This is a genomic window from Curtobacterium sp. PsM8, assembly GCF_030433875.1.
In the GTDB taxonomy this organism is placed as follows: domain Bacteria; phylum Actinomycetota; class Actinomycetes; order Actinomycetales; family Microbacteriaceae; genus Curtobacterium.
In genome coordinates, this window is the sequence record NZ_JARUXD010000023.1 from 1 (window position 1) to 47,607 (window position 47,607).

The 47,607-nt window shown below is 70.5% G+C and carries 42 protein-coding genes and 2 tRNA genes; 31 read left to right on the forward strand and 13 right to left on the reverse strand.

The window, feature by feature from the left end; translation table 11 throughout:
- Positions 1 to 87: 87 nt before the first annotated feature.
- Together QCD68_RS07385 and valS are read right to left on the reverse strand one after the other, a co-directional pair.
- On the reverse strand, positions 88 to 339 hold the full coding sequence (locus QCD68_RS07385) for a hypothetical protein (RefSeq protein WP_290158165.1): 252 nt from the start codon (positions 337 to 339) through the stop codon (positions 88 to 90).
- Positions 340 to 454: 115 nt separating this feature from the next.
- Entirely contained in the window at positions 455 to 3,052 is a 2,598-nt protein-coding gene (valS, locus tag QCD68_RS07390; RefSeq protein WP_301222557.1) for a valine--tRNA ligase, read from the reverse strand.
- Positions 3,053 to 3,292: 240 nt separating this feature from the next.
- Here valS and proP point away from each other — a divergent pair, with 240 nt between their 5' ends.
- Positions 3,293 to 4,879 carry a glycine betaine/L-proline transporter ProP gene (proP, locus tag QCD68_RS07395; protein WP_253462154.1) on the forward strand — a complete coding sequence of 529 codons (1,587 nt, stop codon included), beginning with the start codon at positions 3,293 to 3,295 and terminating at the stop codon, positions 4,877 to 4,879.
- Between the two features lie 88 nt (positions 4,880 to 4,967).
- Here proP and QCD68_RS07400 read toward each other — a convergent pair whose 3' ends face one another.
- The 4 genes from QCD68_RS07400 to QCD68_RS07415 form a co-directional block, all read right to left on the reverse strand.
- Positions 4,968 to 6,590: an ATP-binding cassette domain-containing protein gene (locus QCD68_RS07400; protein WP_301222558.1), complete on the reverse strand. Its 1,623-nt coding sequence runs from the start codon at positions 6,588 to 6,590 to the stop codon at positions 4,968 to 4,970.
- Complete coding sequence (locus QCD68_RS07405; protein WP_301222559.1) at positions 6,587 to 7,510, reverse strand: ABC transporter permease; 924 nt, start codon at positions 7,508 to 7,510, stop codon at positions 6,587 to 6,589. Before QCD68_RS07405 ends, QCD68_RS07400 begins: the two co-directional genes overlap by 4 nt.
- Positions 7,507 to 8,514, reverse strand: coding sequence for an ABC transporter permease (locus QCD68_RS07410; RefSeq protein ID WP_301222560.1), 1,008 nt, complete (start codon positions 8,512 to 8,514; stop codon positions 7,507 to 7,509). The genes QCD68_RS07405 and QCD68_RS07410 overlap by 4 nt, the downstream gene beginning before the upstream one ends.
- Before the next feature lie 91 nt (positions 8,515 to 8,605).
- Positions 8,606 to 10,255 carry an ABC transporter substrate-binding protein gene (locus tag QCD68_RS07415; protein ID WP_301222561.1) on the reverse strand — a complete coding sequence of 550 codons (1,650 nt, stop codon included), beginning with the start codon at positions 10,253 to 10,255 and terminating at the stop codon, positions 8,606 to 8,608.
- A gap of 32 nt (positions 10,256 to 10,287) precedes the next feature.
- Here QCD68_RS07415 and QCD68_RS07420 point away from each other — a divergent pair, with 32 nt between their 5' ends.
- Together QCD68_RS07420 and QCD68_RS07425 are read left to right on the forward strand one after the other, a co-directional pair.
- Positions 10,288 to 10,887 (forward strand): TetR/AcrR family transcriptional regulator, encoded by a 600-nt coding sequence (locus QCD68_RS07420; RefSeq protein ID WP_181439361.1) that lies wholly within the window; start codon positions 10,288 to 10,290, stop codon positions 10,885 to 10,887.
- Between the two features lie 72 nt (positions 10,888 to 10,959).
- A complete protein-coding gene (locus tag QCD68_RS07425) occupies positions 10,960 to 11,850 on the forward strand; it encodes a hypothetical protein (protein WP_301222562.1) in 891 nt (296 codons plus the stop codon).
- A gap of 18 nt (positions 11,851 to 11,868) precedes the next feature.
- Here QCD68_RS07425 and QCD68_RS07430 read toward each other — a convergent pair whose 3' ends face one another.
- Complete coding sequence (locus QCD68_RS07430) at positions 11,869 to 12,942, reverse strand: cation diffusion facilitator family transporter (protein WP_301222563.1); 1,074 nt, start codon at positions 12,940 to 12,942, stop codon at positions 11,869 to 11,871.
- Between the two features lie 254 nt (positions 12,943 to 13,196).
- Here QCD68_RS07430 and ileS point away from each other — a divergent pair, with 254 nt between their 5' ends.
- From ileS to ndk, 4 genes are read left to right on the forward strand one after another with little or no spacing between them, the layout of a single operon-like run.
- On the forward strand, positions 13,197 to 16,478 hold the full coding sequence (ileS, locus tag QCD68_RS07435) for an isoleucine--tRNA ligase (RefSeq protein ID WP_301222564.1): 3,282 nt from the start codon (positions 13,197 to 13,199) through the stop codon (positions 16,476 to 16,478).
- The gene (locus QCD68_RS07440) at positions 16,475 to 17,962 is read left to right on the forward strand and encodes a bifunctional folylpolyglutamate synthase/dihydrofolate synthase (RefSeq protein ID WP_301222565.1); all 1,488 of its coding nucleotides are present in this window, start codon (positions 16,475 to 16,477) and stop codon (positions 17,960 to 17,962) included. The genes ileS and QCD68_RS07440 overlap by 4 nt, the downstream gene beginning before the upstream one ends.
- The gene (locus QCD68_RS07445) at positions 17,959 to 18,375 is read left to right on the forward strand and encodes a DUF4233 domain-containing protein (RefSeq protein ID WP_146248243.1); all 417 of its coding nucleotides are present in this window, start codon (positions 17,959 to 17,961) and stop codon (positions 18,373 to 18,375) included. The genes QCD68_RS07440 and QCD68_RS07445 overlap by 4 nt, the downstream gene beginning before the upstream one ends.
- A 35-nt stretch (positions 18,376 to 18,410) precedes the next feature.
- The gene (gene ndk / locus QCD68_RS07450) at positions 18,411 to 18,830 is read left to right on the forward strand and encodes a nucleoside-diphosphate kinase (protein ID WP_111076204.1); all 420 of its coding nucleotides are present in this window, start codon (positions 18,411 to 18,413) and stop codon (positions 18,828 to 18,830) included.
- 107 nt (positions 18,831 to 18,937) lie between these two features.
- On the opposite strand, the gene QCD68_RS07455 is transcribed toward ndk, so the two are convergent.
- Positions 18,938 to 19,798, reverse strand: coding sequence for a DsbA family protein (locus tag QCD68_RS07455; protein ID WP_301222566.1), 861 nt, complete (start codon positions 19,796 to 19,798; stop codon positions 18,938 to 18,940).
- Positions 19,799 to 19,912: 114 nt separating this feature from the next.
- Positions 19,913 to 20,518 (reverse strand): vitamin K epoxide reductase family protein, encoded by a 606-nt coding sequence (locus tag QCD68_RS07460; RefSeq protein ID WP_290157179.1) that lies wholly within the window; start codon positions 20,516 to 20,518, stop codon positions 19,913 to 19,915.
- Between the two features lie 327 nt (positions 20,519 to 20,845).
- On the opposite strand from QCD68_RS07460, the gene QCD68_RS07465 reads away from it, so the two are divergent.
- Both QCD68_RS07465 and QCD68_RS07470 read left to right on the forward strand, forming a co-directional pair.
- Positions 20,846 to 24,007 (forward strand): Rne/Rng family ribonuclease, encoded by a 3,162-nt coding sequence (locus QCD68_RS07465; protein ID WP_301222567.1) that lies wholly within the window; start codon positions 20,846 to 20,848, stop codon positions 24,005 to 24,007.
- 130 nt (positions 24,008 to 24,137) lie between these two features.
- Positions 24,138 to 24,638 (forward strand): hypothetical protein, encoded by a 501-nt coding sequence (locus QCD68_RS07470; RefSeq protein WP_301222568.1) that lies wholly within the window; start codon positions 24,138 to 24,140, stop codon positions 24,636 to 24,638.
- A gap of 102 nt (positions 24,639 to 24,740) precedes the next feature.
- Here the strand turns inward: QCD68_RS07470 and QCD68_RS07475 are convergent, their stop codons facing one another.
- Positions 24,741 to 25,028, reverse strand: a complete 288-nt coding sequence (locus QCD68_RS07475; RefSeq protein ID WP_111076209.1) for a DUF4031 domain-containing protein — start codon at positions 25,026 to 25,028, stop codon at positions 24,741 to 24,743.
- A gap of 176 nt (positions 25,029 to 25,204) precedes the next feature.
- Between QCD68_RS07475 and rplU the strand changes: the two genes are divergently transcribed.
- The 18 genes from rplU to QCD68_RS07565 all read left to right on the forward strand — a co-directional run bounded on the left by rplU (position 25,205) and on the right by QCD68_RS07565 (position 41,446).
- The gene (gene rplU / locus QCD68_RS07480; RefSeq protein WP_111052511.1) at positions 25,205 to 25,513 is read left to right on the forward strand and encodes a 50S ribosomal protein L21; all 309 of its coding nucleotides are present in this window, start codon (positions 25,205 to 25,207) and stop codon (positions 25,511 to 25,513) included.
- Positions 25,514 to 25,526: 13 nt separating this feature from the next.
- On the forward strand, positions 25,527 to 25,778 hold the full coding sequence (rpmA, locus tag QCD68_RS07485) for a 50S ribosomal protein L27 (protein WP_110903977.1): 252 nt from the start codon (positions 25,527 to 25,529) through the stop codon (positions 25,776 to 25,778).
- A gap of 86 nt (positions 25,779 to 25,864) precedes the next feature.
- Entirely contained in the window at positions 25,865 to 27,409 is a 1,545-nt protein-coding gene (obgE, locus tag QCD68_RS07490) for a GTPase ObgE (RefSeq protein ID WP_221850536.1), read from the forward strand.
- A gap of 40 nt (positions 27,410 to 27,449) precedes the next feature.
- Positions 27,450 to 28,250 (forward strand): glutamate 5-kinase, encoded by an 801-nt coding sequence (proB, locus tag QCD68_RS07495; protein WP_301222584.1) that lies wholly within the window; start codon positions 27,450 to 27,452, stop codon positions 28,248 to 28,250.
- A gap of 76 nt (positions 28,251 to 28,326) precedes the next feature.
- A complete protein-coding gene (locus tag QCD68_RS07500; RefSeq protein WP_301222569.1) occupies positions 28,327 to 29,607 on the forward strand; it encodes a glutamate-5-semialdehyde dehydrogenase in 1,281 nt (426 codons plus the stop codon).
- A gap of 41 nt (positions 29,608 to 29,648) precedes the next feature.
- On the forward strand, positions 29,649 to 29,849 hold the full coding sequence (locus QCD68_RS07505; protein WP_110903974.1) for a hypothetical protein: 201 nt from the start codon (positions 29,649 to 29,651) through the stop codon (positions 29,847 to 29,849).
- An 11-nt stretch (positions 29,850 to 29,860) separates the two neighbouring features.
- Positions 29,861 to 30,460 (forward strand): nicotinate-nucleotide adenylyltransferase, encoded by a 600-nt coding sequence (nadD, locus tag QCD68_RS07510; RefSeq protein ID WP_111076213.1) that lies wholly within the window; start codon positions 29,861 to 29,863, stop codon positions 30,458 to 30,460.
- Positions 30,457 to 32,127: a hypothetical protein gene (locus tag QCD68_RS07515; protein ID WP_301222570.1), complete on the forward strand. Its 1,671-nt coding sequence runs from the start codon at positions 30,457 to 30,459 to the stop codon at positions 32,125 to 32,127. The genes nadD and QCD68_RS07515 overlap by 4 nt, the downstream gene beginning before the upstream one ends.
- A 127-nt stretch (positions 32,128 to 32,254) precedes the next feature.
- The gene (gene rsfS, locus QCD68_RS07520) at positions 32,255 to 32,647 is read left to right on the forward strand and encodes a ribosome silencing factor (protein ID WP_301222571.1); all 393 of its coding nucleotides are present in this window, start codon (positions 32,255 to 32,257) and stop codon (positions 32,645 to 32,647) included.
- A 130-nt stretch (positions 32,648 to 32,777) separates the two neighbouring features.
- Positions 32,778 to 32,853 (forward strand) — tRNA-Ala (locus QCD68_RS07525).
- A gap of 205 nt (positions 32,854 to 33,058) precedes the next feature.
- The gene (locus QCD68_RS07530; RefSeq protein ID WP_301222572.1) at positions 33,059 to 33,247 is read left to right on the forward strand and encodes a hypothetical protein; all 189 of its coding nucleotides are present in this window, start codon (positions 33,059 to 33,061) and stop codon (positions 33,245 to 33,247) included.
- A gap of 89 nt (positions 33,248 to 33,336) precedes the next feature.
- Positions 33,337 to 33,966, forward strand: coding sequence for a hypothetical protein (locus QCD68_RS07535; RefSeq protein WP_301222573.1), 630 nt, complete (start codon positions 33,337 to 33,339; stop codon positions 33,964 to 33,966).
- Between the two features lie 398 nt (positions 33,967 to 34,364).
- Positions 34,365 to 35,057: an HNH endonuclease family protein gene (locus tag QCD68_RS07540; protein WP_301222574.1), complete on the forward strand. Its 693-nt coding sequence runs from the start codon at positions 34,365 to 34,367 to the stop codon at positions 35,055 to 35,057.
- A gap of 962 nt (positions 35,058 to 36,019) precedes the next feature.
- Positions 36,020 to 36,409, forward strand: a complete 390-nt coding sequence (locus QCD68_RS07545; RefSeq protein ID WP_301222575.1) for a hypothetical protein — start codon at positions 36,020 to 36,022, stop codon at positions 36,407 to 36,409.
- Positions 36,409 to 36,885, forward strand: a complete 477-nt coding sequence (locus tag QCD68_RS07550; RefSeq protein ID WP_301222576.1) for a DUF4031 domain-containing protein — start codon at positions 36,409 to 36,411, stop codon at positions 36,883 to 36,885. Before QCD68_RS07545 ends, QCD68_RS07550 begins: the two co-directional genes overlap by 1 nt.
- Positions 36,886 to 37,238: 353 nt before the next feature.
- Positions 37,239 to 40,532, forward strand: a complete 3,294-nt coding sequence (locus QCD68_RS07555) for an RHS repeat-associated core domain-containing protein (protein ID WP_301222577.1) — start codon at positions 37,239 to 37,241, stop codon at positions 40,530 to 40,532.
- Between the two features lie 213 nt (positions 40,533 to 40,745).
- Positions 40,746 to 40,937, forward strand: a complete 192-nt coding sequence (locus tag QCD68_RS07560) for a hypothetical protein (protein ID WP_301222578.1) — start codon at positions 40,746 to 40,748, stop codon at positions 40,935 to 40,937.
- Between the two features lie 74 nt (positions 40,938 to 41,011).
- Positions 41,012 to 41,446, forward strand: a complete 435-nt coding sequence (locus QCD68_RS07565) for a DUF932 domain-containing protein (protein WP_301222585.1) — start codon at positions 41,012 to 41,014, stop codon at positions 41,444 to 41,446.
- Positions 41,447 to 41,666: 220 nt separating this feature from the next.
- Here QCD68_RS07565 and QCD68_RS07570 read toward each other — a convergent pair whose 3' ends face one another.
- Genes QCD68_RS07570 through QCD68_RS07580 form a run of 3 tightly spaced genes read right to left on the reverse strand, consistent with a single transcriptional unit; the run spans position 41,667 to position 43,286 of the window.
- Positions 41,667 to 42,419, reverse strand: a complete 753-nt coding sequence (locus QCD68_RS07570) for a CPBP family intramembrane glutamic endopeptidase (protein ID WP_301222586.1) — start codon at positions 42,417 to 42,419, stop codon at positions 41,667 to 41,669.
- A 2-nt stretch (positions 42,420 to 42,421) separates the two neighbouring features.
- Positions 42,422 to 42,841 carry a hypothetical protein gene (locus tag QCD68_RS07575; protein WP_301222579.1) on the reverse strand — a complete coding sequence of 140 codons (420 nt, stop codon included), beginning with the start codon at positions 42,839 to 42,841 and terminating at the stop codon, positions 42,422 to 42,424.
- A 1-nt stretch (position 42,842) separates the two neighbouring features.
- Positions 42,843 to 43,286: a hypothetical protein gene (locus QCD68_RS07580; protein WP_301222580.1), complete on the reverse strand. Its 444-nt coding sequence runs from the start codon at positions 43,284 to 43,286 to the stop codon at positions 42,843 to 42,845.
- A gap of 499 nt (positions 43,287 to 43,785) precedes the next feature.
- On the opposite strand from QCD68_RS07580, the gene QCD68_RS07585 reads away from it, so the two are divergent.
- The 4 genes from QCD68_RS07585 (at position 43,786) to QCD68_RS07600 (ending at position 47,448) form a co-directional block, all read left to right on the forward strand.
- Positions 43,786 to 43,857, forward strand: a tRNA-Ala gene (locus QCD68_RS07585).
- Positions 43,858 to 43,962: 105 nt separating this feature from the next.
- Positions 43,963 to 44,901, forward strand: a complete 939-nt coding sequence (locus QCD68_RS07590; RefSeq protein WP_301222581.1) for an aldose 1-epimerase family protein — start codon at positions 43,963 to 43,965, stop codon at positions 44,899 to 44,901.
- Positions 44,880 to 46,499, forward strand: a complete 1,620-nt coding sequence (locus tag QCD68_RS07595) for an anthranilate synthase component I family protein (RefSeq protein WP_301222582.1) — start codon at positions 44,880 to 44,882, stop codon at positions 46,497 to 46,499. The genes QCD68_RS07590 and QCD68_RS07595 overlap by 22 nt, the downstream gene beginning before the upstream one ends.
- Before the next feature lie 79 nt (positions 46,500 to 46,578).
- The gene (locus QCD68_RS07600) at positions 46,579 to 47,448 is read left to right on the forward strand and encodes a hypothetical protein (protein WP_301222583.1); all 870 of its coding nucleotides are present in this window, start codon (positions 46,579 to 46,581) and stop codon (positions 47,446 to 47,448) included.
- Positions 47,449 to 47,607 lie beyond the last annotated feature (159 nt).

The following is a 47,607-nucleotide window of genomic DNA, read 5'->3' on the forward strand; positions in this document are numbered from 1 at the left end:
CCGGGGGGCCCGGCCGGGCGGCGCCCGCCGGGGGGGGTGACCCCCCCCCCCCCCCGGCCCCGGCCGGCGTCTGCGGGGTCCGACGACTCAGTCCTCGGACCCCGCGTCGTCCGGGTCGGTCACCTGCGCGTGCCCGAGCGGGTCCAGGTGGATCGACGTCCCGTCGTCCAGCTCGACCATCGGCTTGCCCTCCAGGAACGTCAGCGTCCACCGCCAGGCCGATGCGTCGACGGACTGCGCCGCCAGGTCGTCCTCGACACCGCGCACGGCGACGACCATCGTCTCGGGCAGTCGCGCGGGCGGTTCCGCGCCCACGTTCCATCGCGTTCCCAACTGCATCCGTGCCTCCAGTCCGTGTCGGCGGAGCCGTGTCGACGGCGGAGTCCGCCGCGACGACGGACGCCCCGCCCGTGTCTCCACGGTAACGGGGCGTCCGGTGTCCGGTCCGTCAGGATCAGGCCGGGGGCTGCTCCGCCAGCTCGATCTCGACGACGGCGAACTCGTCACCGTCGACGAACGCCAGGTCCTGGATCCGGCCGACGGCCGCCAGGTCCACGGCCGCGCGCTCGACCAGCTCGCGGACGGCGGCGGGTGCCTGCACGACGGCCCGCGTCACCGGCGTCTTCTGGGACGCCTTGGCCGCGGTCTTCGCGCCGCGGATGCCGATCAGCGCCTGGCCGACGGCGGCGAGCAGCCCGGTCTCGGCCTGGTCGACCGGCAGGTCGGCACGGACCGGCCAGGAGGCCCGGTGCACGCTGGTGTCGTGGGTCCAGGCCCACACTTCCTCCGTCGCGTACGGGAGGAACGGTGCCAGCAGGCGGAGCAGGACGTCGATCGCACCGCGGAGCGCGAGGACCGCACTCGCCTGCGTCTCGTGGCCGGCGTCCGGGGCGGTGCCGTACGCACGCTCCTTCACGAGCTCGAGGTAGTCATCGCAGAAGGTCCAGAAGAACCGTTCGGTGATCTCGAGCGCCCGGGCGTGGTCGTACGCGTCGAACGCGGCGGTGGCCTGGTCGACGACGGTGCCGAGCGCGGCGAGCATGTCGATGTCGAGCGCCTCGGTCACCTGGTGGGCGCCGGTGGGCAGCTCGAAGCCGTAGACGAACTTCGCCGCGTTGAGGACCTTGATCGCCAGACGGCGGCCGACCTTGATCTGCTTCGGGTTCTGCGGGTCGAAGGCCGCGTCGGTACCGAGCTTCGACGAGGCCGCCCAGTAGCGGACGGCGTCGGCGCCGTGTGCCTCGAGCACGGACAGCGGCGTGACGACGTTGCCCTTCGACTTCGACATCTTCTTGCGGTCGGGGTCGACGATGAAGCCGGAGATCGAGGCGTTCTTCCAGGGCACCACGTCGGCCTCGAGCTGGCTGCGGAGGACTGTCGTGAACAGCCAGGTCCGGATGATGTCCTGCGCCTGCGGGCGGACGTCGTACGGGTACACCAGGTCGTAGAGGGCCGGGTCGGTCTCCCACTTGCCGGCGAGCTGCGGGGTGAGGGACGAGGTCGCCCAGGTGTCCATCACGTCGAGTTCGCCCTGGAACCCACCGGCGACACCACGCTGCGACTCGTCGAACCCGGGGGCAGGGTCGGACGACGGGTCGACGGGCAGCTGCGCCTCGGTCGGGACGATCGGCTGGTCGAACACCGGGTTGCCGTCCGCGTCGAGGGGGTACCAGACCGGGATCGGCACACCGAAGAAGCGCTGGCGCGAGATCAGCCAGTCGCCGGACAGGCCACCGACCCAGTTCTCGTAGCGGACCTTCATGAAGTCGGGGTGGAAGGCGATCTGGTCGCCGCGCTCGAGCAGCGTCTGCTTGAGCTGCTCGTCACGGGCGCCGTTGACGATGTACCACTGGCGGGTGGAGACGATCTCGAGGGGCTTGTCGCCCTTCTCGAAGAACTTCACCGGGTGGTTGATGGTCTTCACGTCGCCGACCAGTTCGCCGGACTCGGTCAGGGCGTCCACGACGACCTTCTTGGCGGAGAACACGGTCTTGCCGGCCATCTCGGCGTAGAGCGCACGGCCCTCGGCGGACTCGATCCACGCCGGCTCGTCGGACCGGATGCGGCCGTCGAAGCCGATCACCGAGCGGTTCGGCAGCTGCAGCTCGCGCCACCAGACGACGTCGGTGGTGTCACCGAACGTGCAGATCATCGCGATGCCGGCGCCCTTGTCCTTCTGCGCCAGGTGGTGGGCGAGCACCGGGACCTCGACGTCGAACAGCGGCGAGCGCACGGTCGTGCCGAAGAGGTCCTGGAAGCGCTCGTCGTCGGGGTGCGCGACGAGGGCGACACAGGCCGGCAGGAGTTCCGGGCGGGTGGTCTGGATGACGACGTCGCCGCTGCCGTCGCTCTTGTGGAAGGCGAGCCCGTGGTACGCGCCGGGCATCTCCTTGTCCTCGAGCTCGGCCTGCGCGACCGCGGTGCGGAAGGTCACGTCCCAGAGTGTCGGGGCGTCGGCCTGGTAGGCCTCGCCACGCTCGAGGTTGCGGAGGAAGGCGCGCTGGGCGCTGGCGCGGGAGGTCGCGTCGATCGTGCGGTACGACTGGGTCCAGTCGACGGACAGGCCGAGCGTGCGGAAGAGCTCCTCGAACTGCTGCTCGTCCTGCACGGTCAGTTCGTCGCACAGCTCGATGAAGTTGCGGCGCGAGATCGGCAGCTGGTCGGCTGCCTTGCTCGACTTGCCGTCACCGCCGGCGAACGGCGGGGTGAAGTCGGGGTCGTAGGGGAGCGACGGGTCGCAGCGGACGCCGTAGTAGTTCTGCACGCGACGCTCGGTGGGGAGACCGTTGTCGTCCCAGCCCATCGGGTAGAAGACGTGCTTGCCACGCATCCGCTCGAACCGGGCCTTGAGGTCGGTGTGCGTGTACGAGAACACGTGCCCGATGTGCAGCGAGCCGGAGGCGGTCGGCGGCGGGGTGTCGATCGAGTACACGGCGGACCGGTCGCCGGCGGCGTCACGGTCGAAGCGGTAGGTGCCGTCCTGCTCCCACTGCGGCCCCCAGACCTGCTCGAGTCCGTCCACCGATGGCTTGTCGGGCATGGGCTTGGTCATGGCTGCGCCTTCCGTTCACATGTGCGGCACCGAGTCCGTGATGAGGTGCCTGAGTGTCCCCGCGTGGTGCGGGTGCGATCCTCAGCGTACCGGTGGGCCGGGGCGCTACAGCCCACCTGGTAGGCTTCCGGGGTTTGTCCGGCGAGCGCGGTTCGTAGGACGCCAGTGTCGCTGTCTCGCCGGATGCCCGGCCGACCCGCCGGGAGCCCGAAGGACGCCACAGCACACCGGAGGAACACCTTGCCAGCCAACGACACACCCCAGCAGCAGCACGGCGATCGCCCGCTGCGGACGAAGGGCGCCGTGAAGCGTGCTCGACGGAAGCTGACCGAGGACGACGTCACCGTCGTCGAGGAGTCGATGCTCAAGCGTGCCGTCGCAGCAGCGGCCCTCGGCAACGCGATGGAGTGGTTCGACTTCGGCATCTTCGCCTACCTGACGGTGACCATCTCGCAGGTGTTCCTGCCGCAGGGCGACCCGGCGTCGAACATCGTCGCGACCTTCGGGTTCTTCGCCGCCGCGTTCATCGTCCGCCCGATCGGTGGTGCGGTCTTCGGCCCGATCGGCGACAAGATCGGCCGCCAGAAGGTCCTCGCGCTGACGATGATCCTGATGGCCGCCGGCACGCTGATGATCGGCCTGATCCCGTCGTACGACACGATCGGCGTCTGGGCACCGATCCTGCTGCTCGTCGCCCGCTTCGTGCAGGGCTTCTCGACCGGTGGTGAGTACGGCGGCGCCGCGACCTTCATCGCCGAGTACTCGCCGGACAAGCGTCGCGGGTTCATGGGTTCGTGGCTCGAGTTCGGCACGCTCGCCGGGTACGTGCTCGGCGCCTCGATCGTCACCGGCCTGCAGTTCGGCCTGTCCGAGGACGCCCTGCTCAGCTGGGGCTGGCGCATCCCGTTCATCATCGCCGGCCCGCTCGGCCTGATCGGGCTCTACCTGCGGCTGAAGCTCGAGGAGACCCCGGCGTTCCAGAAGCAGCAGGAGCAGGCCGCCGAGCGCGAGTCGCAGAAGACGCCGTTCCTCAAGCTCTTCGCCGAGAACTGGCGCTCGCTGGTCATCTGCATCGGGCTGGTCCTGGTCTTCAACGTGACCGACTACATGCTGCTGTCGTACATGCCGACCTACCTGGAGCAGAACCTCGGCCAGAACGCCACGTTCGGGCTCATCCTGATCGTCGTCGTGATGCTGCTGATGATGGTCGTCATCACCTTCGGTGGTCGGCTGTCCGACCGCTTCGGTCGTCGTCCGGTGCTCGCCGCGGGCTGCATCGGCTTCATCGTGCTGTCCTGGCCGGCGCTCAAGCTCGTCCAGTCCGGCACCGGGGTCGGGGTGTTCTCCGGCCTGCTGATCCTCGGCGTGGTCCTGGTGACCTTCACGTCGACGATGCCGTCCACGCTGCCGGCGCTGTTCCCGACGATCATCCGCTACGGCGCCCTGGCCATCGCGTTCAACGTGTCGGTGTCGCTGTTCGGCGGGACCACCCCGCTCGCCACCGCCGGGCTCATCAAGTGGGCGCAGGACGCCGGTTACGGCTGGGCCGAGGACATCCCGGCGTTCTACCTGATGCTGGCGGCCGTGATCGGGCTCGTCGCGGTGTACTTCACGAAGGAGACCGCCGCGTCGCCGCTGATGGGCTCCGGGCCGACGGTCGGGTCCGAGGACGAGGTCGCCGGGGTCATCGACGACTACAACGACCCGACGTCGGAGCTGGCGCAGTCCGACTGGGCGAAGGAGTTCTCGACCAGCCAGATCCCGATCGTGACCGCCGACGGTCCGGTCGGCGACGGCGCCCAGGACGAGGCACCCGCCGGTTCCTGACCCGCACCACACGCCCTGGAGGCCCGACCCGCGTCACGCGGGTCGGGCCTCCGTCGTGTGGGTGGCCGGACGGCGCGGACGGCGGCCGTCAGGCCGACGGGCCGGCGGCCAGCCGCTCGGCCGCCTGCACGAGGCGCTGCGTCACCGGGTGCTCGGGGTGGCCGAAGACGGCCTCCGCCGTGCCGTGCTCGACCACGGAGCCCTCGTGGACGACGAGGACCTCGTCCGCCAGGCGCCGGACGGCCCGCAGGTCGTGCGACACGAAGACCATCGCCACACCGGTGTCGTCGCGCAGCCGTTCGAGCAGGCCGAGCACCGCGTCCTGCACGGTCGCGTCGAGGGCGGTGACCGGCTCGTCGAGGACCAGGACCTCCGGCTCGGTGGCCAGCGCCCGGGCGATCGCGAGCCGCTGCCGCTGCCCGCCGGACAGGGTGCGCGGTGACCGGGTCCGGAGGCCCGGGTCCAGGTCGACCTGTCGCAGGGCGGCGTCGACCCGGTCACCCAGCGCACCGGTCGCCCGCCGTGCGCGCCCGCCGCTCAGGGCGTCGGCGAGGACCCGGTCGACGTCCCACCGTTCGTCGAACGTCGCGCCGGGGTCCTGGACGACCGCGGCCATCCGGTGTCGACGTGCACGACGGTCGTGCTCGGGGAGCGGTGCCCACGCCTCGCCGTCGAGCGTGACCGTGCCGGCGTCGGGCGTCTCGAGCCCGAGGAGCATCCGCGCCACCGTCGTCTTGCCGGAGCCCGAGGCCCCGACCACGCCGAGGACCCGGCCGGGGGCGACCCGGAGCGAGACGTCGGCGACGGCTGCGACGCCCGGGTAGGACCGCTGGAGTCCCGTGGCGGCGAGCACCGGCAGTGCCGAGCGACCGGCCGCCGACGACGCGCCCGCAGCACCGGCGGCATGGGCCGCCGGCGTCGACCGGGCCACCGTTGTCGACCGGGCCGCGCGCACCAGGGCCTGCGTGGCGGGGTGGACCGGGGCCTCCAGGACGGACGCCGTGGGACCGACTTCGACGATCCGGCCGGCGTCCATCACGGCGACCCGGTCCGCCCACCCCGCGACGAGCCCGAGGTCGTGCGTGACGACGAGCAACCCGGTACCGCGCTGTTGCGCCGCCCGTAGCTGCTCCATCACGCGGAGGGCGATGCCGGCGTCGAGGGCCGTGGTCGGTTCGTCCGCCACGAGCAGCCCGGGGCTGCCGATCGTCGCGGCGGCGATGAGGGCACGCTGTCGCATCCCGCCGGACAGGGTGCCCGCGGTACGGCCGTCGGCGGCGAGTGCGGGGTCGAGTCCGACGGCCTCCAGTTCGGCACGCACCGCCTCGACGCGCTCACGTGCCGACAGGTCGGTGTGCAGGCGGAGGGCGTCGGCGACCTCGCGCCCGACCGGACGCAGCGGGTCCAGGGCGCCCAGGGCCTCCTGTCCGACGTAGCCGACGTGTCGTCCGCGGACCGCGCGCCACCGGCGTTCCGACAGGCCGCGGACGTCCTGGTCGGCGACGGCGAGCCGCTCGGCGGTGACGACAGCCCCGCTGGCGGACAGACCGAGCGCGGCCCGGACCGTGACGGACTTGCCGGAGCCGGAGGCGCCGACGAGCGCGACGCACTCGCCCGGCGCGACCCGGAGGGTGACGTCGGTGACGACGGGGACGCCGTCGATCGTGACCGAGAGCCCGGCGACCTCGAGGGCGTTGCCGTGGCCGCTCACCGCGCGGCTCCGGCACGGCGGAGGGCCCGGCCGAGCACCGTGACGGCGGTCGCCAGGACCACGATCGCCAGGCCCGGGAACGTGCTCATCCACGGCGCGGTCGCCAGGTAGGTGCGGCCGTCGGCGAGCATCGCGCCCCACTCCGGTGCCGGCGGCGGTGTCCCGACGCCGAGGTAGCTGAGCGCCGACGCCCACACCACGGCCTGACCGATGCCGAGCGTGCCGACCGCGACGACCGGCCAGAGCGCCGCCGGCAGCACGTGCCGGACCACGACGGTGGCGGGGGAGCGGCCGAGCAGGACCGCGGTCTCGACGACCTGCGACGAACGGGCGGTCCGGACCAGTCCGCGGACGATCCGGGCGTACCCGGGGGCCGTGGCGAACCCGACCGCGAGCATCGCCGGCACCGGTCCGGGCCCGGTGACCGCGATGACGACGAGTGCGACCAGGAGCAGCGGGAGGGCGAAGGCGACCTCGGTCACACGCCCCACGACGGCGTCGACGACCCGGCCGCCGAGTCCGGCGAGGACCCCGAGGACCACCCCGGTCCCACCGCCGACCAGGGTCGCGACGACGCCGACCAGCAGCGACGCCCGCGTCCCCGCGACCACCCGTGCCAGGACGTCACGTCCGGACTCGTCGGTGCCGAAGAGGTGGCCGGCGCCGGGCGGCAGGAGCGCCTGGGACGGGTGCACCGCGAGCGGGTCGGCGCCGCCCAGCAGCGCCGGCCACAGCGCCGCCACGACGGCGACGGCCACCACCACCGCGGCGACGGTCCCTGCCGGGCCGAGCGTCCCCCCACGGAATCGCTCGGACCGGCGTCCGGCGCGGACGCCGGGCTCTGGGGACGGCGTGCTGCCGGGCACGCCGGCGGTGCTGCTGCGTCCGGCCGGGAGGCCCGGGTCGACGATCCCGCTCACCGCGCCACCGCCTCGTCGGACGTCGCGCCACCGCGGTCCGGGCCGGTACCGCGGGCCTGGCTGGCACCGCGGGCCGGGTCGCCGCGGCGGGTGCCCCGGTCGGTGCCGCGCGGGTCGACCGCCCGCTCGACGAGGTCCGCCACCGCGAGCACCACCACGTACGCCGCCGCCGACACCAGGGCGATCCCGGCGACGAGGGGCATGTCCCGCTGCGTCACCGCGGTGACCAGGGCACGCCCGATGCCGGGCAGCGCGAACACCGACTCGACGACCACGGCCCCGGACACCAGCGACCCGAAGGCCCAGGCGGACAGGGCGATGCCGGGCAGCGCCGCGTGCCGGAGCAGGTGGCGGCCGAACAGCCCCGCGCGGGACTCGCCCCGACCCCGGGCCGCGAGTGCGAACGCCGAGCGCTGTGCGTCCACGACGCCGTCGCGGATCGTCTCGGCCAGGTACCCGGCGACCGGCACCGCGACGACGAGCACCGGCAGCACCCAGCCGCGGACCGTCCCGTCGCTGACCGCGGGCACCCAGCCCAGGCTGCTGGCGAAGACGACGATGAGCACGCTGCCGAGCCAGAAGTGCGGCATCACGCTGGCGGTCACCGACAGCCCGGTGGTCAGCAGCGCCGCGACCCGACCGCGCTGCGTCGACCACCACGCGGCGACGACCGCGAGCAGCCAGGCGACGACGAGCCCCGCGACCGCCAGGGTCAGCGTCACCGGCAGCTCCTGCGCCAACAGCGTCGACACCGGCGTCCGGAACGCGTACGAGTCGCCGAGCTGCCAAGTCGCCAGACGTCCGAGGAACACCGCGTACTGCACCAGCACCGGTCGGTCCAGGCCGTACTCGTGGCGGACCTGCGCCACCGCCTCGGCCGAGGCCTGCGACCCCGGACCGCCGAGGATCGCGAGTGCCGGGTCACCGGGGATCAGGCGGATGGCGACGAACACGATCGTCGCCACCGCCCAGAGGACCCCGACGCCGCCGAGGAGCCGGCGCACCGCCCAACGCGCCCACCCGGCGGCGGGGGAGCTGCGGGGCGGGCGGGCACCGGGCCTCCCGGCCGTCACCGGACTGTGCACCACCGGAGGGTCAGCGGGCGAGCCAGGCGGTCCCGAACCACGGCGTCGAGACCGACGTGGTCGAGATGCCGTGCACGGCCGAGCGGTACAGGAAGTGGTTCTGCTGGTCGTAGAGCGGCAGGACGGTCCGGCTCTCGAGGATCGTCTGCTGCGCCTGCTCGACCAGGTCGGCGCGCTCGGCGGAGTCCGCGGTCTGCGCGGCTCGCTCGAGCAGCCGGTCGAGTGCCGGGTCGTCGAGCTGAGCGAGGTTCGCGAAGTAGCCCGACGGTGCCGGCGTGATCGACGCGGAGTCGTAGAGGATGCGGAGGACGTCCGGGCCGACCTTCGTGTACGGCGCACTCACGACGTCGTACTGGTTCTTCGCCAGCGCGGCGTACCAGCTGGACAGGTCGAGTTCCTCGAGCTTGACCGAGATGCCGACCTTCGCCTCGGAGGCCTGGATCTGCTGGAACAGGCTGCGCTCGGCCGGTACCGACTGGTTCGTCGAGACCGGGAACGTGACGGTGAGGGGCTTGCCGTCCTTCTCGCGGACGCCGTCGCCGTTCTCCTTCCACCCGGCGGCGTCGAGCAGGCGCTCGGCTTCCGACGGGTCGTACCCGAAGAGCGCCTTGTCCGAGTACGAGGTCGGTTCGACGCTCGACAGCACGGAGTACGAGCGCTTCGCGGTGCCGAGGAACAGCGACTTGAGGCCCGGGTCGATCTCGGCCGCCGCGATGAAGGCCTTGCGGACGGACTCGTCCTGGAACACCCCGTGACCGGAGTTCAGCTCGAGCCGGTTCGAGGCACCGGGTCGGGGCGCGTCGAGGTCACGGATCGCGGTCTTCGACGACGCCGCCGTGAGCTGGTCGGGCTGCGCGTTGTCGATGACGTCGACCTGCCCGGACTGCAGCGCCGCGTAGCGGGAGGTCGAGTCCGGCAGGAAGCGCCAGGTCAGCCCGTCGAGGCGGGGCTTCGTGGTCGAGCCGCCGAGCGGCGTGTAGTCGGCGTTCTTCGTCAGGGTGACGCGGTCGCCGTGCTTCCAGTCGGTGACCCGGAACGGGCCGGTGCCGACGGGGGACTCGCAGTTCGTGGCCTGCTTGCGCTGCAGCGCCTTCGGTGACTCCATGCCGACCCAGGGCTGCGAGAACGACTCGAGCAGTGCGGCGTCGGGGCGGCTCAGCGACAGGGTGACCGTCCGGTCGTCGGTGGCGGTGGCCTTCGCGATCGACTGCAGGGCGAGGTAGCCGGTGCTGGACGCGGTCGCCGGGTCCTGCACGTGCTCGATGTTCGCCACGACCGCAGCGGCGTCGAACGGGGTGCCGTCGGTGAAGGTCACGTCGTCGCGCAACGTGAATGTGAGGGTCTTGCCGTCGTCGCTCGTGGACCACTTCGTGGCGAGTTCCGGCGTCGGCTTGCCGTCGTCGAGCCCGACCAGTTCCTCGATGTACTGGGTCGCGAGCAGCGCCTGCGGGTAGTTGCCGCCGACGTGCGGGTCGAGGCAGGTCGGCTCGGCGTCGCCGGACGCGTAGGTCAGGGTGCCGCCACGCACCGGGGTGCTGCTGTCGCCGGGGGCGCCACCGCCCGAGCACGCCGCGACGGCCAGGAGGATCGTGGCCGCGCTGGCGACGCCGGTCACGATGCGCCGCAGCGCCGGGCTTTTCTGTACTGGGTCCAAGATCATGGCTCAGCGAGTCTAGCGCTTTACTGGAGGGCATGGACGAACCCACCCGCCGAGGCGGTCGACCGCGCCGATCGAGTGCCGAGGTGCTTGCCGACGCCGCCGCCGAGCTCTTCCTCGAGCAGGGTTACACCAAGACGACGGTGGACCACATCGCCGCTCGGGCCGGGGTCAGCCGCGCCACCTTCTTCAACTACTTCGCCGCGAAGTCCGACGTGATGTGGCTCGATCTCGACGCCGCGGTGGCCGACCTGCCGCAGCACCTGGCGACCTCTGCCGAGTCGAGTGTCGTCCGCGCGGTCGAGGACGCCCTGCTCGCCGCGGCCCGCGCCCACGACCCGGACCGGGTGCCGTGGGCGATCGCGCAGGCCGAGGTGATGGACGTCGGCGCCGAACTCGTCGCGAGCGTCGCCACCCGGGTCACCGCGCAGCACCAGGCGGTCGCGTCCTTCGTGGCGGGGCGGACCGGGGAGCACCCGGGGTCGCTCTGGCCGCAGACCGTGGCCGGCGCGATGCTCGGGGCGGCGGCCGCGGCGTTCGGGGTCTGGGTGACGGACGGCGTCGGTCGGCGTCCACTCGTCGAGTACGTCGGTGCCGCGTTGACGCCCGTCGTGGCGGGGCTCGACGCGCGCTGACCCGCTGCCGGTCCGCTGGTAGGTTCTGGGTGCGCCGCCCGAGGGGGACGGCCACCGACTCCAGGGGGAACCGTGCCCGACACACCCGATCAGCAGCAGCCGTCGTCGTCCGGAGCGGGTGGTCCGGATCCGGAGCGCCGCGAGGGTGATGCCGCCCAGGCGCCGGAGTACCCGGCCCAGGCGCCGCAGGACGCCGCCGCGCAGGCCCCGGAGTACCCGGCGCAGCCGCCCCAGGACGCCGCTGCGCCGGCACCGGAGTACCCGTCGCAGCAGCCGCAGTACCCGGCCGGCCAGGCACCGCAGTTCCCGGGGCAGCCCGGCGGCCAGCAGGCGCCGCAGGACAGCGGCCAGCCGCCGCAGTTCGGTGGCCAGCAGCCCCAGTTCGGTGGCCAGCCGCCCCAGTACGGCGGCCAGCCGCCCCAGTACGGTGGTCAGCCCCCGCAGTACCCCGCCGGCGCGGCCGGCCCCCAGGGCCAGCAGCCCTGGCAGGGCGGCGGTGCACCGATGATGCAGCCGGGCGGTGCCGCCGCGTACGGTGGTCGCCCGCAGCAGCCCCGCGGCCGTCGGGTCCTGGTGGCCGTCGTCGGCATCGTGGCGTTCCTCGTCGCCGGTGCCCTGGTGCGGTGGGGCCTGTCCTCGTTCGGCGGTCCGTCGAAGCAGGAGCTCGTCGACGAGGGCGTCAAGAAGATCACCGAGCAGACGACCTTCCCGAAGCAGGTCGACGCGATCACGACCTGGACCGGGGTCAACGCCGAGGACGACGCGATCCACTACCGCTACAGCGTCGCCGCCGACCCGACCGCGATCTCGGAACGGGCGATCCGCAGCTCGGTGCTGTCGAACCTCTGCTCGACGACGGCGACGCGGGACATCCTCGAGGAGGACATCGCGATGCGGTACTCCTACGTCTTCCCGGGCTCCGACAAGACGGTCGACCTCGAGTTCACCGAAGCCGACTGCTGATCGACCCCCGCGGCCCGGTCAGGCGCGGAGGGTCCCCGCGCCGCCGGCCGCGACGTCCTCGACGGTCCCGTCCTTGACGACCTCGGGGATCTCGTCCCCGGTCGGCACGAGGGCAGCCGCACCCGGCACGGACAACGTGAGCACGGCCTCCTCGACGTACTGGCTGTCCTCGAGTGACTGCTCGATCTTCCGGAGCCGGCCGGCGACGTGCTCCTCGGTGTCGTTGCCGACCAGGTCGACCGCGGCGACCATGTAGACACGCGACGGGCCGACGAACTCCAGGTGCAGGTAGCTGACGCTCTCGACCTGGTCGCGGGCGAGCAGCTCGACGAGCACGGCGTCCTCAAGTTCGGGCGACGTGCTCTCACCGAGCAGGAACCGGCGGTTGCGGTCGATGAGGACGATCGCGACGACGCCGAGCAGCAGGCCGACGGCGATCGACCCGATGGCGTCGAACACGGCGAGGCCCGTGACCTGGTGCAGGAAGACACCGAGGAACGCGATCACCAGGCCGACGAGCGCGGCGGCGTCCTCGGCGAACACCGCTCGGAGCGTCGGGTTCGACGACTGCAGCACGTGGCGGAGGACCGGCACCCGGCGCTTCGTCGCGGCACCGTGCGCCTGCCGGAAGGCCTGCAGGAAACTCGTGCCCTCGAGCAGGAACGACACCCCCAGCACGATGTAGTTGAGCATGACGTCCTCGGCCGGTCCGGTGTCCCCGAGCTCGGTGATGCCGTGGTAGATCGACACGATCGCACCCGCGGTGAAGAGGCCGAACGCGGCGAACATCGACCAGATGTAGGTCTCCCGGCCGTAGCCGAGCGGGTGCCGGGCGTCCCGCTTCCGGGCGCCCCGGCGTTCGGCGATGAGCAGGAACACCTCGTTGCCGGTGTCCGCCCACGAGTGCGCGGCCTCGGCCACCATCGAGGCGGACCCGGTGAGCATCGCGGCGACGGACTTCGCGATCGCGACGAGCAGGTTCGCGCCGAACGCGATGAGGACGGTGAGCAGGGACTCCGGCTTCTGTTCCGAGCTGGAGGACGAGGCGTCCGGAGTGGTCTCCGGAGCCTCGGATGACGTCGACGAGGGCATCGCTCCAGCATGCTCTCGTCCGGTAGAGTCGGGTGCACAGGCATCGATCCGGCCATCACCGGGGAGTCATCCGGAAGAACGCGGCACCCGACGGGGGCCGTCAGTAGAACCGGACGGGTTCGGGACCGTCATCATCCCCGACGCAGAGTGGTCACGAACAGGCGGTCGCGCCGGTCCGAGGCAAGCGAGGTGGTACCGCGGAGCGCAGGCTCCGTCCTCGTGGTCCAGTTCCACCGACCTCCAGGAGCCATCCGGTGCGTTACCCCCTGAACCGCGATCCCGCGAACGAGCCGTCGAACGGTGCGGACGGTGTCTCCCCGTCCCCGTCCTTCCCCGCGGTCGAGGACGGCATCCTCGCCTTCTGGAAGGGCGACGACACGTTCCGCGCCTCCATCGCGCAGCGCGAGGGTTCGGACGAGTGGACCTTCTACGACGGCCCCCCGTTCGCCAACGGCCTGCCGCACTACGGGCACCTGCTGACCGGCTACGCCAAGGACGTCTTCCCGCGCTACCAGACCATGCGCGGCAAGCAGGTGCACCGCCGCTTCGGGTGGGACACGCACGGCCTGCCCGCTGAACTCGAGGCGATGCGGCAGCTCGGCATCACCGAGAAGCACGAGATCGACGCCATGGGCATCGACGTGTTCAACGCCGCCGCCAAGAAGTCGGTCCTGCAGTACACCGACGACTGGCAGCGGTACGTCACCCGTCAGGCGCGCTGGGTCGACTTCGAGGACGACTACAAGACCCTCGACGTCACCTTCATGGAGAGCGTCCTCTGGGCGTGGAAGACCCTCTGGGACAAGGGCCTGGCGTACGAGGGCTTCCGGGTCCTGCCGTACTGCTGGAACGACCAGACGCCGCTGTCGAACCACGAACTGCGGATGGACGACGACGTCTACAAGACGCGTCAGGACCAGTCCGTCACCGTCGCGTTCCCACTGACGGGCGCCCGGGCGGACGAGCTCGGCCTGACCGGCGTGCGCGCCCTCGCCTGGACGACGACGCCGTGGACGCTGCCGACGAACGCGGCGCTTGCGGTCGGTCCGGAGATCGCCTACGCGGTCGTGCCGGCCGGGCCGGGAGGCGCGGCGGACGGTGGCAGCGCCGGTTCGGCCCAGTACCTGCTCGCGTCCGACACCGTGGCCGCGCACGCGAAGGACCTCGGGTACGCGTCGGCCGAGGAGGCCGTCGAGGCCGTCACCCGCACGGTCGCGGGCCGGGAGCTCGACGGCGTCACCTACGAGCGCCTGTTCGACTTCTTGGCGGAGACCGAGGGCATGGAGAACGGCTGGAAGATCCTGGTCGCCGAGTACGTCGAGACCGGCGAGGGCACCGGCATCGTGCACCAGGCCCCGGCCTACGGTGCCGACGACCAAGAGGTCTGTGCGGCCGCGGGCATCCCCGTGGTGCTCTCGCTCGACGACGGCGGTGTCTTCACGTCCCAGTTCGGCGAGGTCGCCGGCATGCTCTGGTCGGACGCGAACAAGCCGCTGACGAAGGCCGTGCGCGACGCCGGACGTCTGCTCCGCCAGGCGTCCTACGAGCACAGCTACCCGCACTGCTGGCGCTGCCGCAAGCCCCTCATCTACAAGGCCGTCTCGTCGTGGTTCGTCCGCGTGACCGAGCTGCGCGACCGCATGGGCGAGCTCAACCAGGACGTCAACTGGGTGCCGGACAACGTCAAGGACGGCCAGTTCGGCAAGTGGGTCGGCAACGCCATCGACTGGTCGGTGTCCCGCAACCGCTACTTCGGTACGCCGATCCCGGTCTGGGTGTCGGACGACCCGGAGCACCCCCGTACCGACGTCTACGGCTCACTCGCGGAGATCGAGCGTGACTTCGGGCGCCTGCCGCTGAACGCCGAGGGGCAGGTCGACCTGCACCGCCCGTTCATCGACGACCTGACCCGCCCGAACCCGGACGACCCCACCGGGCAGTCCACGATGCGCCGGATCACCGACGTGTTCGACGTGTGGTTCGACTCCGGGTCGATGCCGTACGCCCAGGTGCACTACCCGTTCGAGAACGCCGAGTGGTTCGACGCCCACAGCCCGGCTGACTTCATCGTCGAGTACATCGGGCAGACGCGCGGGTGGTTCTACGTCATGCACGTGCTCTCCACCGCGCTGTTCGACCGGCCGGCGTTCACGAACGTCATCAGCCACGGCATCGTGCTCGGCTCCGACGGTCAGAAGATGTCGAAGAGCCTGCGGAACTACCCGGACGTGTCCGAGGTCTTCGACCGCGACGGCGCCGACGCCATGCGCTGGTTCCTGATGTCGTCGTCGGTGATCCGTGGCGGCAACCTCGTCGTCACGGAAGAGGGCATCCGCCAGGGCGTCCGCGAGTTCCTGCTGCCGCTGTGGTCGACGTACTACTTCTTCACCCTCTACGCGAACGCCTCGGGCGCCGAGGGGTACCAGGCGAGCCGCAGCACGGCGAGCACCGACGTGCTCGACCGGTACCTGCTCGCGAAGACCCGGGTGCTCGTCGCGGACGTCACGACGCACCTCGACGCGCTCGACACCCCGCTGGCCGCCCAGGCGATCCGCGACTTCGCCGACGTGCTCACGAACTGGTACGTCCGCCGGTCGCGCGACAAGTTCTGGGCGGGCGCCGAGTCGTCCGCAGAGGCGACGGCCGCGTTCGACACGCTGTTCACGGTCCTCGAGACACTCGCCCGGGTGTCGGCGCCGCTGGCCCCGCTGGTCACGGAGGAGGTCTGGAAGGGCCTGACCGGCGACCGCAGCGTGCACCTGACCGACTGGCCGTCGGCGGACGAGTTCCCCGCCGACGACGCTCTGGTCGCGGCGATGGACCGCGTGCGCGACGTCGCCTCGAAGGGACTCGCACTCCGCAAGTCGACCGGCAAGCGGGTCCGCCTGCCGCTGGCGACCCTGACGCTCGTCGTGCCGGACCCCGCCGCGGTCGAGCCGTTCGCGGACATCCTCCGCGACGAGCTCAACGTGAAGCAGGTCGTCCTCGAGGAGCAGGCCGAGGAGTCGCTGGCGCAGTACGGCATCGAGCGGAAGCTCACCGTCAACGCCCGTGCCGCCGGCCCCCGCATCGGCAAGGCCGTGCAGCAGGTGATCCCGGCCGCCAAGAAGGGCGACTGGGTGGCGACCGAGACCGGCGTCACCGTCGGTGGCATCGACCTGGTCGAGGGCGAGTACACCCTCGACCTCACCGTCGCGGACGCGGCGACGGCCGTGGCGTTCCTGGACGGCGGCGGCTTCGTCGTCCTCGACACCGTCACGACGCCCGAGCTCGAGGCCGAGGGCCTGGCCCGCGACGTCGTCCGCGCCGTGCAGCAGGCCCGCCGTGACGCCGGACTCGACGTCGGCGACCGCATCGCCCTGACGCTCCGGGTCTCGACCGCCGCCGCCGACGCGGTGCGCGAGCACGACCAGCTGATCGCCGGGGAGACCCTGGCGACGACGATCGACGTCGTCGCGACCGACTTCGGGGCGGACGACACCGCGACCGAGGTCGGCGACGACGCGAAGGTGTCCGTGGAGGTGGCACGCGCATGAGCGACAGCAACGAGTACGACGCGCACGACGACGACATGGCACCCGACGACACGGACGACCTCGCCCCCGACGGGGTCGAGATCCCCGTCGGCCCGGCCGGCGACACCGCCCCGGACGACGCCCTGCCCTACGGCGGTGACGACGCCGAGGTCAAGCGCGTCGAGGCCGCCCTCTACGCCCGGATCGGCGAGCAGTCGCCCGAGCACCGCCTGACCGCGACCCGCCGTGCCGTCGAGCTGCTCGGCGACCCGCACCTGGCGTACCCGGTCATCCACATCACCGGCACGAACGGCAAGACCTCGACGGCCCGGATGACCGAGAGCATCGTCCGCGCCCACGGCCTGCGCACCGGCCTGATGACCAGCCCGCACCTGGTGTCGATCCGGGAGCGCATCGTCATCGACGGTGAGCCCATCGAGTCGAGCCGCTTCGTCGAGAACTGGGACGACATCACCCCGATCCTCGAGATGACCGACGCCGAGCTCACCGCGAAGGGCGAGCTGCCGCTGACGTTCTTCGAAGCGCTGACCGTCCTGGCGCTCGCGTGCTTCGCCGAGGCGCCCGTCGACGTCGCCGTGATCGAGGTCGGCATGGGCGGCGAGTGGGACTCCACCAACGTCGTGCAGAGCCAGGTGCAGGTCTTCACCCCGATCGCGATCGACCACGCGAAGCAGCTCGGCAACACCGTCGCCGAGATCGCCCGGACGAAGTCGGGCATCGTGAAGCCGTCCTCGTCCGTGGTGTCGAGCGCGCAGACGCCCGAGGCCCTCGCCGAACTCGAGCGGGCCGCCGAACTCACCGAGTCGACCCTCGCGGTCGAGGGAACAGCCTTCCGGGTCACCAGCGACACCCCGGCCGTCGGCGGACAGCTCGTCAGCGTGCAGGGCATCGCCGGCACCTACGACGACCTGTTCGTGCCGCTGTTCGGCGCACACCAGGCCCACAACGCGGCCGTCGCCATCGCCGCCGTCGAGTCGTTCCTCGGCCGCGGCAGCCAGGCCCTCGACGAGGACGTCCTCAGCGAGGGGCTCGCGAACGCCACGAGCCCGGGTCGGCTGCAGCCGATCGCGACCGGGCCGACCGTCGTGGTCGACGCGGCGCACAACCCGCACGGCGCGAAGGCCCTCGCCGACGCGCTGCCGGTGGCGTTCCCGTCCGACCACGTCGTGGGCGTCGTCGGGATCCTCCGCGACAAGGACGCCCGCGGGTTCGTCCGCGCCCTGAAGGACACCGTCGCCACGTTCGTCGTGACGCAGCCGCCGGGGGAGCGGGCGCTCGACGCCGACGAGTTCGCCCGGGTCGTCGTGGACGAGGTCGGCAACGACCGGGTCGTCGTCGAGCCGTCGCTCGCCGGTGCCCTCCAAGAGGCACGTGACCTGGCCGACGACGCCGACGCCGAGGACGCGATGGTCCTGGTCGCCGGCTCGATCGTCATGGTCGGCGCCGTGATGGAACTCGTGCACCGGGAAGGCGGGGCGAAGTGACGGACGCAGGACGGGCCTCCCGGCCGCCGCGGGCACCCCGGATGCGACGTCCGCGTCGTGACCGTGGGGCGCGCGAGAGCCTGCTGTCGATCACCCTCGTGCTCGAGGCGATCATGTTCTTCTTCCCGATGCTCGTCGTCTTCGGCAAGCACACCCTGCCGGCCGGGCTGGCCTTCGGCGGCGGGATCGCGGCGATCGTGATCCTGGCCCTCGCGTCCCGTCTGACCGGTTCCCGGGCCGGTGTATGGTTCGGGTGGCTGCTGCAGGCGGCCATCCTCGCCACCGGGTTCATCGAGCCCTTCATGGTCGCGGTGGGCGTGGTGTTCCTGGCGCTGTGGGTGTTCTGCTTCGTCAAGGGCGGTCAGCTCGACCGCCAGAACGCCGCCCGCCGAGCCGCACTCGGCGAGGACTGACCCACCACCACCCCCGAACCGCAGGGAGTCCCGCTGTGTCCGAACTCGAAGAGACCCTCGTCCTCGTCAAGCCCGACGGCGTCGCCCGCCAGCTCACCGGTGAGATCCTCCGCCGGATCGAGGCCAAGGGCTACGAGATCGTCGACCTGAAGATGCTGACCGCGCCGCGCGACCTGCTCGACAGCCACTACGAAGAGCACCAGGGCAAGCCGTTCTTCGAGCCGCTCGTCGAGTTCATGCAGTCCGGTCCGGTCGTCGCCGTCCGCGTCGCGGGCAACGGCGTCATCGCCGGGTTCCGTTCGCTCGCCGGCACCACCGACCCGACCTCGGCCGCGCCGGGCACCATCCGTGGTGACCTGGGCCGCGACTGGGGCCTCAAGGTCCAGCAGAACCTGGTGCACGGCTCCGACTCGACCGAGTCCGCCGCGCGCGAGCTCGGCCTCTGGTTCGCCTGAGCTGAGGCCAGCCGATCTGGCTGAGCCGAGCTGCTCTGGCTGAGCCGAGCCGCAACGAGGAAGGCCCCCGCACTCGAGAGTGCGGGGGCCTTCCTCGTGTCCGGTGGCTACTTGCCGCCGTTCTGCTCCACGAAGGAGGCGAACGACTGCGCGTCGGACCAGGCGTTGGTGCCGGTGCCGTTGTACTGCTTGCCGTTGACGATGACGGTCGGCGTACCGGTCAGCTTCGGCAGGTCGGAGTTGGCGAGCGGCTCGGTCAGGACGCGGTTCGTGGCGTCACCGACCCAGGCGGCGAACTTCTGGTCGGTGATGCAGGACTGCACCTTCGCGTTCGTCGCGCCGGCCTTCTTCGCGATCTTGGCCAGCTCGTCGTTCGTCAGACCGCGGGTGTTCTCCGACGGCTGGTTCGCGTAGAAGGCGCTGTTGACGTCGAGGAAGGCCTCGGGGTCGTAGTTCGCGACGCAGGCGGCCGCGGCGGCGGAGCGGGTCGAGTACTTCGAGCCGAGCGAGGAGCGGTCGAGCAGGTTGAACGGGTGCACCTCGAGGGTGGCGGTGCCGTCCTTGACCCACTGCTTGATCTGGGTCATGTTGCCCGTCTCGAACTGGTTGCAGATCGGGCACATGTAGTCCTCGTACACGGTGATGTTCGCGACCGAGTCGTCCTGCTTCGTCGCCGTCGGCTTGCCGCCCTCGGGGATCGCCTTCGTCTCGACGGGGACGATCTTGCCGCTCTTGCCGGTGAGCAGGATGCCGTCGCTCGCCATGTTCTTCGGTCCGGGCCCGACGGGCTGGATCGAGTTCGCGACCACGAGCACGACGATCGCGACGACCGCCAGGGCGCCGACGATGATGCCGCTGATCAGGAACGTCTTGTTCCGTCGGCGGCGGGCCTGCTCCTTCTGGCGGGCCTCGCGGGCACGCTCGCGCGCGGCGTTGCGGCGCGCCTTCTTGCTCTCGTTGTCGCTCATCGGGAACGAGCGTAACGGCTCCGACCGTCGGGACCGGGTCCCTGCGCTGGGAAGACCCCAGGAATCAGGTGACACGTCACCGCAGCGTGGACATGCCGCGGTGCCGAGGAGGAGCTAGAGCGTGGTGAGGACGTGCGGGAACTCCACCAGGATCACCACGGCGATGAAGAGGTAGTTCGCGAGCGGGAAGGCCCAACAGAACGGCAGGAGCGCGCGCCCGACCCGACGGCCGCCGCTACCGAAGGGCAGGTTGCCCTTCGCCAGGTTCCAGATCGTGAACAGCCAGAAGAGCGGGATGGTCATCGCCCAGACGAGCATGCACCACGGGCAGAGGTACCCGATGAACCAGACGGTCTGCGTGAAGAGCCAGGTGACGAACACCCAGGCCAGGAAGAGACCGGAGTTGAACAGCGTCCAGAACCACTTCGTGCCGCGGAAGCCAGCGAGCAACACGACCCCGACGGCGATCGGCGCGACGAACCCCATGAGCCCGAGCAGCGGGTTGGGGAAGCCGAACAGGTGTCCCTGCGCACTGGCCATCACGTTCGAGCAGTTGACGAACGGACTGACGTCGCACGTCAGCACAGCCTTCGGGTTCTCGTACTTCTCGAACTCGTCCAGCACCAGTCGGAAGGCGGCGTAGAGCCCGACGGCACCCGTCACGATCAGCAGGATCGCGACGGCGACGGGACGGCGGGGAGCAACAGACGTCGAACTCACGGCGTCATCTTCGCACGGGCCTCCCGGCGTTCTCCCTGACCGCGTGCGATGATGGGGGAGTCACCCGGCCGATCCGGGTGACGACGAGAACTTGCCGGGCCACCGCCCGGACGTGATGGTGCTGTGACAGAGCACCGTGACCGGACGACGCGTCACCTCCGACGCCGAGCCGCCGTGAGCCGGGTGCCCACGACGACCGGGCGCGGACGAGACGCCGATCGGTCACTGACAGCAGCGAGCGCGGGGGCGGAGTCGCCGCCCGCACCGATACGAGAGAGTTCCCGCCACCCTCGCGGGTGAGTGCGGGGTCGAGGAGTGCACCAGTCCATGGTGGAGCAGAACGAGAACCAGAACCAGAACACCGACGACGCGCCGAAGCGCCGGACCCGCCTCTTCGGCGGCCGTCGCGCCCGGTCCGGCGGCCTGGAGGCCCGTGACCCGTCCGACACGTCGACCGACGCCGTCGAGACGGTCGCCTCGGACGAGGTCGACGAGGCGCCCGCAGCGGCACCCGCGGTCGACGTCGCCGAGGCGCTCGACGCCTCCGACGGGGCCGACGTGACGGACACCGCGGACGTCACCGACACGGCCGAGGCCGACGTCGAGGCGGCTCCGGTCGAGGCGGCCCCGGCCGTCGAGGTCGTCGTCGACACGACCTCGGGTGCGAGCACCGCGCCGGAGGACGTCAGCACGCTGACGGGCGACATCCCCGTCGTCAGCGACGGCGCCGAGCAGGACGCCCAGTCGGCTGAGGCGGCACCGACCGACGCCGCCGAGGGCACCGACGCGGCCACGACGACGGACGGAACCGACGTGCCGGACGCGGAACGGGCCTCCCGTCCCGACGACACGACCGCACCGGCACCTGCCGAGCCGTTCGTCCCGAAGGCGACGAGCACGCTCAGCCTGATCTTCCACGCCCCGGTGCTGCCGGAGCTGCCGGCCCGTTCCGAGCGCGACCACGACCGTGACCGTGACCGGTACGACCGTTCCGACCGCCCCGAGCGTTCCGGACGCGGCTCCCGCTCCGGCCGGAACGACCGGTACGACCGTTCGGACCGGTACGAGCGCGACGAGCGTGACGACCGCGACGACCGAGACGACCGACCGGCGCGCGACGACCGCACCGACCGGGTCGAGCGTTCCGACCGTTCCGACCGCTGGGACGACGAGGACCGCGAGGAGCAGGGTGGCAGCCGTCGCCGGACCCGCCGCCGGGGGAGCAGCAGCGACCGCGAGCAGGCCGAACCGCGCCGCCGCGAGCCCGAGCTGATCACCGAGCCGCAGCGCATCAAGGGCTCCACGCGCCTCGAGGCGAAGAAGCAGCGCCGCCGTGACGGCCGTGACGCCGGACGCCGTCGCCAGGTCGTGACCGAGGACGAGTTCCTCGCACGCCGCGAGAGCGTCGACCGCCAGATGATCGTCCGGTCGAGCTCCTCGACCATCGAGATCGGCGTGCTCGAGGACAACGTCCTCGCGGAGCACTACGTCACCAAGTCGCAGAACGTGTCGCTGATCGGCAACGTCTACCTCGGCAAGGTGCAGAACGTCCTGCCGTCGATGGAGGCCGCCTTCGTCGACATCGGCCGCGGTCGCAACGCCGTCCTCTACGCCGGCGAGGTCGACTGGAACTCCGTCGACACCAGCCACGGCCGTCGCATCGAAGCCGCGCTCAAGCCGGGCGACAAGGTCCTCGTGCAGGTCACGAAGGACCCGGTCGGCCACAAGGGTGCGCGCCTGACCAGCCAGGTGTCCCTGCCGGGCCGTTACCTGGTCTACGTGCCGAACGGCTCGATGAACGGGATCTCCCGCAAGCTGCCGGACACCGAGCGTGCCCGTCTCAAGAAGATCCTCAAGGAGGTCCTCCCCGAGCACGCCGGCGTCATCGTGCGCACCGCGGCCGAGGGGGCCACCGAGGACCAGCTGACGCGCGACGTCCAGCGCCTCACCAGCCAGTGGGAGGCCATCGAGAAGAAGGTCCAGAGCGGCCAGGCGCCGGTCATGCTGCACTCGGAGCCCGACCTGCTCGTGAAGATCGTCCGTGACGTCTTCAACGAGGACTTCACCAAGCTCATCATCGACGGCGAGTCCGCCCGCGAGACGATCGACGAGTACCTGTCGGCCGTCGCGCCGGACCTCAAGGACCGGGTCGAGCTGTACCAGGGCCCGGACTCGTTCGAGGAGCACCGGATCAACGAGCAGATCGAGAAGGCGCTCGACCGCAAGGTCTGGCTGCCCTCCGGTGGGTCGCTCGTGATCGACCGCACCGAGGCCATGACGGTCGTCGACGTGAACACCGGCAAGTTCGTCGGCTCCGGGGGCAACCTCGAGGAGACGGTCACGAAGAACAACCTCGAGGCCGCCGAGGAGCTCGTCCGTCAGCTGCGTCTGCGTGACATCGGCGGCATCATCGTCGTCGACTTCATCGACATGGTGCTCGAGGAGAACCGGGACCTCGTGCTCCGTCGTCTCATGGAGTGCCTGAGCCGTGACCGGACCAAGCACCAGGTGGCCGAGGTCACCTCGCTCGGCCTCGTGCAGATGACCCGCAAGAAGATCGGTGTCGGCCTGCGCGAGTCGCTCGACGAGGTCAACGCCAAGGTCAACGACAACAACGCCGACCCGGGTCCGACCAAGGGCCGTCGCAAGCCCCGTGGCGGGAACGGCAACGGCAACGGGAACGGCACTGCCCCCGCGGCCGAGCCGAAGGCGTCGCAGGCGCACCAGATCACGGACGACGTGAAGCACGCGCTGTCCCGGATCGCCGCGTCGACGATCCCGCACGAGGAGTCCGACGTGCCGGTCACCGGCATCGCCGGTGCCGCGTCGGCGGTGTCGCCGGTCACGCCCACGTCGCCGGTCGCCCCCGCGGCCGAGGCGCCGAGCGAGTCGACCGGCGGCTCGAAGCGTCGACGTCGTCGTGGCAGCCGTGCCGGTGACGCACCGCAGGCGAGCACCGGTGCGCAGCAGGCGAGCACGGATGCGCAGCAGGCCTCGGGCGAGAGCCAGCAGGCGCAGCAGGCCCCGGATGCCCCGGAGGCGCAGCACGCGCCGCTCGAGACGCCCGCTCCGGAGGTCGTGCTCCCCGCGACGACGACGGGTGTCCACACGCGGTCCACGCGATCCGAGTCCGCACCGGCGGAGTCCTCGTCGGCGCAGCGGTCCGCTGCCGCCGCCGAGCAGCCGGCTGCCGCGCCCAAGGAGCGCCCCGCCGGTCGCCGTCGGGTCAGCTCGTCGGCCCCGGTCACGCCGGCCGACACGACGGTCGCCATCCTCGACATCCCGGTGGGGGTCGCCAAGCGCGAACCGCGTCGGGTGAGCGAGGAGGCTGCGGAGTCGCTCCTGGACTCGGTGCTGCAGGCACTGCCGGAGCCGAAGCAGCCGGGTCAGGGTCGTGCGCGGTCGCGTCGCGTCTCGTCGGGCAGCATCAGCGCCCCGGCGAACCCGACGGACACCGAGGGCGACGGCACCGTCATCCTCGGGCAGTGATGTGACGGACGAGCAGCGTCCGACCGGTCGTGGCCCGGCTGCGGGTCACGACCGGTCCGGATCCGGCTGGGGTGCCGTGCCGCCGCGCGCGGTGCCCCCGCCGGGGCCGTCCGGGTCCCGCTCGGTCCGTGTGCCCGTCGTGGTGCCCGGGGTCTCCACGCTGGCGACGACGGGTGCCGCCCTCGCGGTGGTCAGCGTCGTCCTGGTCGAGTTCCTGGCGGGACTGATCGGCCTGGTCGGCACGAGCACGATCGTCGGGCCGTTCCGGAGCCACGGCGGGACGAGCCTGGTCGAGGCGTTCGTGCAGAACGTCTTCGTCGCCCGGTTCCCGTTCTGGCTGGCGGCCTTCCTGGTGCTGGTGTTCCTGGTGCCGGTGGTGCCCCGTGCGCCGCTGCCCGTCGTGCTCCTGCGCGCCGTCCTGGCGGGCGCTGCGGGCACGGTGGCGCTGGCCCTGGTCGGCATCACCACCGGGGCGTACGACGCCGTCCAGCAGCGGAGCCAGGGCGCCGGACTCGGTCGCTTGTTCGTGGAGGCCGTCACCACGCCGCTGCAGCTCGGGCTGCCGATGACCCTGATGCTCGTCGGCTCGGCGACGGCCGCGTGGCTGTGGCTCGGGCGACACCCGCGCTGACGGCTGCACTGCCGCACCGCGATGCCCGCGCTGCCGCGCCCGCGACACGCCGGTCCGGGGGTTCCGCGGAACCCGACTTCTCCGGCAGGTCGGAGTCGACGGTCAGCGCTCCGTGCGGGACGGCTTCCGCTTGTCGCGCTGGGGCACCCGCAGTCCGCTGGCGATGAGGCGCAGCACCAGTTCCCGCCCGGTCACGGCCGAGGCGCCGGAGGCCACCAGTTCGGCGTAGCGGTCCTGCGGCACGTCGTAGTGGTCGTGGTCGAACGCACGCCGCGGGACACCCGCCCGGTCGGCGAAGGCGTGCAGCTCGTCGTAGGATGAGTCACTGACCAGGTGTGACCAGAGCGTGTCGTGCGCGGGCCAGGCCGGGGGATCGATCAGCACGGTCATCCCTCGATCGTACGCGTGTCGGCGTTTGACCCGCCTGGTCGGATCGAGTATTCTCGATCCCTGGTGTCAGCGGGCCGTTCTGCCTGCGTCGCCGATCGTCCCGGGGTCACTCAGGACGCTCGCGCAGAAGTGGGCACCCGAGACTTCCCTCAAGCAGAGTTACGTAAGGATTCCACGTGGTTTACGCAGTAGTGCGCGCCGGCGGCCGTCAGGAGAAGGTCGAGGTCGGCTCGATCATCACCATCGACCGCATCAAGGCCGACGACAATGGCAACATCGACCTCGCGCCGGTGCTCCTCGTGGACGGGGACAAGATCACCTCCGCCGCGGCCGAGCTCGCGAACGTGACGGTCACCGCCGAGGTCCTGGCCGACCTCCGCGGCCCGAAGGTCGTCATCCAGAAGTTCAAGAACAAGACCGGTTACAAGAAGCGCCAGGGCTTCCGCGCGGACCTCACGCGCGTCAAGGTCACCAAGATCGCATAGGCGGGAGACAGACATGGCACACAAGAAGGGTGCGAGTTCCACTCGCAACGGTCGCGACTCGAACGCCCAGCGCCTCGGCGTGAAGCGCTTCGGTGGCGAGGTCGTCAACGCCGGTGAGATCATCATCCGCCAGCGCGGCACGCACTTCCACCCGGGCGCCAACGTCGGCCGCGGTGGCGACGACACGCTGTTCGCCCTCTCGGCCGGTGCGGTCGAGTTCGGCACCAAGGGTGGCCGCAAGGTCATCAACATCGTCAACGCGTAGTCGCTGACGACGAGCTTCACCGGGAGGGGCAGGCCGCGTGCCTGCTCCTCCCTTGCTTTTCCCCGCAACAACAACAGGAGTGACCCATGGCGACGTTCGTCGACCGCGTGACGCTGCACCTCTCAGCAGGCAACGGCGGCAACGGCTGTGTGTCCGTCCGTCGCGAGAAGTTCAAGCCCCTTGCAGGCCCCGACGGCGGCAACGGCGGTGACGGCGGTGACATCGTCCTCGTCTCCGACCCGCAGGTCACCACGCTGCTCGGCTACCACCGCTCGCCGCACCGCTCCAGCCGCAACGGCCAGCCCGGCATGGGCGACCACCGCAGCGGGGTCAGCGGCGACACGCTCGAGCTGCCCGTCCCCGTCGGCACGGTCGTGTACGACGAGAACGGTGACGTGCTCGCGGACCTCACCGAGCCCGGCATCCGCGTCGTCGTCGGCCCCGGCGGCCAGGGCGGCCTCGGCAACGCCGCGCTCGCGACCACGAAGCGCAAGGCCCCGGGCTTCGCACTGCTCGGCACCCACGGCTGGAGCGGTGACGTCAGCCTCGAGCTGAAGACCATCGCCGACATCGCCCTGGTCGGGTACCCGAGTGCCGGCAAGTCTTCGCTGATCGCCGCGATCTCGGCCGCCAAGCCGAAGATCGCCGACTACCCGTTCACCACGCTGACCCCGAACCTCGGCGTCGTCGAGTCGGGCAGCACGCGCTTCACCGTCGCCGACGTCCCGGGTCTGATCGAGGGCGCGTCCGAGGGCAAGGGCCTCGGCCTCGAGTTCCTGCGTCACGTCGAGCGCTGCGAAGCCCTGCTGCACGTGATCGACTGCGCCACGCTCGACAACGGCCGCGACCCGATCAGCGACCTCGACGTGATCCTCCACGAGCTCGAGCAGTACCCGGTCCCCGAGGGTCAGGTCCCGCTGCTCGAGCGCCCGCAGCTCATCGCGCTCAACAAGATCGACGTGCCGGACGCCGCCGAGCTCGCCGCGTTCGTCACGGCGGAGTTCGAGTCCCGCGGCTACCGCGTGTTCCCGATCTCCACCGCGTCGCACAAGGGTCTGCGTGAGCTCACCTTCGCCCTGGCCGACGTCGTCGAGAAGGCCCGCACCGAGCGCGCCGCCGAACCCGCGGTCGAGCGCATCGTGCTCCGTCCGAAGGCCGTCGACGAGAAGCCCTTCACGGTGCGTGCCGAGGGCGGCGAGGAGCACCGCTTCTACCGCGTCCGTGGCGGCAAGCCCGAGCGCTGGGTGCAGCAGACCGACTTCACCAACGAAGAGGCGATCGGCTACCTGGCCGACCGGCTCGCCAAGCTCGGGGTCGAGGACGGTCTGTTCAAGGCCGGAGCCGTCGCCGGGTCCACCGTGGTCATCGGTGGCGAGGGCGGCATGATCTTCGACTGGGAGCCGACCTTGACCTCCACCGCGGAACTCATCACGAGCGCCCGCGGGACGGACTCCCGACTCGACCTCAACGCCCGCCCCACGCGCAACGAGCGTCGTTCGGACTACTTCGAGCGGATGGACGCCAAGGCCGCAGCCCGTGCCGAGCTCGAGCAGGAGCGCATCGCCGGCCTGTGGGCAGACGACGACACCGCGGCCGAGTCGGTCGAGCAGACGACGTCCGAGCGCGACTGAGCACATGGCCGGACCGAACACCGGGGCGAGCTCGGACACCATGCCCGGACCGAGCATCGTCGCGGAGCGTGCGGACATCCCGCGCGCCCGCCGGATCGTCGTGAAGGTCGGTTCGTCCTCGGTCAGCGGTGACAACGCGTCGCAGATCGGTCCGCTCGTCGACGCCCTGGTCGGCGCCTACCGTCGGGGCACCGAGGTCGTCCTGGTCTCCTCCGGCGCCATCGCCACCGGGTTCCCGTTCCTGGGGCTCGAGGGGCGTCCGGAGGACCTCGCCACGCAGCAGGCCGCAGCAGCGACCGGGCAGGCGGTGCTGGTCTTCCGGTACCAGAAGGAACTCGACCGGCACGGGGTGACCGCGGCGCAGGTCCTGCTCACCGCGGGGGACCTGCAGAACCCCACGCACCGGGTGAACGCCCGACGGGCGATGAACCGGCTGCTCGAACTGCGGGTGCTGCCGATCGTGAACGAGAACGACACCGTGGCCACCCACGAGATCCGGTTCGGCGACAACGACCGGCTCGCGGCGCTCGTCGCCCGACAGGTCGAGGCAGACGCCCTGGTGCTGCTCTCCGACGTCGAGGCCCTGTACACGAAGCCGCCGGAGCAGCCCGGCGCCACCCGCATCGACGAGGTCCCCTTCGGCGACGAGCTCGCCGGGGTCACCTTCGGGTCGATCGGGGCAGCCGGGGTGGGCACCGGGGGAGCCGGCACCAAGGTCGCCGCGGCCCGCCTGGCGGCCGAGGCCGGCACGTCCGTCCTCGTCACGGCCACCGCGCTCGTCGAGCGCGCGCTCGGTGGCGAGCACGTCGGCACCTGGTTCCGGGCCGCACCACGCACCTGACGGTGGCTGCAGGGCGGACGGGAGGCATGCCTCCAGTCCGACTCGTCACCGCGGACCGCTGACCTAGGATCGGGTCATGTCGCTCACCGCTCCCGCGCAGGCCCACGCGGCCACGCCCCTCGTCGACACGCTGACGGCCGCCCGGGCCGCCTCGACGGTGCTGGCGACCACGCCGACGGCCGGCAAGGACGCCGCCCTCCGGGCGATCGCGCTCGAACTGCGTGCCGGCACGGCGGAGATCGTCACCGCGAACCACGAGGACCTGGTCGCGGGGGAGGACAGCGGGCTCAGCTCGGGTCTGATCGACCGGTTGCGGCTCGACGTCGACCGGGTGGACGCACTGGCGGACGCGGTCGAGCACGTGGTGGGGCTGACCGACCCGGTGGGGGAGCACGTCCGTGGCTCGGTGCTGCCGAACGGACTGCAGCTCGCGCAGGTCCGGGTGCCCTTCGGCGTCGTCGGGGCCATCTACGAGGCGCGCCCGAACGTCACGGTCGACATCGCGGCGCTGGCGCTGAAGTCCGGCAACGCGGTGGTCCTCCGAGGCGGGTCGGCAGCGCAGCGCACCAACGCCGTGCTCGTCCGTCGGATCCAGGACGCGATCGCCTCGGTGGGGCTCCCGCGGGAGCTCGTGCAGACGATCGACCCGCTCGGACGCGCCGGGGCGACCGAACTCATGCGTGCCCGCGGACTGGTCGACGTGCTCATCCCGCGGGGCAGTGCCTCGCTCATCCAGACCGTCGTCACCGAGTCGCAGGTCCCCGTCATCGAGACCGGTGCCGGCGTCGTGCACGTCTTCCTCGACGAGTCCGCACCCCTCGAGCGGTCCGTCGACATCGTCCTCAACAGCAAGGTGCAGCGACCGAGCGTGTGCAACGCCCTCGAGACGCTGCTGGTGCACGAGCGGGCGGCCGAGCGCCTCCTGCCGGTGCTGGCCGACCGTCTCCGCGCCGCCGGGGTGACCCTGCGGGGCGACGACGCCACCCGGACGATCGTGCCCGGGGTGCTGCGGGCCACCGAGGCCGACTGGGCGACCGAGTCGATGGACCTCGACCTGTCGATCCGCGTCGTCCCCGACGTCGACGCGGCGATGGCGCACATCGCGCAGTGGTCGACGCACCACACCGAGTCGATCGTCACGAACGACGTCGACACGGCCGAGCACTTCCTGGCCGGGGTGGACTCCGCCGTGGTGATGGTGAACGCGTCGACGCGGTTCACCGACGGCGGGGAGTTCGGGTTCGGCGCCGAGGTCGGCATCTCCACGCAGAAGCTGCACGCCCGGGGCCCGATGGGGCTGCCCGAACTCACGAGCACCAAGTGGCTCGTGCGCGGGCAGGGACACATCCGCGGCTAGGATGGTCCGGAGTCTTCCTCGATCGATCGGAGCACTGCCAGATGTCACTCCTCGCTGAGGCCGCAGAACACGCGGCCGGCGTCCCCGCGATCGTCTTCCCGATCGTCGCGGCCTGCGTCTTCACCCTCCTCGGCTTCGTCACGTGGAGCTTCCGCGACGTCGCCTACCGCCACTCGCACAAGTTCCAGGCCACCCGGCAGCACGAGACCGGTGTGGACGAGTTCGGCCACTCGAAGATCTGATCCGCCACCCGATGCTCGAGAGCACGGGTCGGCCGCGCATCGGGGTGATGGGCGGGACGTTCGACCCGATCCACCACGGTCACCTCGTGGCAGCCTCCGAGGTCGCCAAGCACTTCGACCTCGACGAGGTCGTGTTCGTACCGACCGGCCAGCCGTACATGAAGTCCGGCGTGACGGATGCCGAACACCGGTACCTGATGACCGTGATCGCGACCGCGGCGAACCCGATGTTCACGGTCAGCCGCGTCGACATCGACCGGCCCGGACCGACCTACACGGTGGACACGCTGCAGGACCTCCACGAGCAGCGGCCCGACGCCCAGCTCGTGTTCATCTCCGGGGCGGACGCCGTCCAGCAGATCGTCGACTGGAAGGACCACGACGGCCTCTGGGACCTCGCGCACTTCGTCGCCGTGACCCGGCCCGGCCACCAGCTGAGCATCACCGGACTCCCAGAACGGGACGTTAGTGTGCTCGAGGTCCCCGCGCTGGCGATCTCCTCGACCGACTGCCGTGACCGGGTACGGAGCGGGTCCCCCGTCTGGTACCTCGTGCCCGACGGTGTCGTCCAGTACATCTCGAAGCACCATCTGTATCGGAGCGTTGCATGAGTCCGTCCGACGCGCAGCCGCCGCTGTCGCGGCGTCAGATGCGTGAGCGCGAGCGCGCCGCCTCTGGCGGTGCCCAGCCCGCGACGCCGCCGCCGACCGTCGCCGCCGCTTCCACCACGCCGGAGGCCCGTCGTCGCCCCGGCTCCCACGTCGCCCCCGGTGCGGCCTCGGCCGCTCAGGCGGCACCGCGATCCGCGGGTGCCGCGACCGGTGTGTCCGACGTCCCCCCGGCCTCCGCGACCGAGATCGTCCCCGGCACGGGCGGGATGTCCCGTCGGCAGCTGCGGCTGCTGCGTGAAGCACAGCAGCAGGGTGGCCGTCCGGTCCCGCTGCAGAACCCGACCCCGCAGTCGTCCGACCGCACCGTGCAGGACGTCCTCGGCACGCTGACGGACCCGTCCGCCGGGCCCGCTCCCGACGCGCAGGTGCCGCCGCTGTCGACCCCGGTCGAAGCGGCAGCCGCTGGCATCGGCGCGCAGTCGTCCCTCGTGCCGTTGACGGTCGACGGGCCGACGGACGATCGGGTTCACGAGGGCCGTGCCGACGAGGACCGGGCTGACGCCGACACCGATGCCGACTCGCGTGTCGACTCCGACTCGCGCGTCGACTCCGGCTCGCTCGTCGGATCCGACGAGGACGCCGACGCCGACGAGGACGCCGACGCCGACGAGAACGCGGTCGACGCCGAGCCCTCCGTCGCTGCGACTGCCTCGGATGCTGCGCCGGCGGACGTCGAGTCCGACGACGACGCCGCCCCGGCAGCCGAGGACGACGAATCCTCGAACTGGCAGGACCCGAACCCCGAGATCTCGCACCTCGAGCCCGCCGCCGTCGAGCAGGCCACCGAGGCCGACGGCTCCCCGGACGCCATCGAGCCCCTCGAGGAAGCCGCTGCGCACGGCGAAGAGCCCCGTCAGCACCGGACGACCTGGGCGCCGCACGACGCCGACCCCGACGCGATCATGGCGGCGACCGACGACGTCGCCGCGCCCGCCACCGACCTGCCCGCAGCGGCCCCCGGTGTGTTCCCGCTCGACCTCGATGACGACGACACGAACGAGGTGCCGATCGTGGTGCCCGCGGACGCCCCCGTCTCGCGACCGTCGTCCGCGGAGCAGCCCGGGTCGACCCCGCGCCCGACGTCCGCCGACGCCCCGCGCGAGCCGAAGCCCGTGACGACGGCCTTCCAACCGCCGGCCGGCCACTGGTCGACCTTCGCGCACGACTCCAACGACGCCGAGGTGCACGACGAGGAGACCGGCACCCGCCGCGTCGCCGAGTCGCACACGAACGCGCTGATCCTGCCGAACTCGGCGCTGGCCGACCCCACCGGTGCGTTGAACGCCACCGGCGAGGTCATCCTCACCGGGTCGATCGACCTGCCCTCCTCGCTGTCCTCGACCGGGTCACACCGGCCGATCGACGGCGCCGAGGTCGACCGCCTCCTCGAGCAGCACGACGAGCAGCCCGACACGGACGCCAGCCCGGTCCGAGCGAGCCGTGCCGTGTCGAGCCACACGTCGACGCGCCAGGTCGTGCTCGCCGCCGCCAAGCCGAAGGACTCGAAGACGCCGGTCGTGCTGGCCGTCGCCGCGAGTGCCGTCGGCGTGGTCGCTGCCGGCGTCATCGTCGTCGCCCTCGTCGCGACGAACTTCTTCGGCTCCTGAGCCAGCCCGGAACACCCACGACCAGTTCGGACCGTCTGGCCCCCACACCAGCCACGGTCTGGCCTATGATCGTGACCCATCATGAACATCCGGGCGACTGCGTCGGGATGACCACCGGAAGGAATCCGTGACCGCCTCCGCTCGCGCACTCGAACTGACGCAGATCGCCGCTCAAGCGGCGGACTTCAAGCAGGCCGAGGACCTCGTCGCCCTCGACGTCACCCGACCGCTCCAGCTCACCGACGTCTTCCTGCTCGCCACCGGCCGGAACGAGCGCAACGTGCTCGCCATCGCCGACGAGATCGAAGACCGCCTGCTCCAGGCGGGCGCCAAGCCGCTGCGTCGTGAAGGCCGGAGCGAGGGCCGCTGGGCCCTCATCGACTTCGGGGACATCGTCGTGCACGTCTTCCACGAGGAAGAGCGTCAGTACTACTCCCTCGAGCGTCTCTGGTCGGACTGCCCGGTCATCCCGCTCGAGCTGCCGGCCGACCAGGCGCAGGCTGCCGAACAGTCGGCCTGACACCGGCCACCAGCGCGACGCGCCCGGGTGGCGGTGACGATTTCGTCACCCGGTGTTCGCGTGGTGTACGCTGTACTGGTGCCTCCGGGGAACCGGAGGAACGCAGATTGGCCTTCTGGTCAGTCGTTCTGGGTCTGTGGCGCAGCTGGTAGCGCACCTGCATGGCATGCAGGGGGTCAGGGGTTCGAGTCCCCTCAGATCCACCAAAACCCCCGTGGTTCTGCGGAACTACGGGGGTTTCTTCGTGTACCAGCACCCAAAAGTGCCAATAAAGTGCCAATATATGGCCCGGTCGCGCCCGGAAACGTCCGGAGTCGGCCTCATGCGAACCGGCCGTAGGCATCCGCGCCTCGGAACGAAACATCCGGTGCTCGTGGCGCAGTGTTCGGTACGCCGTGCATAGGGGGATGCATGGACAGCCACATCACCCAAGCACCCGACGCCGTTGAGACCGACACCGTCCTCGGCGACACCCCGCCCTCCGACGCTGCGGGCCGGGGCGTGACAACGCTCCCCGCGGTCCTCGACCCGCTCCTGACGATCGAGGAGGTCTCGGAGGACCTGCGCACCCCGGTGAAGACGCTTTACGACTGGCGGTAGAAGCACGTCGGCCCGAAGGCCATGCTCATCGGCCGCGCGCTGCGCTACCGGGCCAGCGATCTGAACGCCTGGCTCGACCAGCAGGCCTCGTGACCGGACGCATCCCCACCGCGCCCGGCACCTGGGGCGAGGTCCTGATCAGCGACACCGGCAACGGTGTGATCGCTCGTACCCGCGTGCGGCTGATGGACGGTTCGTACCAGGACATCCGACGCCGGCGCCATAGCTGGACAGCGGCACGCGAAGCGGTCATCGACGCGGCGAGAGAGGTCGCGAAGGTGCACCTCTCCGGCGCACTCAAACCGTCCTCCACGTTCGCGGCGCTCGTCGAGGACTGGTTCGCGTACGAGCAGCAGGCAGGGGAACTGTGTCCCCAGACGCTCCAAGAGCAGTACCGGCAGGCGACGAGCGACCTGGTGCCGCGGCTGGGCAAGATCGCGATCCGGGAACTCACGGTGCCGCTCTGCGAGCAGGCGTACCGGGACATGCTCGTGCCCCGGCGCGCTCGGGACCGGTCCGGCAGCGAGTACGGAGAGCCGAGAGAGATGATCCCGGCCGCGAGGAACGCGCTGGGCGTCATGAAGAAGGTCCTCGACCGAGCCGTCATCCTCGGACTGCGACTCGACAACCCGCCGCGCCGGTGCGGCCGAAGAAGCGATCCAAGAAGGAGATTCAGGCGCTCCACCCGGCCGACCTCCAGAAGGTCCGGAAGGCGGTGACCAGCTACCTCAACCGTGCAGACCGGTCCGGCCCGACGATGAAGTACCTCGAGTTCGCCCTTGACAGGATGACCGGGACTGGCGCGCGCATCGGAGAAGCCCTGGCGATCGGGCCGTCGAGGACATCGATCTGCTCTCGGAGTCGTTGACCGTGCACCTGCGCGGGACGATCGTGGACTACCGAGGCGCAGCGGCCGTCCGGCAGGAACTGCCCAAGATCGACACATCGGTCCGCAGCATCAAAGTACCGATGTGGCTGGACCGCAAGATCAGGTCCTGGCTTGCTGTCCCGGCCCACGCCGAGAACGTGCTGCTGTTCGAGACGCGCTTTGGTCGCCCGGTCTCACCCGACCGCGTGCAGGCGAACCTTCGAACGGTTCGTGCCTCATTGGAACTGGGTGACGACCCTCATTTCCCTACCGACCAGAGGGCAGGCCACGATCTCAGCACCGCCGACCATTCTGCCGAAGCCGAACCTGCCGACTGCCGGCACCGGCACCGGCCCGGGCGAGAAGCCAGCTGCGACGAAGGCGGGCGCCGCACAGGCACTGAACGGGCTGTCGCACATCAGCACGACTCCCGACCAGCGCATTCCGCCGTATGCCCGCACCGCGTTCGGCCCGGCGTGGGCGGACGTTGACCACAACGGATGCGACACCCGCGACGACATCCTTGCCCGCGACCTGAGGAACATCACTCGAGCCGGCGACGGCTGCACCGTCCTCTCTGGAAACCTCGCCGACCCGTACACGGGTAAGTCCAACGTCTTCACCCGCGGCGTCGCCACGTCCACCAAGGTCCAGGTCGACCACCGATACCCACTCTCGGCAGCCTGGTCCGCCGGCGCCTGGTCATGGAGCGACCAGCAGCGTGAACGGTTCGCAAACGACCCGCTGGAACTGGTCGCCGCAGACGGCCCGGCGAACGAGGCGAAGGGCGACTCCGGACCGGCCGACTGGGTGCCATCGAACGCCGCGTACGCCTGCACCTACGACAACGCGTTCGTTCAGGTCGCTGCGAAGTACGACCTCACCGTCAGTGCCGCGGACCGCTCCTCGCTGACTCGCACGCTCACCACCTGCGCTCGATGACGACGACGGAAAGGCACGACGATGACGATGCTCCAGCACACAGACCGAGACGACTCGGACGGCTTCGACGACCGGCTGACGCGACTGCCGATCGGCCGCATCGACCCGTCGTGGCTTGACCCCGGTGCAGGCTCCGACCCCCGCTTGCCGCACGCCCGCGCCGGGGCCCCGGCCCCCGCGCCGCGGGGGGGGGGGGGGGGGGGGCGCCCCCCCGGGGGGGCCAACGGGGCCCCGGGCGCCCCCCCCCCCCACGGGAACACCCGCGCGGCGCCCGCCGCCCCCGGGGGGGGATCCCCCCGGGGCCCCGCCCCCCCCCCCCCCCCCCCCCCCCCCCCGCGGCCCCCGGCGCGGGCGCCGGCGGAGTCGGACGTGCGGACGGGCACACCTCGGGATGCCAGACGGGCAAGCGTGCCTACCGCAGCCGACGTGATGCACGGCGAGCGGCCAGAGCGAACCCCAGCAACCCGATGAGCGGGTACCCGTGCTCCCACTGCAACAACTGGCACCTGGGTCACCTGCCCGAGGACGTTCGTGCCGGAGCAACCCCGCGCGCGAACCTTCCCGGGAACCGGATGCGCACCGGTGATCTCAGAACGTCGTACGTCGCAGAGGTGTCCGTCGACCCCCAACGCGCAGCCGCCGCCGCACTCGTCGCTGCCGCCGCACGACGCCGCGCCCGGAGCACCCCGACGGAGGTTATGTTCGAGCCACTGCCGGAGTTCCCCGAGGAGCCGACGCCGGAACGGTCGCCGGAGCAGCTGCCCGCATCTGCACCTGTGCTGGCCGCGGCGCCGAAGCCCGGCCCGTTCCGCCGAGTACCCGTCGCGGTTGCCCCTGCCGTTCCGAGCGCAGCCCCATCCGCAACGGCCGCACCTGCGGTGTCCGGTGTCCGGTGCTCCGCGGCCCGGACCGAGGCCGGCGCCGCCGTCCCCGGCTGTTGCTGCCCGCTATCGGAGGACCTGGTGACCACCATCGACTACCAGCCCACACCTGCCGCCCAGAACCTCACGCGCGAGCGTGCAGTAGCAGCGCTGCAACATCTTCGAGCGGCAGCGGTGGTCGCCTCCGTGGTCGGCCAGATCGGCAGCCACGAACCGGGCCGGCTCCTGCTGGAAGCGATCGCCGACGCAGTGTCGGTGTGTTCCGGCCTCGCCGGGGAGCCGCTACGACCGGAGTGGTCCGAATCGTTGCCCAACGACGGCCGCCACGAGTTCACGCTGAGCGGCGACTGCGACGGCTCCGACGTGCGCTACTACGCCCGCACGCCGCGCCTGGTCGTGGAAGCCGGTGTCTGGCGGCCCACCACGGAGGACGCGTTCACCAACGCCCGCTTCCCCGAGGACGGCGCCTGATGGCGGTCTACGCGGACGACATGTTGACCCGCGCCGACGTGCCCAACGGTACGGCCGTCGTCCGCGGGGTGTGGTGCCGCATGTTCGCCGACACCCATGAGGAACTGGAGCGGATGGCGCGAACGATCCACCTCCGCCCCTCCTGGATTAAGCACCCGGGGGACTTCCAAGAGCACTACGACGTGACCAAGACCAAGCGCGCCGAGGCCGTGCGCGCAGGAGCCGTGGAGCTACCCATCGGTGCCGAGTGGCGAGACGAGATGCTGCGCAAGCGCCAGGCCTGGGCCGAAGCGCAGCAGACCACGAAGCAGCAGACTGCACCGCAGCCCGACCCTGCCGAGCAGCCAGCCCGGGTTCGTGTGCTGGTCACGGGCAGCCGCGAAGTGACCGACCAGGAGATGGTCCGCGCCGCCCTCAACGCGTGCCGCGCTCGGCTCGGCGGGGCGGCGATGATCCTCGTGCACGGCTCTTCATGACTCACTCGCGCACGTCGACACGAAGCTAGTCCACCAGCGTGGAGAAGCTGAGTGAGGAGCCCACCGGGTGGCTGTCGGTATCACTCGTGGTCGCAGAGTGGCGGACAGGCCGCTCCAAAGAGCGCGCCGGTCAGTCTCGGGGGACGACCGCGCCGGACATCATTTCGGACGCCTCGACTCCGGGCCTCTGACACGACGGCCGCTTTTGATCGGATCCGTCAGGCTCCTTCGAGCTGAGTGATGGGGCCGACGGCGGTAGACAGATCGTTACAGACTGTTCACATCGATGGACTGCCGCCAGTGGTGCCTTGCCGCCTACCGTTGCTGCTAATTCTTTCAGCTTGGGGGTAACAATGAGGTTCCAATCACTGTTCAGCGCGGCGGTCATCGCGGCGGTCGTCGGTACATCGATAAGCGCCATCGCCTTGCCGGCGTCTGCAGCTCCACAGGCAGAGGTCTTCACGCCGAAACAGGTCGACATCGATCCAGGAGAGGCAGCGCCAAAGAAGGCCTGGACCTACCCCGAAGCGGCCCCTGCCGCGCGTGCGCAGTCACGAGCAGCCGTGACGAGTGCGCCGGGGATGTACGGCGGAATCGGCAATCTTGGGAAGTACTCGTTCCAGGAGTTCAACGTCTTCGGACCCGACACCGTTGTCGGAGTGAACCTGGGTACTGGGAATCTCTACATCCGCACCATTGAGCGCGCTCTCAACGGTCCCGGCGTTCCGGCGACGCTACAGCGCGTCTACAACAGCAACGACGACACCTACGGCGACCTCGGCACCTGGAAGACAGACCTCCGTCTGGCGGGACTGGGTGTCGGCGCGGACAGCGTGAACTACTTCGACGGAACCGGGGCGAGCGGGCGGTTCACGAAGTCGGGCTCGGCCTGGACACCCCCACCTGGGATGGGCGTCTCGCTGAAGCAATCGGGCTCGAACTGGATCGTGTCCTACAACAAGTCTGGTGACCAGCTGACCTTCAATTCGTCGGGTTGGCTCACCAAGCGCACGGACCGCAATGGAACCGGTGTCACGTACGGCTACAACTCCGGCGGACAGCTCATTGCGATCACCGACGCCACCGGGAAGCGAATCGGTATTGAGTATGCCAACGGTGGCAGCACGATCGATACCGTGGGCGATGGCAGCGGGCGTCTGGTCACATACAACTTGGACCCGTTCTCGGACACGTTGACCGAAGCAGGCGCCTGGCGGATGACTTCGGACAACGTCGGTCGACTTTCCACTCTCACGCTCGACAGCCGCACGCTGACCTTCACCTACGCAGGAGGCAATCGCCAGATTGCCTCGGTCGCGTTGAGCAGCAACGGCAGCGCCTTCGCGAAGACTTCGTTCGCCTACGGCGACGGTACGACGACGATTACCGACCCTCGCGGGAAGGCCTCGTCAGTGACCTGGGACGACCAGTGGCGAGTTACCAAAACCACCGATCAGCTCGGACGTTCTCGCGCACAGGACTGGACCCCGAACAGCGACGTCCTCACCAGCACAGACAACGCCGGCGGCATCAAAGAAGCCACCTACGACTCCCTCAACAACCAGACCACGACGAAGCTTCCGACCGGCGCCGGCACGCAGGCGATCTACTCGTTGAACTCGGAATGCGGCTCTGCTCAGTCCGGCCTGCCGTACTTGGCGAAGTGCCAGGTTGACGACGCGGGGAACCGAACCGCGATGACTTACGACAGTGTCGGCAACCTCACAAAGACTGCCAACACCACTGGTTCCAGTGACACGACGATGCGAGAGACCACCTACGAGGTCGCTGGCGGCTCCCGTTGCGGCGGTTACGCCGGCCAGGTGTGCTCGACGAAGGACGGCAAGGGTGCCACGACGTCCTACTCGTACACGGGGGGCAACCTCACGAAGGTGACCCCGCCGTCACCCCTCGGGTCGACTTCCTACGCTTATGACACCCTTGGTCGCGCTACCAGCGTCACCGATGGCACTGGCGCGACAACGAAGTACGCCTACGACTCCGCCGACAACGTCGTCACGGAGACGTACGCAAGCGGCCAGACGGTCACGAACACCTATGACCGGTTCCGAGGCGTCAAGACGCAAAGCGACAGCGGTTCGTCGACCACGATCACCTTCACCCGTAATGCTCTCGGCCTCGAGACTCGGAGGCAGGTCGTCACGCCTTCTGGCTCTGGTCTGTCCGCGTCCGTCAACGCGACCTACGACGCCATGGGAAACCTCCTGACGCACAGCGATGGCTCCTTGGCGCTTTCCTACGCATACGATTCCGCCAATCAGCTCTCGTCTGTTGCTGAACCCGCGGCCAGCTGCCCTGCTGACCTCGATGCCTCTGCGACGGGCTGCATCCGGTTCGGGTACGACTCCAACGGGACGGAAGTCCGACGGGTCATGCCGTACGGCGCCGAGCAGAACATCAAGCGCGACGCCGCATCCCGCGTCACGCGCATCACGGGCACCGACAAGACGGGGCAGCCCGTCGTCGACATCGGCTACAGCTTCCAGAACGCTGGGAAGGACCGCTCGATGGTCCAGACCAGGACCAGCTACAAGGAGGCCGGAGTCACCGCCGGCGCAGTGACCTCGTACACCTACGACAGCAACAACCGCCTCACCGGTGCGACCGAACGCAGTGGTTCCACTGCCACGGCAAGCTGGGCGTACAGCTACGACGTCAACGGCAATCGCCTCAGCCAGACGCGATCGGGCTCCACCGGCTCCGCGCAAGGCACGACTTCATACGGGTACAACGCGGTGAACGAGCTGACTTCTGCGACCGGGAGCACTACCACCTGGACTTACGACAAGAACGGCAGCCTCACGCAGAACGGCCTCACCGGCGCGAAGTCGACCTACGGCGACCGGACGCAGGTTCAGGCGAACGGCTCCACCACGTACGCCTCGGTGGGTCAGGGCAACACACTGCAGCTCCGCGCGGGAAGCGTTCAGAAGCTTGACTCTGCCTTGGGCAATGTCCGAACGAGCAACATGAGCGTCCTACGCACTCCGAATGGAGCACCTCTGGGCTACCGCTCGGGTGGAGTCACGCACTACTTCATGTCGGACATGGTCGGTTCGGTCGTGGGCGTGGTTTCGGCTACCGCAACATTCGAGGGTGGTTACAGCTACACGCCTTACGGGGAGACGCGGTCGAGCACTGCTACCTCCGCGATCTCAGGGAATATCTTCCAGTATGCCGGCGGCGAGAAGGACGGCGCGCTCTACAAGTTCGGTGCGCGGTACTACGACCCCAGCCTTGGGCGTTTCACGCAGGTGGACCCGTCGGGTCAGGAGGCAAATCCCTACCTTTACTCAAAGGGCAACCCGATTAACTTCACCGACACGAACGGCCTGGCGTCTGCTGCGGCTGTGATTGGTGTAGTGGCAGTCAACGCCTTGACCGCACTGATCTCCGGCATCTTCTGTGCAGCGCTCCCACTCGTAGGTTGCGTGCTCGCCGGCGCGGTTTACGGTGCCATCTCAGGAGGAATCACAGGCGGAGTGCTAGCCGCCGATGCCGGTGGTTCGCCAGCAGCGGTGCGTGCAGCCTTCCTGCAAGGCGCAGCTATCGGCGGCTTCTCAGGAGCAATCGCTCCGTTCGCCGGCCGAATCGCCAGTGCTATTGTGGCTGCGACGAGAGGCTGATGATGCGAGGGATTCTGCTGCTAGGGGCATTATGCGTAGCCACCTTTGCACTACTACTCATCGGAGTCGTCTCCTGGGGCTGGCCACCGTGGATCGTCGCCCTCGGAGCAGTTTGGGGTCCCATGATCGGCGTTGCAGTGAAGCAGCAGAAATCTCGGTGAGCAGGGACCGATCAATTCCTAGGTTGAATCACGGCAAGATTAGGAGGCTCCCGTGCTGATAGGGGCGGTGTTCGCGCTGATCGTCGGGACGGCTTTGATTGGCATGGCCGCGAAGAAGACTGTTCGAGCCCAGGGATGGGGCAAAGAGCGCTGGGAACCAACCGCCATTCGTTGGTTCGTAGCGGGCCTGGTCATCGCGGCTATCTCTTTCGCTCTGTTCGCCATCTACTTCACTGCAAGGTAGGTCCGAGGTCTAAAGCTTTCCGTCGAGCCGGGTGAGCGCGTGCAGCAGCGCGAGTTCACCCGGCTCGATGCGGTCTGGGCGTTGGGACCCGATCGCACGTATCGGTGCGGCACACTTCCGGCGCCATCTACGCACTCGCCCAGGCCCACGAGTCCCTGAACGCGGTGCCCCGGTACGCATCGGCGTTCGAGAAGGCCTCCGAGCCGCTGCTCACCAAGCAGTACGTGGACGACGAGTTCTCGCGGATCATCGAGCGACTGCTGGCGGTCAAGTCGGAGGAGAACCCGTACGTGTCGGCCATCCTGTCGCTGCGCCACGGATCCTCCACGATCGATGACGCCTTCCGCGGATCAGCATGGTCGGCGTACCAGTCCTTCACCGAGTACGCCGACCACTTCATGCCGGTGCGGTTCGCCGGTGACGCCGCCACGGGCCGCGCGATGCGCTCCATCGGTCCGGCGATGCCTCGGGCGAAGTCCCGCCTGTTCCAGGCCCTCATCGAGGCGTAGGGACAGCGTCGTGCGGCCCGCAGTCGTCATCGCCAGCTCCCGGACCCTGGGCCGCTCATCCGCGACGAGGCCGGCGTGCTGCGATCGGTCGCCACCGGAGAGCCGTACGACGACGATCCGCAGAGCGGACCGGAGCCGGCGCCGACACCGGGAGGAGCATCAGATGCCCCCGAACCTACGGGGCCAACACAGTGGTGGGCCCGTCCGTGCCTGGACCCCGTCAGCCGTTCCATGCAAACTGCGCGAAATGCACGACCACCACGAAGATGACGAGGTCCGTCAGGAAGTGCGCAACCAGCGCTCCGCGTGCTCCGCGGCGGAGCGAAATGCCGTACACGAGCGCTGAGTAGACACCAGCGGCAATGACCCCGACAGGTCCGTTCGGTATGCCGTGGAGGTGCGCCAAGCCGAATGAGAGCGACTGCACGATGAAAGCAGCTCGGAGGCCGATGAGTGGGCCGCTAACGTCTGCAAGGAGGCCGCGCCAGAGCGCCTCTTCCCCGAGGGCGTTCAGAAGGGCCGCGCCCAGAGCTACGAAGGAGAACGCCCACGGTGGCGGCACTGGGAACGCGAAGGTGTACCCACCACGGATGTTCGTCCAGTCCAGAGCAACGACCGCGACCCCGGCCGCTATCGCGATGAGGATGACGAGCGTCCAGGCCACACGTGGCCTGGACGTGCTGCCGATGTCTCGCCACCGGCGATGCAGCGCTCCGGGTGTGAGCGCGAAGTACAACGCGGCAGCGAGGATTGGAGCGGTCGGCCAGGGCAAGCCGCACACTTCAGCCGCGACGAAGAGCGTCAGCGCTGCACGGACCTTCCATCCTTGAACCAGGATCACGCTGACCAGGCCGACGATGAGAGCGCTGACCCACGAGACCGGGAGCAAGCTCGGGACGAGCCCGAAGGCCGCCCCGAGCGCCCACGGGGTTGCCACCTGCCAGGTGCTCGGACGGGTGGCGACGCTGGTCATCGTCACCGCAGCACCGAGGACAATTGCCCGAAGGGGACTGCGCCTCCATTCCAGGTCCACTGAGCCGTCCCTTCGCGCAGGTTCGGCTCCGCCACGCCGGCTCCGCCGGGCAAGACCGGCCATGGGGCGTTGCGCTCATCCATGACATAGGTCTGCAGCGCTGACGCGCACTCTACGGCGAGCTCGCCTGTGTCAGACCACTGCGCGGTCATCGACGTCACATTCCCACCAATCAGCAGGAGAACTTGGCTGCCGGTGTCACCATCGATCCACTCGGCGGCGTCAGGTATCTGCTCCAGGACTTCGGGGTCGTGGTCCTGGTCGAGCAGCGCGAGCCGCGGACGAGCACTTGCCCCGATGACCCGCTCGAAATCGGCGGCTACCTCTGGCAGGACAGTGGAGAGGTTGGTGATTCGACTCATGTCAAGCGATCTTGCACTTCCCAGAGAACGTCAGGATGTCGTCCTTGTTGTGCACGGCGGTTCCGGAAATCTCGAGGACCTTCCCGGAGTACTTCTTCGCTCGGGCAGCGTTGACGCTGCCGTGCGGTTCGTAGGTCTGGTTCTTCGCATCGATGTTTGTCCCGTTCGCCCGAACTTTCACGGCCCAGACCGTTCCGGTCTTGTACTTGCTGGCGACGTAGATGCCCCAGGTGATGGCCTGCCCATGACCCTTCTGCTGCACTTTGAGCTTGCCCTCCGCGCCGCCGACCTCATACGACGGCGAGCAGTGCCCCTGTGGAGCGATCGCGGTCTGCGAGCACCCACTGAGCCCCGCGGCGACCATTGCCGCCAGTGCGAGAACAGCCAGGCGGGAGCGCACCGGCGTGGTGCGGGCAGCGGTGATCGGACGGTTGATTACGATCATGAGTTCATCCCCAATGTCTCATGCAAAACGAGTCCCTGCGACGCCCCGCGTGTCTTGCGGAGCAACGCCATCGTCCCATCGAACTCCGCCAACTCCATCCCCCGCACGAGTGACGTTCAGATAGCCGATCGGCCATGACAGATAGCCGCCCGACGACTACCAGCAGGGGGTCGCAGAGAACCTGCGCGCTGCATTTGCCATTCAGTGCATCAAGGGGCAGAAGGTCGAGGCGCCGACCGGCGGCACCATCGAGACGCCGCTGCTGGACTGCACCTCGGGCCAGCCGCTGGCCACCTACACCAATTGAGGAGTGCGTCCCGGCGCCCGATCAGGGGTAGGTGGAGGCGCACGGTGCCCCAGACGGCCCGACGCAGATTGCCAATAAAGTGCCAAGAAACCCTCCCGGAACTGCCCCAAAGCTGCCGGAACAGCTCGGAAGAGTCCAGGGGGCTACGATGGGCAGTCACCTGCAAACAAGCCGAACTACGCCGGAACAACCGGAGTTCATCGGGGACGCTGAGCCACCTGCATGGCATGCAGGGGGTCAGGGGTTCGAGTCCCCTCAGATCCATCAGGACCAGGAAGCCCCGGCGCTCATCGAGTGCCGGGGCTTCCGTCGTTCCACGGCCGGTGCTCGGCTCGGGGCGCGACCCCGCGGTGCCGATACGCTGAGCGCATGAGCAGCGCTGCACCCCGGTCCGGAACCCAGACGTCCATCGCCGCCGGCGGGTACACCGCCGACATCGCGAGCGTCGGAGCCACCCTGCGGGCACTGCGGCACGACGGCCGAGACCTCGTCACCACGTTCGACGCCGACGAGGTCCGCCCGGTCTTCCGCGGAGCCGTCCTCGCACCGTGGCCGAACCGCGTCGTCGACGGCCGGTACACCTTCGACGGGGTCGAGCAGGAGCTGGCGCTGACCGAGCCGAAGCGGTCGCACGCCCTGCACGGGCTCGTGGCCTGGACCGACTTCGCCGTGCTCGAACAGGACGCCGACCGGGTCGTCCTCGCGACCACCGTGCAGCCGCAGGAGGGCTACCCCGCCCGCGTCGAGGTCCGGGTCGAGTACCGGCTGGACGGCGACGGCCTGCACACCACCATCACCGGCACGAACACCGGGGACGACCGTGCTCCGTGGGGGACCGGCCCGCACCCCTACCTGGTCGCCGGCGCCGGCACGGTCGACGACTGGACGCTGACGCTCCCCGCAGCCGAGGTGCTCGAGGTCACCGAGGACCGGCTCATCCCGACCGAGCTGGTGCCCGTGCACGACGAGTTCGACCTCCGCCAGCCGACGGCCATCGGCAGTCGCTTCATCGACCACGCCTTCACCGGCTTCGACCGCGATGCCGACGGCACCGCCGCCATCACCGTGACCGCGGCCGACGGGCACGGCGTCCGGGTCGCCTTCGGCACCGACTGCGGGTGGGCCCAGGTGCACACCGCCGACCACGTCGTCCCCGAGTACCACCGCTCCGGACTGGCCGTCGAGCCGATGACGTGCGCCCCGAACGCCTTCAACGCCGACGCCTTCGCCGGTGACGTCGACGCCGGCCTCGTCGTGCTCGAGCCCGGCGCCGCACACGCCGCCACATGGACGATCTCGGCGGTCTGAGCGCCACGCCGGACCGTCCCGTGGGCTCGCCGCGGATCGTCGTCCAGCGCCTCGCCGACGTCCCCGATCTCGGGGAGCTGGCCGCGGGCAGCGCCGGGGACCTCGTCTGGCTCGACTCGGCGCTGCCGGCCGGCGCACCCCCGGCAGCGTCACGCCGTGCGGCCTGGTCGGTCCTGGCGGTGTCGGACGGCCCCTTCGCCGCACGACTCCGGCACCAGGACCGGGTCGCCCACGTCACGGTCTCCGGATCGGCCGTCCGGTGGTTCGGACCGAGCCGGACCGAGGACCGGCCGGCCTTCGTCGTCCTCGACGACCTGCTGTACGCCACGCCGACGATCGACGAGCCCGTGCCGGGGTGCGCGTTCGCCCTCGGCTGGGTGGGGTTCCTCGGTTACGAACTCGGCCGCGAGGTCGACGGACCCGACCGGACCGCGGACGGACACGCCGACGCCGACCTCCGGTTCGTCGACCGGGCGGTCCTCGTCCACGCGGACGGTCCCGCCTGGGCGGTCGCGATGGTGGATGACGACGCGCCGACGGCTTCGCGAGCGAACCGCGCGTGGCTCGCGGAGGTGCGCGCGTCGACGACGCGGGACGACGTGCCGGCGGTGCCCCCGGGCCTCCCGGCCGGCGGCGTGACCGACGACGTGGTCGTGGCCGGGCGTGTCCCAGCGGCCAGCGCCGTCCCGGTGGCTGACGGCCGCGTCCGGGAGGCCCGTGGACGCGTCCGCCGCGCCGCCTACGAACTCGCCGTGGACGCGTGCCGACACGAGATCCGCGAGGGCAACGCGTTCCAGGTGTGCCTCACGACCGCCTTCGCGGTGCCCGACCCCGAGCCGGCTGGGCCGTCTGGGCCGGCGAGCCACGGCGACGACCGGTACCTGGCCGAGTACCGACGCGTGCGCGCGGGGGACCCGGTGCCGTTCGGCGCGTACCTGCGCTGGGGCGACCTGCGGATCGCCAGCCGCTCACCGGAACGGTTCCTGCGGATCGACGCGGACGGCGGCGTGCTCGCCGAACCGATCAAGGGCACCCGTCCCCGCCACCCGGACCCGGCGACGGACGCGGCGACACGCGCGGAGCTCGCCGGCAGCGCGAAGGACCGCGCCGAGAACGTGATGATCGTCGACCTGCTGCGCAACGACCTGCTGCGGACGGCCCGCCCGGGCACGGTGCACGTGGAGCGGCTCTGCGAGGTCGAGTCGTACGCCAGCGTGCACCAGCTGGTGTCGACGGTCGCCGGGGTGCTGCCGGCGGGGGCCCGACGTGCCCTGGTGGTGCGGGCCGCGTTCCCGCCGGGCTCGATGACCGGCGCACCGAAGCGCAGCGCGACGGCGATCGCGGACCGCCTGGAGGGCGCGCCGCGCGGGGTCTACTCGGGGGTGATCGGGTACTTCTCGGCGAGTGGGGCGGTCGATCTGTCGGTGGCGATCCGGACACTGGTGACGGTCCTCCGGCCCGACGGCAGCGTGCGGAGTCGGTCGCTCGGCGCCGGTGGTGCGGTGACGTGGTCCTCCACCGCGGCGGACGAAGCGGACGAGGTCGAGACGAAGACCCGGTCGGTGCTCGGCGGGGTCGGGGCCGCAGCACACTGGTAGTCCGCCCCTCCTGACCAGTCGAACAGGTGTTCGACCGGTTGTCCACCGGATGTCGGTGCCGGTTGACATGATCGAACACATGTTCGAATATGAGGGCATGCAGACGGCGGCGGCACTCCGGTCGCCCGATGATCGAGGCGACCGCGGACGCGGGGACCTGGAGCACATCGGGCGGAACGGTGCTGCCCGTTCTGGTTCTGGTACTGCCGGTGCCGGTGCCGGTGCCGGTGTGCGTGCTTCCGACCACGTCAGTGCAGCTCGGGCGGCGCTCGACCGGATCACCTCGCTGCGGTCCCGGGTCGCCGACATGGAAGCGACCCGCGTGGACACCGAGGGGCTGCCCACGGCGGACGCCCTCGCGCCGCTGTTGCCGGGCGGTGCCATCCGTGCCGGGGGCACGTACTCCGTGCCGGAGTCGGTGCTGCTCGCCCAGACCATGCTGCAGGCGGCCTCCGCGGCCGGAGCCTGGTGCGCCGTGGTCGGGGTGCCGTCCTTCGGTGTCGAAGCCGCAGCGGCGGCCGGCATCGACCTGGACCGACTCGTCCTGGTGCCGGACCCGGGCGACCAGTGGCTGGCGGTCACCGCGGCCCTCGCCGACGTCGCCCAGATCGTCCTCACCCGGCCGCTCGGCCGGGTGGTGCCCGGTGACGTCGCCCGGCTCTCCGCTCGACTGCGACAGCGCGGGGCCGCCCTCGTCGCGCTCGGGTCCTGGCCCGGTGCGGACGTCACGCTGCGCGTCACCGAGTCGCACTGGAGCGGCATCGGCCAGGGGCACGGCTACCTCACCGAACGGCGGGTGACCGTCACGGCATCCGGTCGTGCCGGAGCCGTCCGGCCGACGAGCACGGAGCTGCTGCTGCCCGCGGCGGACGGTTCGGTCCGCGCGGCGGTCCCGGTGGCGGCCTCGGCCGGTGCACGGGTCCTGCGTCCCGTGGCGGTGGCCTCGTGAGCCCCCGCGGACGCCGGGCGTTGGCCGCCGGACCGCGTGGCGGTGCCGTGCTGCCGGGTGCCGGAGGGTCCCGCGGGGCGGGGGGGCCCGGGGGGGGGGGCCCCCCGGCGGGGGGCGCCGCGGGGGGCGCCGGCGCGCCCGCGGGGGGCCCCCCCCCCC

What these genes read in the sequence shown, in the direction of transcription:
- QCD68_RS07465 (WP_301222567.1), top strand. Translation starts at nt 20,846, where the DNA reads ATGGTGGAGCAGAACGAGAACCAGAACCAGAACACCGACGACGCGCCG.
- obgE (WP_221850536.1), top strand. Translation starts at nt 25,865, where the DNA reads ATGGCGACGTTCGTCGACCGCGTGACGCTGCACCTCTCAGCAGGCAAC.
- QCD68_RS07505 (WP_110903974.1), top strand. Translation starts at nt 29,649, where the DNA reads ATGTCACTCCTCGCTGAGGCCGCAGAACACGCGGCCGGCGTCCCCGCG.
- QCD68_RS07600 (WP_301222583.1), top strand. Translation starts at nt 46,579, where the DNA reads ATGTTCGAATATGAGGGCATGCAGACGGCGGCGGCACTCCGGTCGCCC.
- QCD68_RS07440 (WP_301222565.1), top strand. Translation starts at nt 16,475, where the DNA reads ATGAGCGACAGCAACGAGTACGACGCGCACGACGACGACATGGCACCC.
- rpmA (WP_110903977.1), top strand. Translation starts at nt 25,527, where the DNA reads ATGGCACACAAGAAGGGTGCGAGTTCCACTCGCAACGGTCGCGACTCG.
- QCD68_RS07575 (WP_301222579.1), bottom strand. Translation starts at nt 42,841, where the DNA reads ATGAGTCGAATCACCAACCTCTCCACTGTCCTGCCAGAGGTAGCCGCC.
- QCD68_RS07455 (WP_301222566.1), bottom strand. Translation starts at nt 19,798, where the DNA reads ATGAGCGACAACGAGAGCAAGAAGGCGCGCCGCAACGCCGCGCGCGAG.
- QCD68_RS07500 (WP_301222569.1), top strand. Translation starts at nt 28,327, where the DNA reads ATGTCGCTCACCGCTCCCGCGCAGGCCCACGCGGCCACGCCCCTCGTC.
- QCD68_RS07555 (WP_301222577.1), top strand. Translation starts at nt 37,239, where the DNA reads ATGAGGTTCCAATCACTGTTCAGCGCGGCGGTCATCGCGGCGGTCGTC.
- QCD68_RS07475 (WP_111076209.1), bottom strand. Translation starts at nt 25,028, where the DNA reads ATGACCGTGCTGATCGATCCCCCGGCCTGGCCCGCGCACGACACGCTC.
- valS (WP_301222557.1), bottom strand. Translation starts at nt 3,052, where the DNA reads ATGACCAAGCCCATGCCCGACAAGCCATCGGTGGACGGACTCGAGCAG.
- QCD68_RS07595 (WP_301222582.1), top strand. Translation starts at nt 44,880, where the DNA reads ATGGACGATCTCGGCGGTCTGAGCGCCACGCCGGACCGTCCCGTGGGC.
- QCD68_RS07420 (WP_181439361.1), top strand. Translation starts at nt 10,288, where the DNA reads ATGGACGAACCCACCCGCCGAGGCGGTCGACCGCGCCGATCGAGTGCC.
- nadD (WP_111076213.1), top strand. Translation starts at nt 29,861, where the DNA reads ATGCTCGAGAGCACGGGTCGGCCGCGCATCGGGGTGATGGGCGGGACG.
- QCD68_RS07550 (WP_301222576.1), top strand. Translation starts at nt 36,409, where the DNA reads ATGGCGGTCTACGCGGACGACATGTTGACCCGCGCCGACGTGCCCAAC.
- QCD68_RS07430 (WP_301222563.1), bottom strand. Translation starts at nt 12,942, where the DNA reads ATGCCCTCGTCGACGTCATCCGAGGCTCCGGAGACCACTCCGGACGCC.
- QCD68_RS07385 (WP_290158165.1), bottom strand. Translation starts at nt 339, where the DNA reads ATGCAGTTGGGAACGCGATGGAACGTGGGCGCGGAACCGCCCGCGCGA.
- QCD68_RS07515 (WP_301222570.1), top strand. Translation starts at nt 30,457, where the DNA reads ATGAGTCCGTCCGACGCGCAGCCGCCGCTGTCGCGGCGTCAGATGCGT.
- proB (WP_301222584.1), top strand. Translation starts at nt 27,450, where the DNA reads ATGCCCGGACCGAGCATCGTCGCGGAGCGTGCGGACATCCCGCGCGCC.
- QCD68_RS07590 (WP_301222581.1), top strand. Translation starts at nt 43,963, where the DNA reads ATGAGCAGCGCTGCACCCCGGTCCGGAACCCAGACGTCCATCGCCGCC.
- QCD68_RS07580 (WP_301222580.1), bottom strand. Translation starts at nt 43,286, where the DNA reads ATGATCGTAATCAACCGTCCGATCACCGCTGCCCGCACCACGCCGGTG.
- QCD68_RS07415 (WP_301222561.1), bottom strand. Translation starts at nt 10,255, where the DNA reads ATGATCTTGGACCCAGTACAGAAAAGCCCGGCGCTGCGGCGCATCGTG.
- QCD68_RS07570 (WP_301222586.1), bottom strand. Translation starts at nt 42,419, where the DNA reads ATGACCAGCGTCGCCACCCGTCCGAGCACCTGGCAGGTGGCAACCCCG.
- QCD68_RS07530 (WP_301222572.1), top strand. Translation starts at nt 33,059, where the DNA reads ATGGACAGCCACATCACCCAAGCACCCGACGCCGTTGAGACCGACACC.